The organism is Nocardioides sp. zg-DK7169 (assembly GCF_013155365.1).
GTDB lineage: Bacteria > Actinomycetota > Actinomycetes > Propionibacteriales > Nocardioidaceae > Nocardioides.
The window spans coordinates 111,489-165,639 of the sequence record NZ_JABJRA010000005.1 but is presented as its reverse complement, the minus strand read 5'-3'; the positions used below and the strand labels follow the sequence as shown (position 1 = coordinate 165,639).

General features: G+C 73.8%; 59 protein-coding genes and 2 pseudogenes (1 of these 61 running past the window's edge). 38 read left to right on the top strand and 23 right to left on the bottom strand.

What is annotated here, in order from left to right; all coding sequences use genetic code 11:
* From HOQ23_RS09705 to HOQ23_RS09660, 10 genes are all read left to right on the top strand, one after another.
* Positions 1-644, top strand: the 3' portion of a protein-coding gene (locus HOQ23_RS09705; protein ID WP_172214175.1) for an acyl-CoA dehydrogenase family protein. The gene continues 535 nt to the left of window position 1, outside the view; only the last 644 of its 1,179 coding nucleotides appear in the window; its start codon lies off the left edge, out of view; it ends in the stop codon at positions 642-644.
* Between the two features lie 21 nt (positions 645-665).
* Positions 666-2,114, top strand: coding sequence for an MmgE/PrpD family protein (locus HOQ23_RS09700; protein WP_172214173.1), 1,449 nt, complete (start codon positions 666-668; stop codon positions 2,112-2,114).
* On the top strand, positions 2,111-3,259 hold the full coding sequence (locus HOQ23_RS09695) for a citramalate synthase (RefSeq protein ID WP_367650438.1): 1,149 nt from the start codon (positions 2,111-2,113) through the stop codon (positions 3,257-3,259). Before HOQ23_RS09700 ends, HOQ23_RS09695 begins: the two co-directional genes overlap by 4 nt.
* A 108-nt stretch (positions 3,260-3,367) precedes the next feature.
* Complete coding sequence (locus tag HOQ23_RS09690) at positions 3,368-4,597, top strand: CaiB/BaiF CoA-transferase family protein (RefSeq protein WP_172214171.1); 1,230 nt, start codon at positions 3,368-3,370, stop codon at positions 4,595-4,597.
* Complete coding sequence (locus tag HOQ23_RS09685; RefSeq protein ID WP_172214169.1) at positions 4,594-6,054, top strand: aldehyde dehydrogenase family protein; 1,461 nt, start codon at positions 4,594-4,596, stop codon at positions 6,052-6,054. The genes HOQ23_RS09690 and HOQ23_RS09685 overlap by 4 nt, the downstream gene beginning before the upstream one ends.
* Before the next feature lie 52 nt (positions 6,055-6,106).
* Complete coding sequence (locus HOQ23_RS09680) at positions 6,107-6,886, top strand: enoyl-CoA hydratase/isomerase family protein (RefSeq protein ID WP_172214167.1); 780 nt, start codon at positions 6,107-6,109, stop codon at positions 6,884-6,886.
* Between the two features lie 305 nt (positions 6,887-7,191).
* On the top strand, positions 7,192-7,959 hold the full coding sequence (locus tag HOQ23_RS09675) for an IclR family transcriptional regulator (RefSeq protein WP_172214165.1): 768 nt from the start codon (positions 7,192-7,194) through the stop codon (positions 7,957-7,959).
* A gap of 86 nt (positions 7,960-8,045) precedes the next feature.
* Positions 8,046-8,765 (top strand): IclR family transcriptional regulator, encoded by a 720-nt coding sequence (locus HOQ23_RS09670; protein ID WP_172214163.1) that lies wholly within the window; start codon positions 8,046-8,048, stop codon positions 8,763-8,765.
* Positions 8,766-9,024: 259 nt separating this feature from the next.
* A complete protein-coding gene (locus HOQ23_RS09665) occupies positions 9,025-9,879 on the top strand; it encodes an alpha/beta fold hydrolase (RefSeq protein ID WP_172214161.1) in 855 nt (284 codons plus the stop codon).
* 14 nt (positions 9,880-9,893) lie between these two features.
* Positions 9,894-11,066, top strand: coding sequence for a hydroxylase (locus tag HOQ23_RS09660; RefSeq protein ID WP_172214159.1), 1,173 nt, complete (start codon positions 9,894-9,896; stop codon positions 11,064-11,066).
* Between the two features lie 90 nt (positions 11,067-11,156).
* On the opposite strand, the gene HOQ23_RS09655 is transcribed toward HOQ23_RS09660, so the two are convergent.
* Positions 11,157-11,978 (bottom strand): IclR family transcriptional regulator, encoded by an 822-nt coding sequence (locus HOQ23_RS09655; protein WP_172214157.1) that lies wholly within the window; start codon positions 11,976-11,978, stop codon positions 11,157-11,159.
* A 245-nt stretch (positions 11,979-12,223) separates the two neighbouring features.
* Here HOQ23_RS09655 and HOQ23_RS09650 point away from each other — a divergent pair, with 245 nt between their 5' ends.
* From HOQ23_RS09650 to HOQ23_RS09590, 13 genes are all read left to right on the top strand, one after another.
* Positions 12,224-13,210, top strand: a complete 987-nt coding sequence (locus HOQ23_RS09650) for an ABC transporter substrate-binding protein (RefSeq protein ID WP_172214155.1) — start codon at positions 12,224-12,226, stop codon at positions 13,208-13,210.
* Positions 13,211-13,223: 13 nt separating this feature from the next.
* Positions 13,224-14,087, top strand: a complete 864-nt coding sequence (locus tag HOQ23_RS20860) for an ABC transporter permease subunit (protein WP_216654002.1) — start codon at positions 13,224-13,226, stop codon at positions 14,085-14,087.
* Positions 14,084-14,869 (top strand): ABC transporter permease, encoded by a 786-nt coding sequence (locus HOQ23_RS09640; protein WP_172214153.1) that lies wholly within the window; start codon positions 14,084-14,086, stop codon positions 14,867-14,869. Before HOQ23_RS20860 ends, HOQ23_RS09640 begins: the two co-directional genes overlap by 4 nt.
* A complete protein-coding gene (locus HOQ23_RS09635) occupies positions 14,869-15,705 on the top strand; it encodes an ABC transporter ATP-binding protein (protein ID WP_172214151.1) in 837 nt (278 codons plus the stop codon). Before HOQ23_RS09640 ends, HOQ23_RS09635 begins: the two co-directional genes overlap by 1 nt.
* A gap of 2 nt (positions 15,706-15,707) precedes the next feature.
* Positions 15,708-16,124, top strand: coding sequence for a heme-binding protein (locus HOQ23_RS09630; protein ID WP_172214149.1), 417 nt, complete (start codon positions 15,708-15,710; stop codon positions 16,122-16,124).
* A gap of 29 nt (positions 16,125-16,153) precedes the next feature.
* Positions 16,154-17,392: a flavin reductase gene (locus HOQ23_RS09625; protein ID WP_172214147.1), complete on the top strand. Its 1,239-nt coding sequence runs from the start codon at positions 16,154-16,156 to the stop codon at positions 17,390-17,392.
* An 88-nt stretch (positions 17,393-17,480) separates the two neighbouring features.
* Complete coding sequence (locus HOQ23_RS09620) at positions 17,481-18,353, top strand: VOC family protein (RefSeq protein WP_172214145.1); 873 nt, start codon at positions 17,481-17,483, stop codon at positions 18,351-18,353.
* Between the two features lie 140 nt (positions 18,354-18,493).
* Positions 18,494-19,267, top strand: coding sequence for an IclR family transcriptional regulator (locus HOQ23_RS09615; RefSeq protein WP_172214143.1), 774 nt, complete (start codon positions 18,494-18,496; stop codon positions 19,265-19,267).
* A 102-nt stretch (positions 19,268-19,369) separates the two neighbouring features.
* Positions 19,370-20,692, top strand: coding sequence for an aromatic ring-hydroxylating dioxygenase subunit alpha (locus HOQ23_RS21550; RefSeq protein ID WP_216654000.1), 1,323 nt, complete (start codon positions 19,370-19,372; stop codon positions 20,690-20,692).
* Positions 20,689-21,825 carry a VOC family protein gene (locus tag HOQ23_RS09605; protein WP_172214139.1) on the top strand — a complete coding sequence of 379 codons (1,137 nt, stop codon included), beginning with the start codon at positions 20,689-20,691 and terminating at the stop codon, positions 21,823-21,825. Before HOQ23_RS21550 ends, HOQ23_RS09605 begins: the two co-directional genes overlap by 4 nt.
* 26 nt (positions 21,826-21,851) lie before the next feature.
* Entirely contained in the window at positions 21,852-22,430 is a 579-nt protein-coding gene (locus tag HOQ23_RS09600) for a 3-phenylpropionate/cinnamic acid dioxygenase subunit beta (RefSeq protein ID WP_172214137.1), read from the top strand.
* 71 nt (positions 22,431-22,501) lie between these two features.
* Positions 22,502-22,789, top strand: coding sequence for a DUF1330 domain-containing protein (locus HOQ23_RS09595; RefSeq protein WP_172214135.1), 288 nt, complete (start codon positions 22,502-22,504; stop codon positions 22,787-22,789).
* 40 nt (positions 22,790-22,829) lie between these two features.
* Positions 22,830-23,126 carry a hypothetical protein gene (locus HOQ23_RS09590; RefSeq protein ID WP_172214133.1) on the top strand — a complete coding sequence of 99 codons (297 nt, stop codon included), beginning with the start codon at positions 22,830-22,832 and terminating at the stop codon, positions 23,124-23,126.
* Positions 23,127-23,152: 26 nt separating this feature from the next.
* Here HOQ23_RS09590 and HOQ23_RS09585 read toward each other — a convergent pair whose 3' ends face one another.
* The gene (locus HOQ23_RS09585) at positions 23,153-24,154 is read right to left on the bottom strand and encodes an NAD(P)/FAD-dependent oxidoreductase (protein ID WP_172214131.1); all 1,002 of its coding nucleotides are present in this window, start codon (positions 24,152-24,154) and stop codon (positions 23,153-23,155) included.
* Positions 24,155-24,220: 66 nt separating this feature from the next.
* Between HOQ23_RS09585 and HOQ23_RS09580 the strand changes: the two genes are divergently transcribed.
* A complete protein-coding gene (locus HOQ23_RS09580) occupies positions 24,221-24,793 on the top strand; it encodes a helix-turn-helix domain-containing protein (RefSeq protein WP_172214129.1) in 573 nt (190 codons plus the stop codon).
* Position 24,794: 1 nt separating this feature from the next.
* Here HOQ23_RS09580 and HOQ23_RS09575 read toward each other — a convergent pair whose 3' ends face one another.
* Positions 24,795-25,274: a cupin domain-containing protein gene (locus HOQ23_RS09575; protein ID WP_172214127.1), complete on the bottom strand. Its 480-nt coding sequence runs from the start codon at positions 25,272-25,274 to the stop codon at positions 24,795-24,797.
* A gap of 212 nt (positions 25,275-25,486) precedes the next feature.
* Between HOQ23_RS09575 and HOQ23_RS09570 the strand changes: the two genes are divergently transcribed.
* Together HOQ23_RS09570 and HOQ23_RS21545 are read left to right on the top strand one after the other, a co-directional pair.
* Positions 25,487-25,675: a DUF1918 domain-containing protein gene (locus HOQ23_RS09570; protein ID WP_172214125.1), complete on the top strand. Its 189-nt coding sequence runs from the start codon at positions 25,487-25,489 to the stop codon at positions 25,673-25,675.
* 27 nt (positions 25,676-25,702) lie between these two features.
* Positions 25,703-26,137, top strand: a pseudogene (locus HOQ23_RS21545) (dihydrofolate reductase family protein); the annotation flags it as partial.
* A 159-nt stretch (positions 26,138-26,296) separates the two neighbouring features.
* Here the strand turns inward: HOQ23_RS21545 and HOQ23_RS09560 are convergent.
* The gene (locus HOQ23_RS09560) at positions 26,297-26,992 is read right to left on the bottom strand and encodes a bifunctional 2-polyprenyl-6-hydroxyphenol methylase/3-demethylubiquinol 3-O-methyltransferase UbiG (protein WP_172214123.1); all 696 of its coding nucleotides are present in this window, start codon (positions 26,990-26,992) and stop codon (positions 26,297-26,299) included.
* A 114-nt stretch (positions 26,993-27,106) separates the two neighbouring features.
* Here HOQ23_RS09560 and HOQ23_RS09555 point away from each other — a divergent pair, with 114 nt between their 5' ends.
* The 4 genes from HOQ23_RS09555 to HOQ23_RS09540 are packed head-to-tail and all read left to right on the top strand — an operon-like array spanning position 27,107 to position 29,819.
* Positions 27,107-27,769 (top strand): class I SAM-dependent methyltransferase, encoded by a 663-nt coding sequence (locus HOQ23_RS09555; RefSeq protein WP_216653998.1) that lies wholly within the window; start codon positions 27,107-27,109, stop codon positions 27,767-27,769.
* Entirely contained in the window at positions 27,766-29,025 is a 1,260-nt protein-coding gene (locus tag HOQ23_RS09550; RefSeq protein ID WP_172214122.1) for an MFS transporter, read from the top strand. Before HOQ23_RS09555 ends, HOQ23_RS09550 begins: the two co-directional genes overlap by 4 nt.
* Positions 29,026-29,046: 21 nt before the next feature.
* Positions 29,047-29,445: a rhodanese-like domain-containing protein gene (locus tag HOQ23_RS09545; RefSeq protein ID WP_172214121.1), complete on the top strand. Its 399-nt coding sequence runs from the start codon at positions 29,047-29,049 to the stop codon at positions 29,443-29,445.
* A 32-nt stretch (positions 29,446-29,477) separates the two neighbouring features.
* Positions 29,478-29,819: a DUF1801 domain-containing protein gene (locus tag HOQ23_RS09540; protein ID WP_172214120.1), complete on the top strand. Its 342-nt coding sequence runs from the start codon at positions 29,478-29,480 to the stop codon at positions 29,817-29,819.
* A gap of 27 nt (positions 29,820-29,846) precedes the next feature.
* Here the strand turns inward: HOQ23_RS09540 and HOQ23_RS09535 are convergent, their stop codons facing one another.
* The 5 genes and pseudogenes from HOQ23_RS09535 to HOQ23_RS09520 all read right to left on the bottom strand — a co-directional run bounded on the left by HOQ23_RS09535 (position 29,847) and on the right by HOQ23_RS09520 (position 34,279).
* On the bottom strand, positions 29,847-30,428 hold the full coding sequence (locus HOQ23_RS09535; protein WP_172214119.1) for a TIGR03086 family metal-binding protein: 582 nt from the start codon (positions 30,426-30,428) through the stop codon (positions 29,847-29,849).
* Positions 30,425-31,153 (bottom strand): alpha/beta fold hydrolase, encoded by a 729-nt coding sequence (locus tag HOQ23_RS09530; RefSeq protein ID WP_172214118.1) that lies wholly within the window; start codon positions 31,151-31,153, stop codon positions 30,425-30,427. The genes HOQ23_RS09535 and HOQ23_RS09530 overlap by 4 nt, the downstream gene beginning before the upstream one ends.
* 97 nt (positions 31,154-31,250) lie before the next feature.
* Positions 31,251-33,358 (bottom strand): annotated as a pseudogene (locus HOQ23_RS21540) (copper-translocating P-type ATPase).
* A gap of 88 nt (positions 33,359-33,446) precedes the next feature.
* Complete coding sequence (locus HOQ23_RS20855) at positions 33,447-33,662, bottom strand: hypothetical protein (protein WP_253945412.1); 216 nt, start codon at positions 33,660-33,662, stop codon at positions 33,447-33,449.
* Positions 33,663-33,718: 56 nt separating this feature from the next.
* Complete coding sequence (locus tag HOQ23_RS09520; RefSeq protein WP_172214117.1) at positions 33,719-34,279, bottom strand: TetR/AcrR family transcriptional regulator; 561 nt, start codon at positions 34,277-34,279, stop codon at positions 33,719-33,721.
* A 251-nt stretch (positions 34,280-34,530) separates the two neighbouring features.
* On the opposite strand from HOQ23_RS09520, the gene HOQ23_RS09515 reads away from it, so the two are divergent.
* Positions 34,531-34,677, top strand: a complete 147-nt coding sequence (locus HOQ23_RS09515) for a hypothetical protein (RefSeq protein WP_172214116.1) — start codon at positions 34,531-34,533, stop codon at positions 34,675-34,677.
* A 31-nt stretch (positions 34,678-34,708) separates the two neighbouring features.
* On the opposite strand, the gene HOQ23_RS09510 is transcribed toward HOQ23_RS09515, so the two are convergent.
* The 3 genes from HOQ23_RS09510 to HOQ23_RS09500 all read right to left on the bottom strand — a co-directional run bounded on the left by HOQ23_RS09510 (position 34,709) and on the right by HOQ23_RS09500 (position 37,260).
* Positions 34,709-35,752 (bottom strand): hypothetical protein, encoded by a 1,044-nt coding sequence (locus tag HOQ23_RS09510; RefSeq protein WP_172214114.1) that lies wholly within the window; start codon positions 35,750-35,752, stop codon positions 34,709-34,711.
* On the bottom strand, positions 35,749-36,315 hold the full coding sequence (locus tag HOQ23_RS09505) for an RNA polymerase sigma factor (protein WP_172214113.1): 567 nt from the start codon (positions 36,313-36,315) through the stop codon (positions 35,749-35,751). Before HOQ23_RS09505 ends, HOQ23_RS09510 begins: the two co-directional genes overlap by 4 nt.
* 96 nt (positions 36,316-36,411) lie before the next feature.
* The gene (locus tag HOQ23_RS09500; RefSeq protein ID WP_172214112.1) at positions 36,412-37,260 is read right to left on the bottom strand and encodes a helix-turn-helix domain-containing protein; all 849 of its coding nucleotides are present in this window, start codon (positions 37,258-37,260) and stop codon (positions 36,412-36,414) included.
* A gap of 101 nt (positions 37,261-37,361) precedes the next feature.
* Between HOQ23_RS09500 and HOQ23_RS09495 the strand changes: the two genes are divergently transcribed.
* From HOQ23_RS09495 to HOQ23_RS09480, 4 genes are all read left to right on the top strand, one after another.
* Positions 37,362-38,132, top strand: coding sequence for an SDR family oxidoreductase (locus HOQ23_RS09495; protein ID WP_172214111.1), 771 nt, complete (start codon positions 37,362-37,364; stop codon positions 38,130-38,132).
* 73 nt (positions 38,133-38,205) lie between these two features.
* A complete protein-coding gene (locus HOQ23_RS09490) occupies positions 38,206-38,787 on the top strand; it encodes a dihydrofolate reductase family protein (protein ID WP_172214110.1) in 582 nt (193 codons plus the stop codon).
* 185 nt (positions 38,788-38,972) lie between these two features.
* A complete protein-coding gene (locus HOQ23_RS09485) occupies positions 38,973-40,241 on the top strand; it encodes an HNH endonuclease signature motif containing protein (protein ID WP_172214109.1) in 1,269 nt (422 codons plus the stop codon).
* Between the two features lie 49 nt (positions 40,242-40,290).
* Positions 40,291-41,148: a hypothetical protein gene (locus tag HOQ23_RS09480; RefSeq protein ID WP_172214108.1), complete on the top strand. Its 858-nt coding sequence runs from the start codon at positions 40,291-40,293 to the stop codon at positions 41,146-41,148.
* Here HOQ23_RS09480 and HOQ23_RS09475 read toward each other — a convergent pair.
* From HOQ23_RS09475 to HOQ23_RS09465, 3 genes are read right to left on the bottom strand one after another with little or no spacing between them, the layout of a single operon-like run.
* Positions 41,076-42,122, bottom strand: a complete 1,047-nt coding sequence (locus HOQ23_RS09475) for an aldo/keto reductase (protein WP_172214107.1) — start codon at positions 42,120-42,122, stop codon at positions 41,076-41,078. The genes HOQ23_RS09480 and HOQ23_RS09475 overlap by 73 nt on opposite strands.
* The gene (locus HOQ23_RS09470) at positions 42,119-42,451 is read right to left on the bottom strand and encodes a bifunctional 3-phenylpropionate/cinnamic acid dioxygenase ferredoxin subunit (RefSeq protein WP_172214106.1); all 333 of its coding nucleotides are present in this window, start codon (positions 42,449-42,451) and stop codon (positions 42,119-42,121) included. The genes HOQ23_RS09475 and HOQ23_RS09470 overlap by 4 nt, the downstream gene beginning before the upstream one ends.
* 47 nt (positions 42,452-42,498) lie before the next feature.
* Positions 42,499-43,218 (bottom strand): antibiotic biosynthesis monooxygenase, encoded by a 720-nt coding sequence (locus HOQ23_RS09465; protein ID WP_172214105.1) that lies wholly within the window; start codon positions 43,216-43,218, stop codon positions 42,499-42,501.
* A 104-nt stretch (positions 43,219-43,322) separates the two neighbouring features.
* On the opposite strand from HOQ23_RS09465, the gene HOQ23_RS09460 reads away from it, so the two are divergent.
* Complete coding sequence (locus tag HOQ23_RS09460; protein ID WP_172214104.1) at positions 43,323-44,561, top strand: NAD(P)/FAD-dependent oxidoreductase; 1,239 nt, start codon at positions 43,323-43,325, stop codon at positions 44,559-44,561.
* A gap of 58 nt (positions 44,562-44,619) precedes the next feature.
* Here HOQ23_RS09460 and HOQ23_RS09455 read toward each other — a convergent pair whose 3' ends face one another.
* From HOQ23_RS09455 to HOQ23_RS09420, 8 genes are all read right to left on the bottom strand, one after another.
* Positions 44,620-44,763, bottom strand: coding sequence for a hypothetical protein (locus HOQ23_RS09455; protein WP_172214102.1), 144 nt, complete (start codon positions 44,761-44,763; stop codon positions 44,620-44,622).
* A gap of 92 nt (positions 44,764-44,855) precedes the next feature.
* Entirely contained in the window at positions 44,856-45,728 is an 873-nt protein-coding gene (locus HOQ23_RS09450; RefSeq protein ID WP_172214100.1) for a CoA ester lyase, read from the bottom strand.
* Between the two features lies 1 nt (position 45,729).
* The gene (locus tag HOQ23_RS09445; protein ID WP_172214098.1) at positions 45,730-46,803 is read right to left on the bottom strand and encodes a CoA ester lyase; all 1,074 of its coding nucleotides are present in this window, start codon (positions 46,801-46,803) and stop codon (positions 45,730-45,732) included.
* A gap of 91 nt (positions 46,804-46,894) precedes the next feature.
* Positions 46,895-47,461 carry a DUF1992 domain-containing protein gene (locus HOQ23_RS09440; RefSeq protein ID WP_172214096.1) on the bottom strand — a complete coding sequence of 189 codons (567 nt, stop codon included), beginning with the start codon at positions 47,459-47,461 and terminating at the stop codon, positions 46,895-46,897.
* Between the two features lie 22 nt (positions 47,462-47,483).
* A complete protein-coding gene (locus HOQ23_RS09435) occupies positions 47,484-48,962 on the bottom strand; it encodes an MFS transporter (protein WP_172214094.1) in 1,479 nt (492 codons plus the stop codon).
* Positions 48,959-50,299: a M20/M25/M40 family metallo-hydrolase gene (locus HOQ23_RS09430; protein ID WP_172214092.1), complete on the bottom strand. Its 1,341-nt coding sequence runs from the start codon at positions 50,297-50,299 to the stop codon at positions 48,959-48,961. The genes HOQ23_RS09435 and HOQ23_RS09430 overlap by 4 nt, the downstream gene beginning before the upstream one ends.
* A 68-nt stretch (positions 50,300-50,367) precedes the next feature.
* On the bottom strand, positions 50,368-50,625 hold the full coding sequence (locus HOQ23_RS09425; protein WP_172214090.1) for a DUF6458 family protein: 258 nt from the start codon (positions 50,623-50,625) through the stop codon (positions 50,368-50,370).
* Positions 50,626-50,791: 166 nt separating this feature from the next.
* Positions 50,792-51,406, bottom strand: coding sequence for a nitroreductase family protein (locus tag HOQ23_RS09420; RefSeq protein WP_172214088.1), 615 nt, complete (start codon positions 51,404-51,406; stop codon positions 50,792-50,794).
* 50 nt (positions 51,407-51,456) lie between these two features.
* On the opposite strand from HOQ23_RS09420, the gene HOQ23_RS09415 reads away from it, so the two are divergent.
* Both HOQ23_RS09415 and hutI read left to right on the top strand, forming a co-directional pair.
* A complete protein-coding gene (locus HOQ23_RS09415; protein ID WP_172214086.1) occupies positions 51,457-52,794 on the top strand; it encodes a formimidoylglutamate deiminase in 1,338 nt (445 codons plus the stop codon).
* Positions 52,791-53,954, top strand: coding sequence for an imidazolonepropionase (gene hutI, locus HOQ23_RS09410; RefSeq protein ID WP_172214084.1), 1,164 nt, complete (start codon positions 52,791-52,793; stop codon positions 53,952-53,954). Before HOQ23_RS09415 ends, hutI begins: the two co-directional genes overlap by 4 nt.
* Positions 53,955-54,151: the final 197 nt, after the last annotated feature.

The following is a 54,151-nucleotide window of genomic DNA, read 5'->3' as shown; positions in this document are numbered from 1 at the left end:
AGGACGTCGAGAAGAAGACCGACGGCGTCTCGGTCTTCCTGGTCGACATGCGCGAGGCGCTCGCCGCGGGCACGCTCACGATCGACCCGATCAAGGTGATGAGCGGTCACCACACCAACCAGCTCACCTTCACCGACATGGTGGTGCCCGCCGAGAACCTGATCGGCGAGGAGCACAAGGGCTTCAAGGTGACGCTCTCGGGCATGAACGCCGAGCGCATCCTGGCCGCCTCGCAGTACGTCGGCTCGGGCCTGTGGTTCATCGACCGCGCCACCGAGTACGCCAAGGAGCGCGTGGTCTTCGGCCGCCCGATCGGCATGAACCAGGGCATCCAGTTCCCGATCGCCAAGGCGTTCGCGCACCTGCGCGCGGCGAGCTCGCTGCGCTGGCAGGCGGCGGAGAAGTTCGAGGCCGGCAGCCGCTCGGGCACCGAGGCGAACATCGCCAAGCTGCTCGCCGCGGAGGCGCAGTGGGAGGCCGCGAACGCCGCCATGGACACCTTCGGCGGCTACGGCCTGGCCTCGGAGTACGGCGTGGAGCAGAAGTTCCGCGCCGCCCGCGGCCCGCTCATCGCCCCGATCAGCACCAACCTGATCCTGGCCGGCATCGCCCAGCGCGACCTGGGCCTGCCCCGGTCGTACTGAGCGACGAGAACGATGGCTGAGGTGACTCCGACCGTGGGCGACCGGGGGCTGACCGAGGTGGTGGCGGCGTTCGCGTGCGCCTTCACCGACGCCGGGGCGGACACCGCCGCGGTGGTCGGCAGCCTGGTCGACACGGTCGGGGTCGCCGTCGCCGGACGCACGGCCGAGCCCGTGCAGGCGGTCCGCCGCTGGGTGGGCACCGAGCCCGCCCTCGGCGGTGCCGTCGTCTGGGGCGAGGGTGCCCGCCGCGCCCCGTCCCAGGCGGCGCTGCTCAACGGCGTCGCCGGGCACGCGCTCGACTTCGACGACGCCTGCCCCTCGATGCCGTTGCACCCGAGCACCGTGCTGTGGCCGGCGCTGCTGGCCGACGCCGACGTGCTCATCGACGGTGCGCGCGTCGTCGAGGCGGTGCACGTCGGCAACGCCGTGAACCGCGCCCTGGGCGAGGCGCTGCCGATGGACGTGCACTACGGCCGCGGCTGGCACAGCACCGCCACCGTCGGGCGGCTCGCGGCCGTGGCCGCGCTCGCCCGGCTGCACGCCCTGGACCTCGACACCACCCGCCGGGCCCTGGGCCTGGTGGCGTCGATGGCGGGCGGCAGCATCGCCAACTTCGGCACCGGCGCCAAGCCGCTGCACGCCGGCCTCGCGGCCCGCGACGCGGTGAGCGCGGTGGCGCTGGTGCGCCACGGCCTGGACGCCAACCCCGAGCAGCTCGAGCACCGCCTCGGGTTCCTGGCCGCCTTCGGCGCGCCGGACCCGGACGCCGTGGCGCGGGTCGGCCAGCGCCTCGAGCACTGGTACGCCGCGTGGTCGCAGGACTGGTCGCTGAAGCGCTACCCCTCCTGCTACGGCACCCACCGCGCCGTCGACGCCGCCCTGGAGGTGCGTGCCGAGCTCGGCGCGCCGTCCGCGGGGGAGTACACCTCGGTCGAGGTGCTCAGCCACCCCGGCTCCCTGCGCCCGCTGATCGGGCACGCCCCGCGCACCGGGCTGGAGGGCAAGTTCAGCCTCCCGCACACCGTGGCCACCGCGCTGCTGACCGGGCGGCTCGGGCTGGAGGCGTTCACCGACGAGGCCGTCACGGCCCCCGAGGTCGTCGCCCTCGCCGACCGGGTCGAGGTCGTGGCCCAGCCGGACCCGCCGGGGCGCCCTGAGCTGGCCGACCAGCGCTACGCCCGGGTGCGGGCCACCCTGCGCGACGGCCGCAGCGCCGAGCGCCTGGTGCTGCTCACCCGCGGCGACGCCCGCAACCCGCTGAGCGACGCCGAGGTGGACGAGAAGTTCCTGCTCGCCGTGAGCGCCGGCGGTTGGAGCGCCGCCGGCGCCCGCCGCCTGCTCGACCGGCTGCGCGCCTCCCTGACCGGCGAGCACGCCGCGCTGGGCGCCGCGCTGGCCGCGCTCGGCGAGCCGGCGTACGACCCCGAGAACCAGACCACGCCCGAGAGCCCCGCAGGAGAGCACCCGTGACCGGCAACCACCCGAAGGTCGTCATCGTCGAGGAGGGCATGCGCGAGGGCATGCAGATCGAGAGCGCCGACATCCCCGTCGAGGCGAAGGTCCGCCTGCTCGACGCGCTCTCCGCGACCGGCCTCCAGCACATCGTGGTCGGCTCCTTCGTCAGTCCGAAGTGGGTCCCGCAGATGGCCCGCGTCGAGGAGGTCATCGCTGGCTTCACCCCCGTCGAGGGCGTCGACTACTCCGCGCTCGCGCTCAACGCCAAGGGCGTCGAGCGCCGCGCCGAGCACACGCCGCCGTTGAGCCCGCCGGCCTCGGCGCAGCGCACCACGGTGCACCTGTGCGACGTCTTCGTGCAGCGCAACACCGCCAAGACGCAGGCCGACGAGATCGCCGCCCTGCCCCGCACCATCGAGCGCGCGGTCGAGCGCGGCGTCACCGACGCGGTCGTCGCGATCAACGCCGCCTGGGGCTCCAACTGGGTCGGCCCGTTCAGCCTCGAGCAGCGCCTCGAGGTCCTCGACCTGCAGTTCGCCGCCTGGCGCGCCGCCGGGGTCGAGCCGCGGACCATCTGGATCGGCGACCCGATGAGCTGGAACACCCCGCGCGCGGTCGAGGAGACCATCCAGGCGTGCCTCGAGCGCTTCCCCGAGGTCACCACCTACCACCTGCACCTGCACAACGGCCGCGGCAGCGCGCTCACCTCGGCCTACGTCGCCCTGCGCGCGCTCGACTCGCGCCACACCCTGTCGCTGGACACCACCATCGGCGGCATGGGCGGGTGCCCGTACTGCGGCAACGGCCGGGCCACCAAGATGATCCCGACCGAGGACCTCGTCGACCTCCTGCACGAGGAGGGCGTCGAGACCGGCATCGACCTGGCCGCGCTGATCGAGGCGGCGCACGTGGCCGAGGAGGTCGTGGGCCACGAGCTCTACGGCCACGTCAGCAAGGTCGGCCCGCGCCCGCGCGGGGAGCAGCTCTACGCGATGGACATGCCGTTCGTGGAGACCATCGAGGAGGCCCAGCACTTCCGCCTCGGCGCGCAGACCTACGAGGGCTGCCTCTCGCCGTGGAAGAGCGTGGTCACCTCCCCGGCCCGCGACGCCGCCGAGGCCGGCGAGCCGGTCCGGCTGCTGCTGCCCCCGCAGGACTGAGCGCCCCGCACCACCGGCCGGACCCCCGGCCCCCGGACATCTGCCGCCGTACGGCGGTGCTCCGGCGCCCCACCGGGCGCCACCCACGACACAGGAGGAAGAACCCCCATGGCTGAAGGCACCCGCGGCTCCCTCGCCGGGCTTCGCGTCATCGAGATCAGCACCTCGGTCGCCGGCCCGCTGGCCGGCCAGATCCTCGGCGACCTCGGCGCCGAGGTGATCAAGGTCGAGCGCGTCGGCGCCGGCGACGACACCCGCGCCTGGGCGCCGCCCGCCTGGGACGGCGAGTCGATCGCCTTCCTCCACCTCAACCGCAACAAGCTCAGCCTCGAGCTGGACTACAAGGACCCGCGCGGCCAGCAGGTGCTGCGCGAGCTGATCGCCTCCGCCGACGTGCTGGTGCAGAACCTGCGCCCGGGCGCGCTGGCCAAGGCCGGGTTCTCCTGGGAGCAGCTGCAGGAGATCAACCCCCGCCTCGTCTACTGCGACATGACCGGCTTCGGCCGCACCGGCCCGAAGGCCGCGGAGCCGGCGTACGACCCGCTGCTGCAGGCCTACACCGGCATCATCGACATGATGGGCACCGGCGACGGCCCGCCCGCCCGGATCCCGCTGTCGGTGCTCGACAAGGGCACCGCGATGTGGGCCGCGATCGGCGTGCTCGACGCGCTGCGCACGGTCGAGAGGACCGGCAAGGGCGTCCACGTCGGGGTCTCGCTGCTGGAGACGGCCGTGACCTGGACCCACGCCAACGTGATGGGCGCGCTCGCCGGCAACGGCAAGCCCAAGAACCTCGGCTCCGGCCACGCCGGCGTGGTGCCCTACGGCGCGTTCCGCACCAAGGACGGCTGGGCCTTCATCTCGGCCGGCAACCAGGCGCTGTGGACCCGCTTCTGCACCGCCACCGGCGCCACCGAGCTGATGGAGCGCGAGGGCTTCGGGTCCAACCCGGAGCGCTCGGCGAACCGCGCCGCCGTCGAGGCCGCGGTCACCGAGGTGACCCTGGGCTTCGAGACCGCGCCGCTGATCGCGCTGCTGCACGAGGCCGGCGTGCCCTGCTCGGCGGTCAACAGCGTGCCCGACATGGTCGACGACCCGCAGGTCAAGGCGCTCGGCCTGCTGGAGAAGATGGACCACCACCAGGTCGAGGACTTCGAGGTCGTCAACCTGCCGATCACCTTCGGCGGGGAGTACCCCGAGCACCAGTGCCCGCCGCCGGCGCTGGGCGCCGACACCGACCGCGTGCTGGCAGGGCTCGGCGTCAGCGCCGAGACGATCGCCGAGCTGCGCCGCGACGGCGTGGTCGCCGTGGCCGAGCCCGAGGCTGGTCAGGCGTGAGCACGCTCCTCGACGCCACCGTCTGGGAGGGTCGCACCTTCGACGGCACCTGGCGCCACGCCGACCGCACGCTGACCACCACGGAGCCGGCCACCGGCACCGACGTGGGCACCGTCGGCCTGGCCACCCCGGCCGACGTGGACCGCTCGGTCGACCTCGCGGCGCAGGCGCAGCGCGCCTGGGCCGCGGCCGGGTACGACGTGCGCGCCCGGGTGCTGCGCGCGGCCGCCCGGATCTTCACCGACAACGCCGCCGAGATCGCCGACCTCTTCGCCCGTGAGGCCGGCGCGCCGCAGCGCGTCTCCGGTCCGCAGGCGCTGATCGCCGCGGAGGAGTGCTACGAGGCCGCCGCCCTGGCCTCGATGCCGTCGGGCGAGGTGCTGCGCAGCATGCAGCCGCGCCTGTCGCTCTCGCGCCGGGTGCCGGTCGGCGTGGTCGGCGTGATCGCGCCGTTCAACTCCCCGATCCTGCTCGCGCTGCGCGCGGTCGCCCCGGCCCTCGCGGTCGGCAACGCGGTCGTGCTCAAGCCCGACCCGCGCACCGCGGTCGTCGGCGGCGTGCTGCTGGCCCGGGTCTTCGAGGAGGCCGGCCTGCCGGCCGGTCTGCTGCACGTGCTGCCCGGCGGCGCCGACGTGGGCGAGGCGATCGTGGCCGACCCCGACGTCCCGGTCATCGCGTTCACCGGCTCCACCGGCGCCGGCAAGGCGATCGCCGCCGCGGCCGCGCAGCACCTCAAGCGCACCCACCTGGAGCTCGGCGGCAACTCCGCCACGATCGTCCTCGACGACGCCGACGTGGAGCGCGCCGCCGCGGCCGGGGCGTGGGGCAGCTTCCGCCACGCCGGGCAGATCTGCATGGCCACCGGCCGGCACCTGGTCCACGAGGCCGTCGCCGAGCAGTACGTCGCGCGCCTGGCCGAGCAGGCCGCGGCGCTGCGCCTGGGCGACCCGGCCCGCACCGACGCCGACGTGGGCCCGGTCATCGACGCCACCCAGCGCGACCGGGTGCACCAGATGGTCACCGACACCCTCGCGGCCGGCGCCCGCCTGGTCACGGGCGGTGAGGCCGAGGGCCCGTTCTACCGGCCCACCGTGCTCGCCGACGTGCCGCCGAACGCCCCGGCGTACCGCGACGAGGTCTTCGGGCCGGTCGCGCCCGTGGTCACCTTCGCCGACGACGAGGAGGCGGCCGCGCTGGCCGCGGACTCCTCCTACGGCCTCGCGCTCGGCATCTTCACCACCGACGTGATGCGTGGCCTGGCGCTCGCCGAGCGGATCCCCGCCGGCCTGGTGCACATCAACGACCAGACCATCAACGACGAGCCGGTGGCGCCGTTCGGCGGCGTCGGCCACTCCGGCAACGGCGCGCGCCACGGCGGCCACGCCGCCAACCTCGAGGCCTTCACCGAGCAGCAGTGGGTCACCGTGCGCGGCACGACCCCCGACTACCGCTGGTGACGACGCCCCACGGCGTCCCCGCCTCCCCGTCCCGACCACACCAGGAGCCCCGATGAGCGAGCCCGTCCTCCTGACGGAGACCCGCGGCCGAGTCCGCCACCTCACCCTCAACCGTCCCGACGTCCGCAACGCCCTCAACCGCGAGCTCAACGACGCGCTGGTCGACGCGATCATGGAGGCCGACCACGACCCCGAGGTCTACGCCATCGCGATCACCGGCGCGGGCAAGGCGTTCTGCTCGGGCGCCGACCTGGGCGACGCCAAGGTGCGCGCGGACCGCGGCGAGGCCTGGTTCGGCCCGCTGCACAACCGCTTCCGCAGCCTCTTCGAGGTGATGATCGACAGCCGCAAGCCGACCATCGCCGTGGTCAACGGCCCCGCGGTCGCCGGCGGCTTCGAGCTGGCGCTGTCCTGCGACATGCGCGTCGTGGCCGACCACGCGTTCTTCGCGGTGCCGGAGTCGCGGCGTGGCCGTGGCGCGCACTACGCGTCGGTGGCGCTGCCGCGGATGGTGCCGCAGGGCATCGCGATGGAGTGGCTCTACTCGGGCCGCAAGATCGAGCTCGCCGAGGCCGAGCGCTGGGGCCTGGTCAACCGCACCGCCCCGCTGGAGCAGCTGCCGGAGGTGGCCGAGGAGTTCATGGCCCACTTCACCTCCTCCGCGCCGCTGTCGCTGCAGCGCCTCAAGCTGACCTACCGCCGCACCGAGGGGATGGACCCGCACGCCGCGATCCGGCTCGACATCGGCCCGGACGTCTACTCCTCGGAGGACCAGAAGGAGGGGGCGCGCTCCTTCCTCGAGAAGCGCGACCCGGTCTGGCAGGGCCGCTGACCCCTCAGGGGGCCGACCCCCGCACGGCCCCCTGAGTCGTCGCGGCGGCGCCGCGCTCCTTCCGCGCCCGGCGACCGCCCGCGACACCCCCCGACGCCCGGTCCCGCACGTCATGTGCGGGACCGGGCGTTCGTCGTATCCGGGGCACCGGTCCGCCCGATCCGCGCAACCTCGATGTCGCACAACGAAACATTGGTGAAATTACTTGACGTCAAGTCGTTGCATTTCGGTGACGGCCGCCACTAGAGTCAGCCACGTCGTTCCGAATAACTGAACGGCGTTCCGAAATGTGGGAGGTATGTCTGATGAGCCAGGTGACGACGGAGCCCAGCGAGAGCCGACGATCGGTCCTGGGCCGCGCCTTCGACATCCTCGAGTGCTTCACCGACGGTGAGCCCGAGCAGACGATCGGCTCGCTCTGCGCGAAGACCGACCTGCCGCCCGCCACCGTGCACCGGATGCTGGCCAACCTCGCCGAGTGGGGCGCCGTCGAGCGCGCCGCCCGCGGCCGCTACCGCCTCGGCGTCCGCCTGTGGCGCCTGGGCTGGGGCGTGCCCACGGTGCGCCGGCTCAAGGACATCGCGCGTCCCTACCTCGTCGACCTGCACGCGGCCACCGACGCCGTCACCGCGCTCGGCTCCCGCGACGGCGACCAGATCGTGCTCGCCGACATCATCGCCGGCAACGCCGCGGTGCGCCGCCAGCGGCTCCCACGCCAGCTGCCGATCACCCGCTCGGCGTCCGGCTGGGTCTTCCTGGCCAACATGCCCCGTGAGGAGGCCGCCGAGCTGGTCGGTCGCGACGGCGGCGTCGACCGCGCCGGCGACTTCGAGTTCTGGCAGCGCCTCGGCGAGATTCGCCGCACTGGCGTCGCGGTGGTCCGCGGCACCACGCCCGCCTCGCTGACCTGGGTCGCCGCACCCGTCTTCGACCACTCCCGCGAGGTCCGCTCGACCATCTGCGTCGCCGTCCCCGGCCCGCAGCAGAACGTCGTGGCGCTCTCCCGCGCCGTCGGCGAGACCGCCCGCGCGGTCAGCCGCGGCCTCTCGGTCGCCATCCCCACCGCCAGCTGAGCCGCTACGGTCAGCCCCGGCGACCAGCAGCAACCGGCGCCCCCACGCCGTCCCCCGCTCGCACCAGACCCGACGCAAGGAACCGCATGTCCGTACTCGAGAAGGCCGTGCAGGTCATCGACCTGCTCGGCCGCTCCTCCGGCCCGGTCCGGCTCGGCGCCATCGCCGAGTCGATGTCGGTGCCGAAGTCGTCGGCACACCGGCTGCTCTCCGAGCTGACCGCGCACGGACTGGTACGACGCGCCGGCGACGGCGAGTACGCGCTCGGCTACCGGCTGGTGAAGTGGGGCCACCTGGCCGACCGCTCGGTGGGGATCCGGCACGTGGCCGAGCCGGTGATGACCCGGCTGCGCGACCAGGTCCGCGAGAGCGTGCACCTCTACGTCGTCGAGGAGGACCACCGCGTGTGCGTCCTGTCCGTCGAAGGCCCGCACACCCTGCGCCCGGTCGCCGTCCTGGGCCGGCCGCTGCCGCTCGGGTTCGGTGCTGCGGGCAAGCTGCTCTACGCCTACTCCGACGAGGCGGTGCAGCGCCGGGTCGCCGCGAGCCTCCCGGAGCACCGGGGCAAGGAGCTGCCCGACGCGGCCGAGCAGGCGACCATCCGGGAGCGCGCGTTCGCGACGTCGGTCAGCGAGATGGAGGACGGCCTCTCGGCCGTGGCGACCCCGATCGCCACGCCCGGCGGGGTGTCCGGTGCGCTCGCGATCGCGAGCACCAGCACGCGGCTCCCCGAGAGCCGGTACGAGGAGATCCGCGAGCTGCTGACCGAGGCGGCCCGCGAGATCGCGGCGGCCCTCGGCGGCTGACACCCGTACCGCGACCTCCTCCGCCCCCGGGCACCGACGGTCCCGCCCGGGGCCGCCTGCCTCCGGGCAGCGCGCCTCCCGGCCCCCGGGACCGGGTGGCCCCGGAGGCGCTGCGCCCTGCCCGCGACACCTCGTCGCGACGACTTTCAGATCTGTTCCACATGTCGGCAAGCAGCCCTGTCGGGGCCGCTCACGCCGATGAATCCTTTGACCAGACCGACTGCGCCCCCGTGGTGCGACACAGAAGGAGAGATGCGAGATGGCATCGCTGTCCGAGTCCGAGACCAGCGCGTTCGTCGACACGCCGAGCGGCAAGATCCACTACCACGCTGCCGGCGAGGGCACCCCCGTGGTCATGCTCCACGGCAGCGGGCCCGGTGCGACGGGGTGGAGCAACTTCAACCCGAACATGTCGGTCCTCTCCGAGAGCTTCCGCGTGATCGCTCCCGACATGCCCGGCTGGGGCAAGTCGGACCCGGTGACCTACGAGGACCGCGACCACGTCAAGGCGGCCGTGGACTTCCTCGACGCCCTGGGCATCGAGAAGGCCGCGTTCATCGGCAACTCGATGGGTGGCGCGACCACCCTGAAGGTCGCCGCGCGCCACGCCGACCGCGTCACCCACGTCGTCACGATGGGCTCCGGCGCGCCGGGCCCGCGCGTGAACAGCCCCGGCGGCGGCCCCACCGAGGGTCTCAAGGTGCTGCACCGCGGCTACCGCGAGCCGAGCGTCGAGACCATGAAGGCGCTGTGCGAGATCATGGCGTACGACCCGGCCTTCGCGACCGACGAGCTCGCCGAGCAGCGCTACCGCGTGCTCGCCGAGAACCCCGTCCACGTCACCAACTTCGCGGCCGGCTTCGGTCGTCCCCGTCGCGGCGAGGCCACCCTCGAGGACATCGCCTCGATCAAGCAGCCGTCGATGATCATCCACGGCCGCGACGACCGTGTCGTGCACTTCGAGGCCGGTCTGCGCCTGGTCTCCACGATCTCGAACTCCCGCCTCGTGCTGCTCAACCGCTGCGGCCACTGGGCCCAGCTCGAGCACGCCGACGAGTTCAACCGCCTCGTGCGCGACTTCATCACGAACACCCCCGGCCACGCCGGCAACTGAGCAGGAGAGAGACAGTGAGCGAACTGTTGGACCGCATCGAGGCGATCGCGGACCTCGTCGCCGAGCAGGCCGAGGCGTCCGACGCCCAGGGGCACCTGACCGACGTCACCCACAAGGCGCTGCGCGAGGCCGGCATCGTCCGCGCCCTCCAGCCGAAGGACTTCGGCGGCGACGAGCTGCACCCGCGTGACTTCTTCGAGGGCATCCTCGAGCTCGGCGGCCGTCACGGCTCGACCGGCTGGGTCTCCTCGGTCGTCGGCGTGCACTCCTTCGAGATCGCCCAGGGCACCCGCCAGGTGCAGGAGGAGATCTGGGGCGAGGACCCCGACACCTGGGTCGCCTCGCCGTACGCCCCCATCGGCCGCGCCATCCCCACCGACGGCGGCTGGATCTTCAGCGGCAAGTGGCCCTTCTCCTCGGGCACCGACCTGTGCGACTGGATCGTGCTCGGCGGCATGCTGTGCGACAAGGACGGCAACGTCCGCCCCGACGGCCTGCGCCACTTCATCCTGCCCCGCAGCGACTACACGATCCTCCAGGACTCCTGGAACGTCGTGGGCCTCAAGGGCACCGGGTCCAAGGACATCCTGATCAAGGACGCCTTCATCCCCGACCACCGCATCATCGACCCCGAGGAGCTCGGCTCCGGCGCGGCGGCCGAGCAGGCCGGTCGCGGCGACGTCGCGCTGTACCGGATGCCGTTCCACTCGATGTTCTCCGGTGCGATCACGGCCGGCACGCTGGCCGCCGCCGAGGGCGCGCTCGCCTCGTGGCTGAACTACACCCGTGGCCGGGTCTCCGCGCGTGGCGTCGTCGCCGCGACCGACCCGCGCCAGCTGCACGCGCTGGGCGAGGCGGCCTCGGACCTGCAGGCCTGCCGCATGCAGTTCCTCGGTGACATCGACCGGCTCTTCGACGTCTGCGCGGACGGCGGTCGCCCGTCGATGGAGCTGCGCGCCGAGGTGCGCCGCAACCAGGTCCGCGTGTCGCGCCGTGCCGGCGAGGCCGTCGACCGCCTGGTCGCGCACGCCGGTGGGTCCTCGATGCGCCTGGACAACCCGATCCAGCGGTTCTGGCGCGACGTGCACATCGCCCTGGGGCACGGCGCCAACGTGGCCGAGTCGGTCTACGAGGCCTACGGCACCGTGGTCTTCACCGGCGAGGCGCCCAAGAACGTCCGCATGTGACCTGACCTGGTTGGTCGGGCTTGTCGAGAGCCGGTGAGGGTCTCGACAGGCTCGACCGACCGGTGGGTCCGATCGACGGGCGGGCTCGGGTCAGGAGGCCCAGCCGACGCCGATGGCGCGCTTCTGGGCGACGCCGGCGGCGGCGGAGCGGACCAGTGCCTCCATTCGCTCCCAGGCGAACCCCGCGCTCGGCCCGGAGACCGACACCGCGCCCTCGACGACGCCGTGCACCACGATCGGGGCGGCCACGCAGACCAGCCCGGTGACCGCCTCCTCGCGGTCGCGGGCGACCCCGGCCCGGCGTACGCCGCGCAGCTCCTCGACGAACCGGTCCGGGTCGGTGATGGAGGAACGCGTCATGCGGGGGAGGCCGTGCGCGAGCACGGCGGCGAGGTCCTCGGCGTCCCCGAGGGCGACCATCGCCTTGCCCAGGGCCGTCGTCGAGGCCGGGTAGCGCTGGCCCGGCATGGTGCGCACCCGTGGCGTGCGGGGGCCGTGGATCTTCTCCAGGTAGAGGATCTCGGCGCCCTCCAGGACGGCCAGGTGCGCCGTCAGCCCGCCGGTGCCGGCGTGCAGCTGGCTCAGGTAGTGCACCGCGGTGTCCCGCAGCCCCTGGGGGCGGCACAGGCTGACCCGGCTGCCGAGCTCGAACAACGAGACCCCGAGGCGGTACTTGGTGCCGTTGCGCGCCACGAAGCCCGCCTGCTCGAGTTCCCCGAGGAGGCGGAACGCCGTCGACTTGGGGATGTCCGCGCGCTGCGCGAGCTCGGTCAGCGACAGGTCCGTGCGGGCCCGGCGGAACGCCGAGAGCAGCTGGAGGGCCTTCGACACGGAGGTGGCCGGCCGGGGACGGCACCCGCCGTCCGGCGCGACGGGGGCGTCGACCGGGACATCGACAGCGGGAACGGTCACGGGAAGCCTCCGGATGGTCGAACGAGCCGCCGCGAGCCGCCTCCGGGGCCCGCTGTCATGAACCGTAGGCGTCCCGGTGAACAGATCCTGTGACTGCCCTCACTGGGCGGAATTGTGCTTTCGGCCATACCGCGCCGGTTGGCAGATTGCGGACGTTCCGGTCCGCGGAAACGGTGGAGGAAGATGCCTCGGGGACTCGACCACGCCGGATCGGAACGGACCCACCCCTCGTGCCTAGGAGCATCATGAACAGCTTCAAGAACCGCCTGCCCGTCAAGGCGATGGCGGTTGCGGCCGCGGCCGCACTCGCGCTGAGCGCATGCGGCGGCGGTGACGACAGCGCGTCCGACAGCTCGGACGGCTCCGTCAAGGTCGCGGTCTTCCCCAGCTTCAACGCCCTCGGTGCGCACGCTGCGGACCTCGAGGGCACGTTCGAGGACCAGGGCCTCGACGTCGAGTTCGTCACCGTGGCCACCCCGGCCGAGGCAACCCCGCAGCTGCTCGGCGGCAAGGTCGACTTCGCGCTGATGGACGTGACCACGCCGGTCATCGCGCGCAGCGAGAACGTCCCGGTCGTCATGGTCGCCCCGGGTGCCACGGGCACCGCCGTGAGCGAGGACGGCATGGGCGTCGGCAACTTCTGGGTCGCCAAGGACAGCAAGATCAAGTCCATCAAGGAGATCGAGAACGCCACGTTCGGTATCCCGCAGACCAAGAGCCAGATCTGGGTCGACGTGCGCACCGTCGTCGACGAGGCCGGTGGTGACTCCTCGAAGATCAAGTTCGTCGAGGTCCCCAACACGCTGGCTGCGCTCAAGGGCGGTTCGGTCGACGTCGTGACCACGGCTGAGCCGAGCGGCACCGCGGCGCTGACCGACCCGGACATCAAGCTGCTCGACGGCTTCGTCAGCGGCGGCGTCGGCGAGGTGGCCTACACCTACGTCACGTCCGACTCCTTCGCGAAGAAGAACCCGGAGACGGTGGAGAAGTTCGCCCAGGCGATCCTCGACGCGAACGCGCTGCTCAACAGCACCGAGGGCCTGCCGGCCAAGATCGCGGAGACCTACATCGACGCCCCGGCCGAGCTGCTCGCCAAGGCGCGCTTCCAGAAGTTCGGCGAGGAGGCCATCAACAGCGAGATCGTCGAGGCGGGTATCGCGCGCGTGCTGCGCTACGGCCTGATCGACGAGGACGACGCCCCGAGCGTCGAGTCCCTGCTCGCGGACAAGTGACGTGCCTGAGTCCGTGACGACTTCGCCTGCCGGCGCGGGGACCCCCGCGCCGGCAGGCGCCGCGCCGTCCAGGCGTCGGGCGCGTTCGTCCCGCAGCTCCCGGCAGCGCGAGCTGCTGGCGTCTGTCGGGCTCAAGATCGCAGCGATCGGGGCTGCGCTCCTCCTGTGGCACTGGTTCGCCCTGAACCGTGGCCGCGCCGCCGGTGTGCCGACCCCGGCCCGCCTCGTCGAGACGGCCGCCGACATGGTCGCCACCTCGTCGTACTGGGAGGCCGTCGGCAGCACGCTGGTCTCCGCCGTGATCGGCTTCGGGCTCTCGGTGCTCATCGGCGTGCCCCTCGGCCTGCTGATCGGCACCTTCAAGCCGATGGAGCGCTCGACCACCTTCGTGATCGACTTCGGCCGCACCATCCCCGGCGTCGCGATCCTCCCGGTCGTGCTCCTGCTCTACGGCTCGACCCGCACGATGGTGCTCATCCTGGTGATGTTCAGCGCCCTGTGGCCGATCCTGGTGCAGTCGATGTACGCCGCCCAGCAGCTCTCGCCGCAGGTGCGCCAGGTCGCGAAGTCCTACCGCATGGACTTCCGCACCCGCGTCCGCTTCATCTACGTGCCGTCCGCGATGCCGTTCATCATGACCGGCCTGCGCATCGCCGCCACGATCAGCCTGCTGATCACGATCTCCTCGGAGTTCCTCGGCGGCGCCGACGGCATCGGCCAGCGCCTGTTCAACAGCCTGAGCATCAACGACAACGACCGGATGTTCGTCTGGGTGGTCACGGCCGCGCTCCTTGGCGTGCTGCTCAACATGCTGCTCGGAGCCGCGCAGCGCCGCGTCCTGTGGTGGCACCCGTCGCAGAGGGAGAACAACCGATGAGCCCGACAAGCATCGTGCGTCGTCTGCTCTGGGAGTTCTGGCTCCCCGTGGTGCTCGTGGCGATCTGGTGGTTCGCCAGCGCCGAGAGCACGAACATCTACTTCCCGCCGCTGTCGCAGATCCTCGACGAGTTCGTCGACATCTGGTTCTTCGAGGGCATCAAGACCGAGATCTGGCCCAGCATCCAGCGCCTGGCGCTCGGATTCGGCATCGCCTGCCTCGCCGGCGTCGGCCTGGGCATGGTCCTGGGCATGGTGAGCTGGCTGGACGCCGCCGTGCGTCCGCTGGTGGAGTTCATGCGCGCCACCCCCGGCGTCGCGATCCTCCCGGTGATGATGCTGCTCGTCGGCCTCGGCTCCTCGATGAAGGTCGCCATGATCGCGCTGGTCGCGACCTGGCCGATCCTGCTCAACACCATCGACGGCGTCCGCTCGGTCGAGCCGGTCCTGCGCCAGGTCTCCCGCTCCTACCGGCTCAGCCGGCTGGACCGGATCCGGTTCCTGGTGCTGCCCAACGCCGCGCCGCAGATCTTCGCGGGCGCCCGCACCGCGCTGGCCATCTCCTTCGTGGCGATGGTGATCTCGGAGATGGTGGGCACCCCCGGCGGCATCGGCTACTTCGTCCTGGACGCCCAGCGCAGCTTCAACACCACTGCGATGTGGGCAGGCATCATCGCCCTCGGCATCCTCGGCTACCTGATCAACCGCCTCTTCGCCCTCGTCGAGTCCTGGGCACTTGCCTGGCACCGGGGCATGACCGCGCACAACAACGGAGGAAAGTGATGACCACCGCCACCGCGAACGCCGAGGGCGTCAAGGGTGCCTCGGGCACGCCGGTGATCCAGGCCAAGGGCCTGGGCCACGCGTACGGCGAGCGCCAGATCTTCGAGAACCTCGAGTTCTCCGTCGCGCAGGGCGAGTTCGTCTGCATCGTGGGCCCTTCGGGCGTCGGCAAGACGACGCTGCTGCAGAGCCTCACCGGCCTGCTCCAGCCCAGCAACGGCGCGGTCGTGTTCGAGGGCAAGACGGTGAAGTCCCCGCCGGAGGGCCTGGCGATCGTGTTCCAGGACTACAGCCGCTCGCTGATGCCGTGGCTCTCGGTCCTCGACAACGTGGCGCTGCCGCTGCGCTCGGCCGGCGTGAAGAAGGCCGAGCGGCTTCGCCTGTCCACCGAGGCGCTGACCGAGGTCGGCCTGAAGGACTTCACCGCGGCGTACCCGTGGCAGCTCTCGGGCGGCATGCAGCAGCGCGTCGCCATCGCCCGTGCCCTGGCCTCGCAGCCGCGCGCGATCGTGATGGACGAGCCGTTCGCCTCGGTCGACGCCCAGACCCGCTCGGACCTGGAGGACCTGGTCCTGCGGGTGCGCGACCACCTGGGCATCACGGTGATGCTGGTGACCCACGACATCGACGAGGCCGTCTACCTGGCCGACACCGTGCTCGTGCTCTCCGGCCGCCCGGCCACCGTCACCGCGCTGATCGACGTCGACCTGCCGGTCCCGCGCGAGCAGCTGGCCACCAAGGCGCTGCCGAAGTTCGCCGAGCTGCGTACCGAGGTCTACCGCCTGATCAAGGCCCCGGTGCCCCCGGCCGAGCCGGCCACCGCGCCGTCGGCCTGAGCGTGGCAGTCGCACCCACCCACGCCGAGGCGTCGCGCGTGCTCGAGGTCGCCCTCGAGCACGCCGGCGCCCTCGGCGTACACGTGGCAGTTGCCGTCGTCGACCTGCGGGGGGCCGACGTACTCGTCGCGCGGGCCGACGGCGCCACCTGGTTCACCCCGGGCGTCGCCCGTGCCAAGGCACGGACGGCGGCGCTCTTCGAGCGCCCGAGCGACGAGCTGGGCGTGCTGCGCGAGCGGTGGCCCGAGCTGCTCGACGTCGTCGGCGCCGACACCGGCCGCGACGTGGTGACGCTCCCCGGTGGGGTGCCGCTGCTGCGCCACGGCGCCGTCGTCGGCGCCGTGGGTGTCAGCGGCGCGCTTCCCGAGCAGGATCTGGCGTGCGCCCGGGCGGCTGCGGCCGCCCTCGTCGGTCCGTGACCCCCACGGACCCGGACAGGAGAATGAGCATGGAGAGCACCACCCCCGCCCCGAGCAGCCCCGGCGGCACCGACACGACCGCTGCGCCCGCCCCCTTCGACGCCGCGCTGTTCCGCGAGACCCTCGGGCACTACCCGACCGGTGTCGTCGTGGTGACCGCGATCGACGACACCGGCGCGCCCGTGGGGATGGTCGTGGGCTCCTTCACCTCCGTCTCCCTCGACCCGCCGCTGGTCGCCTACCTGCCCACCCGCACCTCGGGCAGCTACGCGCGGCTGCGCACCAGCAGGCACTTCTGCGTCAACGTCCTGGCCGCCGACCAGCAGGACCTCTGCGGCCGCTTCGCCTCGCGCGCCGAGGACAAGTTCGCCGGCGTCGAGTGGACGCCCGCGGCCCACGGGTCCCCGGTGCTGCCGGGCGCCGTCGGCTGGATCGAGTGCGAGGTCACCGAGGAGCTCGACGGCGGCGACCACGTGATCGTGCTCGGCCGGGTCCTCGACCTCGCGGTGCAGCGCCCGACGCTGCCGCTGCTGTTCTTCCAGGGCGGCTACGGCCGCTTCGCGCTGCCCTCGCCGGTGGCCGCCTCCGACCCCGAGCTGATCGAGGGCGCGCAGATGGCCGAGGCCGTCCGCGAGCCCCTCGAGGCGCTGGCCCGCGAGCTCGGCGCCGACTGCAGCGTGATGGCACGGGTCGGCTCCGAGGCGGTCTTCGTGGCCGCCACCAAGAGCGGCGGCAACGAGCCGGGGAGCCTGGCCGTCGGCCACCGGATCCCGCTCATCCCGCCGGTCGGCACCGTCTTCTGCGCCCAGGCCCCCGACGAGGAGGTCGAGCGCTGGCTGTCCCGGGCGAAGGCCTCGGAGGAGGACCGCGCGAGCTTCCGCGAGAACCTCGCCGCGGTGCGCCGCAACGGCTACTCGCTCTCGCTGGTGCCGCAGAGTCCGACCGACCGGGTCGCGCTGATGAGCGACTACTCCGGCGTCGACGTGCTGCCCGTGCACGAGCGCCGGATGCGCCAGATGATCTCCGAGAGCGCCTCGCTCTACGAGCCCGTGCTCGACCCCGAGCAGACCCACGACCTGCACTCGGTGATCGTCCCGATGCCGACCGAGGAGGGGCACACCCGCCTGGCGCTGCGCCTCTCCGGGCTGCCCCGCGGGGCCAGCGTGGCGCAGGTCGAGGAGTGGATCGCCGCCCTCACCGCGGTCGCCGACGAGGGCGCCCGGCGGCTGCGCGAGCGCGCCGCGCGCGCCGGCGTACGACGCGGCTGAGGAGTTTTCCGCTCCGTGCCACGACCCCTGTGGGCGGGCCGCGCCGAGGCGCAGGATCGACTCAGGACTTTCAACAGAGGAGAACCACATGAGCGCCAAGGTCAAGGCCCTCGGGTACGCCGTCATCCGCACGGAGAACCTGGACGACTGGGTGGAGTTCGGCTCCCACCTGCTCGGGCTGCAGGTCGCCTACCGCGACGAGGACCGGCTGTTGCTCCGCATGGACCACTTCGCCTATCGCATCGACGTGCGTCGCGGCGAGCCCGGTGCCTCGGTGCTCGGCTGGGACGTCGGCTCGCGTGAGGCGCTCGCCGAGCTGGCCGAGAAGGTCGCGGCCGCGGGCTACACCGTCGAGCAGGGCTCCCCGGAGCTGATCGAGGAGCGCAAGGTCATGGACCTGGTCCGCTTCCGCGACGCCGAGGACATCATCACCCACGAGCTCTTCTGGGGCCTGCGCAGCGCGACCCAGAAGTTCGTGTCCCCGATCGGCGCGCAGTTCGTCGCCGGCGACCTGGGCTTCGGCCACGCCTTCCAGGCGCTGCACCACGGCCAGGAGAAGTACGACGAGCTGTTCCGCGACATCCTCGGCTTCCGGCTCTCCGACCACATCGACATGCCCGGCGACGTGGGCACGTTCCTGCACTGCAACCCGCGGCACCACTCGCTGGCCTACGCCAACGCGCCGCACCGCAAGCAGGGCATCGGCCACCTGATGTTCGAGATCGACGACCTCGACACCCTGGGCCGCGCCTGGGACGCCGTGCAGGACGCCGGCGTGACGATCCTGTCGACGCTGGGCAAGCACACCAACGACGAGATGATCTCCTTCTACGTGCGCAGCCCCTCCGGCTTCGGCATCGAGTTCGGCGTCGGCGGCATCCTGATCGACGACGAGTCCTGGCTGCCGGTCCGCTACGACTCCGCGCACTACTGGGGCCACAAGCGCCCCGAGGGCGTCTGAGCCTCCCGCACCACCCGCGGCCCCATCCCGTTCTCCGGGGTGGGGCCGTCGGCCTGCCCGGACCCCTGACCCTCCAGAGCAGTCCCTCACCAGACGGAATCGCCCTACGCCGCGCGCGGGCGCTCCAGCAGGGTGGTCCCGTGCCTGACGAGACCCCCCACCAGCAGAGCTCGGTCGCCAAGGCGGGCCTGCTCCTCGAGGCGTTCCGCGGCCCGGACCGCGTGCTCGGGGTCAGCGAGCTGGCCCGGAGGTCAGGGCTGTGGAAGTCGACCGCGCACCGGTTGCTGGCCGAGCTCGAGGCGATCGGATTCGTCGAGCGTGAGGGCACCGGGTACCGCCTCGGTCTCCAGCTCTTCGAGCTCGGCGTCCGCGTGGGCGCCTACCGTCCCGGGGGACTGCGCGACCTCGCCATCGGGGAGCTCAGCCAGCTGCACGTCGCCACCGGCCTGACCGCTCACCTCGCGGTGCTCGAGGGCCGCGACATCGTCTACCTGGAGAAGGTGCACCACCGTCGCACGACCCGGCTGCCGCCGGTGGTGACAGGCCCTGGCGTGCGCCACCCCGCGACCTGCTCCGCGCTGGGCAAGGCGCTGCTCGCCCACGCCTCGCCCGAGGTGATCGGCGACCAGTTCCGCACGGGCCTGCCGAGGCGCACGCCGTACTCGATCACCGAGCCGGGTCGGCTGCTGCGCGAGCTCGCGACGGTGCGCGAGACCGGGGTCGCCCGCGAGCACGAGGAGATGGCGATCGGCGCCGTTGCCGTCGCCTCACCGGTTCTCGCGCACGGCTCGAGCGTGGCGGCCATCTCGCTGGCCGGCCGGGCCCTGGGCGTCAACTGGGACCGGGCTGCCGAGCTGGTCGTCGCTGCCTCGAGGCGGATCGGCGACCGTCTCTCGCGCACCGTGGACGGCTGAGACACCCCGTTCCGGGAGGCAGAACGCGTTCATAGGTGGTCGGTGGGTCGGGGCCCGAGGGTGGGGGTGTTCAGCCATCAGGGCCGCACCAGGAGGCACGCAGTGACCACTGACGTCAGTCAATTCATCGACGTCGACCGCGGGGAGATCCAGGGCGAGATCTTCCACAGCGCGGCGATCTACGAGCAGGAGCTCGAGCGGATCTGGGCCCGCTCGTGGGTCTTCCTCGCCCATGACTCGATGATCCCCAAGAAGGGCGACTTCCTTCAGACCTACATCGGGGAGGACCCGGTCGTCGTCGTCCGCCAGAAGGACGGTGGGGTCCGGGCGTTCCTCAACCAGTGCCGCCACCGCGGCATGCGGATCTGCCGGGCCGACCGGGGCAACGCCAAGGCGTTCATGTGCTCCTTCCACGGCTGGGTCTACGACACCGCCGGCAACCTGATCGACGTCCCCCACGAGGAGACGGCGTACAACCCGGAGACCTTCGACAAGTCGGACTGGGGACCGCGGCAGGTGGCGCGGCTGGAGGAGTACCGCGGCTTCTGGTTCGGCACCTGGGACGCCGAGGCCCCGAGCCTGCTCGACTACCTCGGCGACATGGCGTGGTACTTCGACGCCCACTTCGACCGCTACGCGAACGGCTACGAGGCCATCGCCGTGCACAAGTGGGTCATCGAGGCGAACTGGAAGCTCAACGCCGAGCAGCCGGCGTCGGACATGTACCACGGCGACGTGAGCCACGCGAGCGCCAAGCAGGTCATGGGCATCGGCCCGACCAAGGAACGCGAGGGCCACCAGTTCAGCGGCACCTTCGGCCACGGCACCGGCTGGTGGGACCTGGGCGGCAACACCAAGCGGGAGTCGGTCGGTGACGACTGGGTCGCCCAGAACCACGACCAGGTCGTCGAGCGGGTCGGGGAGCGCCGTGCCGACGGCATCCGCGGGCACGCCAACATCTTCCCGAACTTCATGTTCCTCCACAACGGCACCATCCGCGTCACGCACCCGCGCGGACCGGGCGAGTTCGAGGTCTGGGCCTGGACCATGGTCCCCAGCGACGCGCCCGCGGAGTTCAAGGAGGAGATCCGGAAGAAGGTGCTGCGCACCTTCAGCCCCGGCGGCATCTTCGAGCAGGACGACGCCGAGAACTGGGTCGAGGAGCAGCGCATCATGCGCGGCTTCATGGCCCGGCGCAGCCCGCTCGTCTACACGATGCGGATGGGCGACGCGAAGCGCGACCAGAACAACCTGCCCGGCCTGACGGTCGACCACCCGTACGCCGACGAGGGCTCGCGCGGGATGTACCGCCACTACGTCGACATGATGAGCGCCGAGAGCTGGGCCCAGGTGATCGAGGCCAAGGTCTCGCGGGGCGAGCCGGTGACGTACCGCGAGATCGGACTGGAGGGGATCGCCCGATGACCCAGCAGACCCAGCGGCAGACGCCGCTGATCGAGGTGGAGAAGCTGCTGCGCGTCGGCGTGGTGGTCAAGGACCTGGAGCACTCGACCCGTCGCTACGCCGAGATCCTCGGCATCGACACCTGGGAGGTCCGCCAGTGGACCCCCACCAACACCGACCGCCTGGTCTCGCGGGGCCGCATCACCGGGGCCACCTTCCGCACCGCGGTGGGCACGACCACCGGTGCCGCCCGCCCGGCCGGCGTGGCGCCCGGGCCCGACGCGGTGCCGGTCACCTTCGAGCTGATCGAGCACTCGGCCGGGGAGACGCCGTTCGCCGAGATGCGCTTCCGACGCGGCCAGGGGATCAGTCACCTGACCCTGGCCCGCCAGACCCACGCCGAGTGGGAGGTGACCCGGGCCGCGCTGGACGACGCCGGCATCCGGATCGCCGCGACCATCACCGCAGACGGCATCACCCGCCAGCTCGTCGACACCCGCCGGATCCTGGGCGGCTTCATCGTCGAGGTCGAGGTCGCCGACGACCCCGACGCGGCGTGGGCCGTCCACGAGACCTGGGACCACGCGGGCACCTACACCCGCCCCGAGGGCGTCGGACCGGTGCCGGTGCAGGGCGTGGGTCACTTCGGCGTCGTCGTGCACGACGTGGTCGCCACCATCGAGCAGTTCGGCAGGGTCCTCGGCGTGCCGCTGTTCCGGATGCGTGACTGGCGTACCGAGGAGGGCCTGCTCGAGGCGCCGTACTACCGCGGCGAGCCGGTCGAGCACGGCTACTTCACCGGCCTCGCGCCGTTCAAGGACTTCGGGTTCGAGGTCATCGAGCCGACGTACGGCCCGAGCCACTACAACCGTGAGTTCCGCGACGTCCACGGCGAGGGCATCCACCACATGCTGCTCACCGTCGGCGCGGACAAGGAGCACTGGGCGCGCCAGAACGAGTGGCTGGCCTCCATCGGCATCCCGTTGGCGATGGGCTCGCCGCTCATCGGCGGCTCCGGGGAGTTCTGCTACCACGACACCGCGGCCGACCTGGGCGGCTGGATCCTCGAGGCGACGTGCCGACACTTCGCCCTCGACCCGCCGCCCACCCCCGACTACGTCATCGACTTCGCCGCGCTCGCGGCGGTCCTGTGACCCGCTGATCCACGAGGAGACCCATCATGACTGCTGTCGCTGAGACCTCCCAGGTCGCCGTGCTGGCCGCGGCCCCGGGTGCCGTGGCCTCCGCCGACCTGCACCTGACCCACGAGCTGGCGACCTTCTTGTACCTCGAGGCCGACCTGCTCGACGACTGGCGCTTCGACGACTGGTTCGCGCTGCTGGCCACCGACCTCGACTACTGGGCGCCGACGCGGGAGAACCGCACCTTCCGCGAGCGCAGGCACGAGACCGCGCCGCGGGGCGGGGCTGCGTACTTCGAGGAGAACCATGCCGACATGGCCCAGCGCATCGATCGGCTCAAGACCCACATGGCGTGGGCCGAGGAGCCGCCGTCGCGCACCCGCCACCTGATCACCAACGTGCGCGCGTTCACCACCGAGAAGGTCGACGAGTTCGCAGTGAACTCCAGCTTCCTCGTCTACCGCACCCGCAGCGAGCGCGACGAGGACCAGATCCTGGGCCAGCGCCGCGACCTGCTGCGCCGCGTCGACACACCGGCGGGCTTCGAGATCGTTCGCCGCGAGATCCGGTTCGACCAGGCCACCTTGCTGATCAAGAACCTCAGCGCCTTCTTCTGAGGGCGCTCGACATGCCGGGACGCCGGCGCCCGCCCCGGGGCGGGCGCCGGCCGTTCGGCAGGATGGCCCCCATGAGCGCTTACTGGATCAGCATCTACCGCGAGGTCCTCGACGAGTCGAAGATGGCCGCGTACGCCGCGCTGGCCGGCCCGGCCCTCGAGGCGGCTGGCGGCACGTTCGTGGCCCGCGGCCTGCCCGAGCAGACCTGGGAGGCCGGCGAGGCGACCCGCACGGTCGTCATCCGCTTCGACTCCGTCGAGGCCGCGCGGGCCGCGCACGACGGGCCGGCGTACCAGGCGGCGCTGGCCGCGCTCGACGGTGGCGCAGTGCGCGAGATCCGGGTGGTCCCGGGGGTCTAGCGCCCGCGTAGGCTGCGGGATCGAGGACAAGGGGTGTGACATGGTGGCGAGCCGTTCGGCGCGCGAGCGCAAGGCCGCTGTGGAGGCGGGTCCGCTGGCGAAGGTCAAGATCGACCTCGACCAGGACAAGCAGTTCGTCTACAAGGTCACCTGCACCGAGTGCACCGTGAAGGGCCGCGGCCCGTGGTCGACGCACCGGGCGGGCGAGGACAACGGCTACATGGCCGCGATGGACCGTTGGATCTTCCACCTCCACGAGAAGCACCCTGGCGCCGAGGCGCCGTGCCTGGCCTACCTCCCCGCCGCCCAGCAGCGGCTGCACGAGCGCCGGGGCTGAGCGGCCCCCGCGCCGCCATCCAGAGCTCAGGCGAGCGCCCGGCGGGCCGCGACCGCGGCTCGGGTCTCCTCCTCGACGAGGTCGGCGTTGATCATCGCGCCGACGCGCAGGCCGGCGGCCGCCGAGGCGATCACCTGGGCCATGGGGTCGGTGACGTTGCCGGCCGCCCACAGCCCGGGCACCGCGGTGGCGCCCATCGGGTCCGCGGGCAGGGCGGTGCCGAGCTCCACCCCGCCCGGCGCGAACGGCTCGGCCCCCAGCCCGAGCGGTGCGAGGAAGCCCGCCTGCGCCTCGACGCGGGGCGAGACCACCACGGCGTCGCAGGCCAGCAGCTCGCCGGAGGCCAGCCGCACCCCGCTGAGGGCGTCGTCGGTGGTCAGCACCTCCAGGGGCGGGTCGTCGAGCACCGCGATGCCGCGCGCGGCGAGCCGCTCCAGGTCGGCCTCGGCCGGGTGCGCCGCGGGGTCGGCGACGACGACCACGACGTGCTCGGTGAGCTGGCCGAACAGCAGCGCCTGGTGGGTCGCCATCGGGCCGGTCGCCAGCACCACGACCCGTTGCCCGCGCACCTCCCACCCGTGGCAGTAGGGGCAGTGCAGCACGTCGCGGCCCCAGCGGGCGGCCAGCCCGGGCACGTCGGGCAGCACGTCGACCAGGCCGGTCGCCACCAGCACCCGGCGGGCGCGGACGGTGCGCCCGTCCTCGGTGGCGACGGTGAAGCCGGTGCCGTGGGGGTCGGGGCTGTCGGGGTCGCCGTCACGGCGGACCTCGGCGACGCGCGCGGCGACGACCTCCACGCCGTACTGCTCGACCTCGGCGCGACCGATCGCGAGCAGCTCGCGGGGCGGCACGCCCTCGCGGCCGAGGTAGTTGTGGGCGTGCGCGGCGGGCGCGTTGCGGGGCTCGCCGGCGTCGAGGACCAGGACGGAGCGCAGCGAGCGACCCAGCGCCAGCGCGCCGCTGAGGGCGGCCGCGCCGCCGCCGACGACCACGACGTCGTGCTCGGGGACAGGGAGGGGATCAGTCATGCCCCGAGTCTCCGAGCCCTCGAAGCGGTTGACAAACATCCTTGCTAGACCGGCAAACTTCTCCGCATGGTCACCGACGATGCCCTTGCCGTCTCCCTCCAGCGGGTCGGTCCGCGGCTGCGCCAGCTGCGCCTCGAGCGCGACGCGACCCTGGCCGACCTGTCGGCGGAGACCGGGATCTCGGTGAGCACCCTGTCGCGGCTGGAGTCCGGCGGGCGCAAGCCCACCCTGGAGCTGCTGCTCGCGCTGGCGAAGGCCCACCGGGTCTCCCTGGACGACCTGGTCGACGCCCCGGAGACCGGCGACCCGCGGGTGCGCTCGCGGCCGGTACAGCGCCACGGCATGACCTTCCTGCCGCTGACCCGCCGCCCGGGCGGGCTCCAGGCCTACAAGCAGGTGCTGCCGCCGCGCCCGGACGCGGTGCCGGACCCGCGCACCCACGAGGGCTACGAGTGGCTCTACGTGCTGTCCGGGCGGCTGCGCCTGGTGCTCGGCACCCGCGACCTGCTGCTGAAGCCCGGTGAGGTCGTGGAGTTCGACACCCGCACCCCGCACTGGCTCAGCAACCCCGGCCCCGACCCCGCGGAGGCGCTGGCGGTCTACGGGCCCCAGGGCGAGCGGATGCACGTGCGGTCCTGAGTCACTCCGGGATCGGCGGGCCGAGCACCTCCAGGCCGTAGCGCGGGGCGACCTCGTTCCAGCGCCCGATCTCCTCCTCCATCGTCAGCCCCTCGCCCTCGCCCGGGATCCGCATCGCGGTCGCTGGCACGCCCACCTCGTCGTACAGCGCGAGCAGCCCGCCGGGCACGGTCAGGCTGAGGAAGCGGGCGGGGTGCTCGCCGCGCACCCGGAAGGCGTGCGGCAGCGCGCGGGGCAGGTAGAGGAACCAGCCCGCGGTGAGCTCGTAGGTCGTGTCGCCCGCGCGGTAGCCCATCTCGCCCTCGAGCAGGTAGAGCGCCTCGGCCTCGCGCCGGTGGCGGTGCAGCGGGGTGGCCGTCCCGGGCGGCTGGGCGACGAGCGCGACGCCGAGGGCGCCCTCGCTCTGGTCGGGGCCGACGAGGTGCTCGAAGAGCGACCCCATCGCCCAGGTGCCGCGCCCGGCGCCCGGCGCTCCGGCCACCACGCCGTCCTGCCCCGGCCGTCCTGCCTGAGGCGCCTCGGTCCCTGCCATGGCTGCCACCGATGATCGGCCCGGACGCGTCCCGGGCGGGTCTTTCCACGCTACGCCTGCCGGTGGCCGCCCGGGGGCGTCGACCGGCCGTCCCTGAGCGCGGACCGGTTGCCGACCGGGGCGTCGAGGCGCATCGTGGTAACCCCGGCAGAGGAGGAGCCATGAAGGCGAACGTCGGCGACCAGCTGGTCGTGGAGAGCAACTCGGCGGAGACCCACCGCCGCGAGGGCGAGATCATCGGCGTGCAGGGCGCGGACGGCGGCCCTCCGTTCATGGTGCGCTGGGGCGACGGGCGCGAGGGCCTGTGCTTCCCCGGGCCCGACGCGCGCGTGCGGCCCCGCGGGCTCTAGGCGCCGGGGACGGGCCGCGCGGTGCGGATGGTGGCCCAGGAGTGGGTCTCCGTGGACGGCTGCGCCGCGGGACCCGACGGCGAGGGCGCGATCTTCGCGGCGCTGCCGCCCGAGGCCGACGCCGCCAGCCAGCGCTGGAACCACCGCCTCCTCGGTGACGTCGAGGAGGTGCTGCTGGGACGCCGGACCTACGAGCTGTTCGCCGGCTACTGGCCGACGTCCGAGGAGCCGATCGCGGCGGCGGTCAACGCGGCGCCCAAGGTGGTGTTCTCCCGCTCGCTCGACCGTGCCCCGTGGGGCCCGGAGGAGCAGGGTGCGCACAGCGAGCTCGGCGCGGTGCGGGTCGAGCGCGACGCCGTGGCCTACGTCGCCGAGCGCCGGGCGCACAGCTCCGGCATCAGCCTGCTCTGGGGGTCGCTGACGGTGCTCGGCGAGCTGTGGGAGGCGGGCGAGGTCGACGAGCTCGACCTGTTCGGCGCCGGTCGTGCTGGGCGCGGGCACGCCGTTGCTGCCCCGCGGCACCGGTCGCGCCCTGGCCCAGCTCGACGTCGAGGTCCTCCCCGGCGCGCTCCACGTGCGGTACGACGTGGGGTAGCGGCGCCCGGAAGGCCCGGCCCGCCGTCAGGCGGGGCTGTCGGCGCGGCGGGCCAGCAGGGTGGAGTCGTCCACCTCGCGGGTGACGCCCTCGCGGGTCATCGTGCGGGTGCGCTGCTCGACCACGACGGGCTCGAAGTCGTCGGGGAGGGCGGGCAGCAGGTCCTCGGCGAGGAACATCGCGCGGTGCTGGAGGCTGCTGTGCGCGAAGGCCTCCGACGGCGCGTGCCCCACCACCAGCAGGTGCCCGCCGGGGGCGACCGCCCGGGCCAGGCGCCGGGTCACCTCCACCATCGTGCCGCCCGGCGGGTGCAGGAAGTGCGTGGTGACCAGGTCGAAGGTGCGGCCCGCGGGGTCGAAGGTCCGCGCGTCGACCTGCCACCAGTCGGTGCGGTCCTCGACGCCCGCCTCGGCCGCGTGCCGGGCCGCCCGGGCCAGGCCCTTGGCGGAGAAGTCCGCGCCGGTGACCCGCCAGCCCTGCTGCGCCAGCCAGATCACGTCGCCGCCCTCGCCGCACCCGACGTCGAGCGCGGTGCCGGGCGTGAGTCTCGAGGCCTCGGCGACCAGCTGCGGGTTGGGGTTGCCGCTCCAGACCTTCTCCTCCGAGGAGTACCGCTCCTCCCAGCCGGACGGCTCGAACCACGTCTCCGGGTCCGGCTGGTCGACGGCGTGGTCGTGGCTCCGGTGGTCGTGCCCGTCGTGCCGGTGCTCGTGATCGCTCATGCTCCGACTCTGCGTGCTTCCCAGTCGGTTGGCAAATAATCTTGCCGATCCAGCAAGGGCGGTGGTCGTCGTGCCGCGGGGCGTCCGGCCAGCCGGGTGTGCGAGCCTGTCGCGGTGACGCAGGACCCGCTCGACCGAGGCGTACGCCGTGCCTACGACACGGTGGCCGCCGACTACGCCGCGCACCTCCCGGACACCCGCGCCGAGGCGCCGCTGGACCTGGCGATGCTCGACGCGTTCGTCGAGGCGGTGAGCGCCGGCGCGGAGCGGCCCCGGGTGCTCGACGCCGGCTGCGGCACCGGGCGGATCGGCCGGTACCTCGCGGCCCGGGGCTGCGCGGTCGAGGGGGTGGACCTCTCGCCCGCGATGGCCGTCGAGGCCCGCCACGCCCGCCCCGACCTGCCGGTCGTGGTCGGCTCGCTCGCCGCGCTGCCGTATGCCGCCGCCCGCTTCGACGGGGTCCTGCTCTGGTACTCGATCATCCACGCCCCGCCGGCCCTCCATCCGGCCCTGTTCGCCGAGGCCGCGCGGGTGCTGCGCCCCGGCGGCCACCTGCTGGTCGGCTTCCAGCACGGGGCCGGCACGCGCGACGTCTCCGCGGCGTACCGCGCCTTCGGGCACGAGGTGGTCCTCGAGCGCCATCTCGTCACCGCCGACGAGGTCGGCGCCGGGCTCGCCGCCGCCGGGCTGGGCGAGGTGAGCCGGATGGTGCGGCGCCCGCGGTCCGGAGAGCGTGACGACCAGGCCGCCGTGCTCGCCCGGAGGACGGCGTCGTGACGACCGTGGTGGACCAGCGCGCGCTCTACCGCCGCACGCTGCGCGTCGTGGTGGTGTCCCAGGTGTTCGGCGGCGCAGGCCTGGCGGCGGGTGTCACCGTGGGGGCGCTGCTGGCCCAGGACATGCTCGGCGGCGAGGGCGTGGCGGGGCTGCCGGCCGCGCTGTTCACCCTCGGCTCCGCCCTCACGGCGTACGTCGTGGGGCGGGTCTCCCAGCGTTCCGGGCGGCGGGTCGGCCTGGCGGCGGGGTTCCTCGCGGGCGCCGCCGGCGCGGCCGGGATCGTGCTGGCCGCGGTGCTGGACAACGTGCCGCTGCTCTTCCTCGCGCTCTTCGTGTACGGCGCGGGCACGGCCACCAACCTGCAGGCGCGCTACGCCGGCAGCGACCTCGCGGCGCCGCAGGACCGGGGGACCGCGGTGTCGATCGCGATGGTCTCCACCACCTTCGGCGCGGTCGCCGGGCCGAACTCCGTCGGGGTGCTCGGCGAGCTCGCGACGACGCTCGGGATCCCGGCGCTGGCCGGGCCGTTCCTGCTCGCGGCCGTCGCCTACGGGCTGGCCGGCCTGGTGCTGCTGGTGCTGCTGCGCCCCGACCCGCTGCTGGTGGCGCGCGAGCTCGCCGCGAGCGCGCCCGCCCCGCAGCAGGCTGGGGAGCACGCGCAGGCCGGGCAGTCGAGTGCCGGGTCGCCGCGCGGGGTCGCCGTGGGCGCGACGATCATGGTGCTCACCCAGGTGGCGATGGTCGCGATCATGACGATGACCCCGGTCCACATGCGCCACCACGACCACGGCCTCGGCGAGGTCGGCTTCGTGATCGGGATGCACATCGGGGCGATGTTCCTGCCCTCGCTGGTGACCGGGCGGCTGGTGGACCGGGTCGGCCGGCTGCCGATGGCGCTCGCCTCGGCCCTCACGCTGCTGGCCGCCGGTCTGGTCGCCGCGCTCGCCCCCGGCGACTCGATGACGCTGCTCACCGTCGCCCTCGTGCTGCTCGGGCTCGGCTGGAACCTCGGTCTGATCAGCGGCACCGCGCTCATCGTCGACGCCACACCGCTGGAGACCCGGGCACGGACCCAGGGCACGATCGACGTCCTGATCGCGCTGGCCGGCGCCGGCGGCGGGGCGATGTCGGGCGTGGTGGTCGGCGCCTCCAGCTTCGCCGTCCTGTCCCTGGGCGGCGGGTTCCTGGCGCTGCTGCTGGTCCCGGTGGTGGTCTGGTACCGCGCCGCACCGGCCGGGAACCTCGCCGTGCGCTGACCCCCTCCGTATCGTCGGGGCATGACCACCTCCGACGGCTCGGCCGTCAGCAGGCTGCTGGAGCAGAGCCGGCGCGGCCTCGACCGGGTCGCGGCCGAGGACCTCCCCGCCGTGCGCGCCGAGGGCGCGCTGATCGTCGACATCCGCCCGCTCGAGCTGCGCGACCGCGACGGCGAGCTCCCCGGGGCGGTGGTGATCGGGCGCAACGTGCTCGAGTGGCGCCTCGACCCGACCAGCCCGCACCGGCTGCCGCTCGCCGACGACCCCGACCGGCGCATCGTCCTGGTCTGCGACGAGGGCTACAGCTCCAGCCTCGCCGCGCACACCCTCCAGCAGCTCGGCCTGTCCCGCGCGACCGACCTGGTCGGCGGGTTCCAGGCCTGGGCGGCGACGCCGGACGCCCGCCGGTTCAGCCGCTGACGGGAGCGCTCGACGCGCGTATCGTCGCGGGGATGAGCGATGACTGGCGCAGCGAGACCATCGACACCGTGCGGTCGCTGATCCTGACCGCCGAGCCGGCCGTGGTCGAGGAGGCGAAGTGGGTCAAGCCGACGAACCCGGCCGGCGTCCCGACGTTCTCCTGCGACGGGCTGGTCTGCACCGCGGAGACCTACCAGGACAAGGTCAAGCTGACCTTCGCCCAGGGTGCCGCCCTCGACGACCCCTCCAGCCTGTTCAACGCCAGCCTCGACGCCGGCACCCGCCGGGCCATCGACCTGCACGAGGGCGACGTCCTCGACGAGGCGGCGTTCGTGGAGCTGGTCCGCGAGGCGGTCGCGCGCAACCGGGCCTGACCCGCGTCGGCTCGTCCTCGGACCAGCTCAGCCGGGCCAGCGCGGGTCGCGACCGGCGCGCGCCACCAGCCGGTCCAGGGCCGGCGCACCCGGGTCGACCGGTACGGCGGGGGCGAACATCCCCGGCGTGCCGGCCGGGTCGAACCCGCTGACGAAGTCCAGGCACGCCTCGGTGGTCGGCGGGTCGAGCCGGTACTCCTGGCTGCTCGCGCGGGCGAGGTCCCAGCCGTGCAGCACCAGCTCGTCGAGCGCGACCAGCCCGGCGACCCCGGCCGGCAGGTCGATCCCGCCGGCCCGCGTCATGCCCTGCCAGGCCTCGTCCTCGCGCCAGGCGCGCACCAGCGCGGGCACCTGGCTCTCCAGCGCCGTACGCCAGCCGGGCTCGAGCGGCGGCCAGCCGTCGGCGTCCGGGCTGGTGTCGGTCAGCGGGCCGAGCTCCTTGTCAGCGGCGGCGCGGAACGCCTGGGTCAGGCCGACGAGGTGCTGGACCAGCTCGGCCATCGTCGTTCCGGCGCAGGGGGTGGCGAGGTCGAGGTCCGCGTCGTCGAGGCCGGAGAGCGTCGCGAGCAGCGCGTCGCCGGCGGGCGCCAGATCGGTGGGTGCGCTCATCGGAGCAGTCCCGCCCCGGGAGCGCCGGACGGGGCGAGGAGGTCGGCCAGCTCGTCGGGGCGGCTCAGGTGCGCGCAGTGACCGGTACCGATCGTCTCGGGCTCCTCGATCCCGAGACGGGTCCGGGCGACCTCGCGCTGGAGCGCCGGCGGCAGGAAGCGGTCGAGCGTGGTCACGACGTACCGCGCCGGGACCGCCGGGCCGGGGCCGGGCCACGGCACCTCGCCGAGCACGTCGCTCGTGGGGCGCTCGCGGGCGACGGCCTCGCGGGCGAGGCCGGGCGCGACGTCGTGGAAGTAGGCCACCATCGGGTCCGTGCTGCCGGTGCGGCCGCCGTCCTCGTGGGCACCCGCCGCGACCGCCGCGCCCCAGCCGACCGCGTCGAACCACTCCTGCGCGCTCTCCCCGGGCCGCGGCACCATCGCGGCCACGAAGACCTGGGCGGCCCCCAGCCGGGTGGCGGCCAGCGACGCCACGAAGGCGCCGGAGGAGTGCCCGACCACGACGACGTCCTCGTTGCCCTCGGTCCGGCCCCCGACCGGGCCGTCGCCCACGCCCACCGCCTGGGCGACCACGTCGACGCAGTCCGCCCAGGTGGCGTCCTCCCGGTCGGTCGGGAGGTCGGGCGCGACGGCCTCGTGCCCGCGCCGGCGCAGCGCGCGTGCGACGTGGTCCCACGCCCAGCCGCCGTCGCCGGAGCCGTGCACGAGCGCGAAGGTGGTCATCTTGGTGCAGACCGCCGGTGGTCCGCGGACTCATCGCCGTGCGCGGCCGGCCCGCCGGATCACGGGCCGGATCACGGGCCCGGGTCACGGGCCCGGGTCAGATCCGCACGGTCCGCAACCGCAGCGCGTTGGTGATCACGCTGACCGACGAGAGCGCCATGGCGGCCGCGGCGACCATCGGGGACAGCAGCCAGCCGAAGGCGGGGTAGAGCACGCCGGCGGCGAGCGGGATGCCGGCGGTGTTGTAGCCGAAGGCCAGCCACAGGTTGCTGCGGATGTTGCGCATCGTGGCCTGCGAGAGCCGTCGCGCCCTCGCGATGCCGGTCAGGTCGCCGTGCAGCAGCGTGATGCCGGCGGACTCGATGGCGACGTCGGTGCCGGTCGACATGGCCAGGCCGACGTCCGCGGCGGCGAGGGCGGGGCCGTCGTTGATGCCGTCCCCGGCGTACGCGACGACGCGGCCCTCCGCGCGCAGCGCCGCCACCACGTCGGCCTTGCGGTCCGGCATCACCTCGGCCTCCACACGGCCGATGCCGAGCCGGTCCGCGACCGCCTGCGCGGTGACCGGGTTGTCGCCGGTGACCATCACGACCTCGACGCCGGCCTCGCGCAGCCGGGCGAGCGCCTCGGGCGTGGTCGCCTTGACCGGGTCCGCGACCGCGAGCACGCCGGCGGGGTGCCCGTCGAGGGCGACGAGGACGGCCGTCGCGCCCTCGCTGCGCGCGGCGTCGGCCGGCTCGGCCAGGACGGAGGGATCGGCGCCGAGGGAGGCGAGGAGCCCGGCGCTGCCGACGGCCACCCGGTGGCCCTCCACGTCGCCGGTGACGCCGCGCCCGGCGGGAGCCTCGAAGCCGTCGACGGCCGGGAGGGTCGTGCCCGGGCGGGCGTACGACGGGTCCTGGGCGGCGGTCACGACGGCGCGCGCGAGCGGGTGCTCGGAGGCTGCTCGGCCGCACCGGCCAGCCGCAGCAGGTCGGCATGGCCGACGCCGTCGACGGTGACCAGCCGGGTGACCGCCGGCCTGCCCTCGGTCAGGGTGCCGGTCTTGTCGACCGCGAGCGTGTCGACCTGCTCGAGCCGCTCGAGGGCCCCGGCGTTCTTGATGAGCACGCCGAGGCTCGCGCCGCGGCCGACCCCGACCATGATCGACATCGGCGTCGCGAGACCCAGCGCGCAGGGGCAGGCGATGATCAGCACGCTGACCGCGGCGACGAGGGCGTGCGCGAAGCGCGGCTCCGGGCCCACGACCGCCCAGACCACGAAGGTGATGACGGCGACGGCGATCACGGCCGGCACGAAGACCGCGGCGACCTTGTCCACCAGCCGCTGGATCGGGGCCTGGGAGCGTTGCGCCTCGGCGACCATCTGCACGATGCGGGCCAGCATCGTGTCGCGCCCCACCGCCCGGGCCTCCATCACGACGGCGCCGCCGGCGGTCAGGGTGCCACCGATGACCCGGTCGCCGACCTTCTTGGTGACCGGCATGGCCTCGCCGGTCACCATCGACTCGTCCGCCGAGGTGCGGCCCTCGACGACGACCCCGTCGACCGGGACCTGCTCCCCGGGGCGGACCCGCAGGCGGTCCCCGACCTGCACCCGGTCGAGGGTCACCTCCGTCTCGGTGCCGTCCTCGGCGAGGCGGTGCGCGGTCGAGGGCGTGAGATCCAGCAGCGCCTTGATCGCGCCGGAGGTGCGCTCGCGGGCACGCAGCTCCAGGACCTGCCCGAGCAGCACCAGCGTCGTGATGACCGAGGCCGCCTCGAAGTAGACCGGCACCGTGTCGTCCATCGTGCGGAACGACTCCGGGAAGATCCCCGGCGCCACGGTGGCGACCACGCTGAACAGCCACGCGACGCCGGTGCCCATCGCGATGAGGGTGAACATGTTGAGCTTCCTCGTCCGCACCGAGGTCCAGCCGCGGGTGAAGAACGACCAGCCGGCCCACCACACCACCGGGGTGGCGAAGACGAGCTGCACCCAGGCCGAGGTCCGGGGTGGGACCGCGTCGCGCAGCGCGTCGATCAGCTCCGCGCCCATGCCGAGCACCACCACCGGGACCGACAGCACGACCGCGACCCAGAACCGGCGGGTCATGTCCACGAGCTCCGGGCTCGGGCCGTCGTCGGCCGAGACCGTCACCGGCTCCAGCGCCATCCCGCAGATCGGGCAGACCCCCGGACCGCGCTGGCGGACCTGGGGGTGCATCGGGCAGGTGTACTCCGCGCCCTCGCTGCTGTCCATCCCCGCAGCGTGCGCCCGCGGCCGGGAGGGTGCAAGGGTCCTGCGCCCGGGGTCAGTCCCCGTCGGGGGTGCCGTCCTCGGCCGGCCCGGTGCGGCCGCGCCCCGGGGGCAGGGCGGCGACGAGGAGGCCCAGCACCACCGCGAGCCCGATGACCGCCCAGGAGTCGGTCCACAGGAACAGGACGACGCCCGCGGTGATGCCGACGGCCGCTCCCATCGCGATCCGGACCTGCAGGGTCTCGGCGCCGGTGCGCGCGTGCTCGTCCATGACCCGCATTCTCCCCGCGGTGGACGCATCGGCGTACCCCCGGGTGCGTGGCGGGGTCAGCGCGGACGGGCGCCGTCGAGGAAGAGCGCGACCAGCCGGGCCGGCTCGTCGGCGCCGGCGGCGAGGTCGGTGGCCCGCATCAGGTGCAGGAAGGCGTTCATGAGGAACGCCGGCTCGCCGGTCAGCTCGCCGTCGGCGACGGCCGCGGCGAAGACCTCGGTCACCGGGTCGAGCACGCCGCCGACGTAGCGCCGCGAGACCCGGTCGCGGGTCTGTTCGCCGACCTGGGCGAGGGCGTCGTAGACGCGCTGCTCGAAGGAGACGCCGTTCGTCGCCGCGTGGGCCGCCGAGACGGCGCCGAGCGCGCGGAGCCGGTCCTCCAGCCCGCCGCTGCCGACGGCGGCCCGGATCCGGGCTTCCATGTCGTCGACGAAGCGCAGCGCGACCGCCTCGTAGAGGCTCTCCTTGCCCTGGGGGAAGTGGTGGTAGAGCGAGGGCTTCTGGATGCCGGCCTCGCGGGCGACGGCGCTCAGCGAGACGCCGGCGTAGCCGAGGGTGGCGAGCTGGGCGGCGAAGGCGTCCAGCACCTGGGTGCGGGTGTCGGGGGAGGTGCTCATGAGATCAGCCTACCGACCGGTCGGTAGGGAGGCGAATCGTCGTTCGGCTACCCGTCCGCGACGGCGCGCGCGGTGCTCGGCGGGGCCGCCGCTCGCTCGCGCACGGGTTCGAGGAGCCGGTCGCGGACCGCCTGGCCGCCGACTTCGTCCCCGAGTCGCAGGAGCTCTACCGCGACCGCACCGCCACCGGTGGGTGGAGCGGGTGGCGGGGCTACGTCACGACCGCCGACGACCGCCAGCTCCCTGTCGCGGTGCAGCGACGCAGCGCGGAGGTCCTCGGTGCCGCCTGGAGCGCCGAGCTCGCCACCGGGCACCTGCCGATGCTCGAGGACCCCGCCGGGCTGGTGGCCGCGATCGAGTGCTTCCGCGGCGCGCGGCCCGCCGCTGTCCCGGGGTGAGCCGGGCGCATCGTGCACTCGCCGGGGCGGGTCAGCTGGGGCAGCCGAGGCCCTGGCGGTAGCCGCGCGGCACGGTGCCCGCCGCCACCTGGTCGGCGTAGCCCCACAGCACGTCGGCGTAGCCGCCGTCGTCCGCCATCTCCCGCAGCACCGGCCAGCGCCGCGACGTCGCCAGGGCGGTGGCCGCCGCGGCGGCCCGGTCCTCGTCCCCGGCGCGGTGTGCCGCGCGGAGCTCGTCGAGCCAGGCGCAGGCCACGGCGCCGGCGACATCGGCGCCGAGGTGGTAGGGGTCGCTCTGGTCCGAGGCGATCGACCCGGGCGCGACGTCGGCGGGGAGCACGGGGTCGGCCACCGAGCCGATCCCGTGGAGGATCTCCGTGATCGCCTCGCTGTGGGCGCCGGAGGCGACGAAGCCTCCGGAGAACGTGGACTCCAGGCCGGCCTGGTCCACCAGCCGCAGGCGGGCGAGCAGCGCCTCGTAGCCGGCGCGGTCCATCCCGGTGCCCCGGACCTCCGCCCAGTGGCCCCGCTGGGGCTCGCGCATCATCGTGTGGTCGGTGGGGCCGTAGGCCCACATTCGCGCGTCGCGGCCCAGGACGACGATCGGCTCTCCGGGGGAGGGCGGGTCGGTGATGTGCTCGCGGTCGACGAGGTAGTCCTCGTAGGAGTCCTCCTCCGACCACATCACCGAGACCTCCTGGTCCGCCCCGCGCCGGTAGGTCAGCTCTGCGCTCGAGGCCTCCACCGAGGCGGTCTCCAGCATCCAGCCGGGTGCGTCGAGGACCACGCGGTAGGCCTCCCCGCTGTCACCGGGGTCGGCGCTCTCGACGGCGGTCGGCTCCGCCGTCCCGCCCGTGGTGACCTCGCCCCACCACAGCGGGGTGGCGAGCGCGGCGACGGTCGCGGCGGCCACCAGCGGCACCAGCCACCGGCTGCGGCGCGAGCGGGCGTCGGTGGCGCCGGGTGCGCCGGCCTCGTGCAGGGGTGTGCTCATGATGATCTCCTCCAGGAGCTCCTCGCGCCCGGGCGAGAGCGGCAGCGCGCCCACGGCCTCGTCGGTCAGCTTCGGGTTCATGTCGGCTCCTCCCGGTGGGCGATCGGATGTCTGGTGAGGTCATGTCCGAGCGGCTCGGGTTCGTTGCCGAGCAGCTCGCGCAGCCGGGCCCGTGCCCGGGAGAGCCGGGGTCGGACCACCACCGTGGTCAGCCCGAGCACCTCGGCGATCTCGCGCGGCTCCAGGCGCTCCCACAGGTGCAGCTCGAGCACCTCCTGGTCCCGTGCGCTGAGCCGGCGCATCGCGGCGGTCACGTCGGCGCGCTGCACCACTTCCGCGGCGGCGTCCGGCAGTGCGGCGGGCAGCTCGCGGCGCAGCCGGGCGCCGAGGTCGCTGCGCCGCCGCTCGCCGCGCCGGTGGTTGGCCAGCGTCCGGCGCGCAACGCCGTAGAGCCACGGCCGGGCCTCCTCGCCTGGAGGGACGTGCGGGAGGCGTCGCCAGGCGACCAGGAAGGTCTCCGCGGTGACGTCGGCGGCGTCCTCGGGCCGCTCGGTACGCCGCAGCGCGTAGCCGAGGACGGCGTCGAAGTACGCGGCGTACAGACGCCGGAACTCCTGCTCGCGACCCTCGGGAAACTCCCTCATGCCCCCACCATGTCCGGCACCGGGCGTGGCGTTGCGGGGCTGCTCCGACGAGGTGGCGAGAGGTCTAGGCCGGCGCCCGGACCGCCGAGGCGTCCCTCAGCGCGAGTCGGCGAACTGCTGGGTGCCGAGGACGCTCAGCAGCCGCAGCTTCTCCGCGGCCTCGCTGTGCGGGGCGGCGGTGAGGACCAGCAGCGCCTGGTGCTGGTCCTCGGTGAACAGGGCCTGGCAGTCCAGCTCGATCGGGCCGATCTCGGGGTGCAGGAGGACCTTGTGGTCGGCGAAGCGGCGCCCCACCTCGTGGCGCTCCCACAGCGCGGTGAACTCGGGGCTGCGCCGTTGCAGCTCGCGCACGATCTCGCCGGCGCGCGAGCTCGCGCCCAGGAGCCCGTACGCCGCGCGCAGGGAGGCGACCTGGGCGCGGGACTGGTGCTCGTGGTCCTCGACCGGGTACATCCGGCGCGCGTCCGTCGGGTCGGTGAACCAGCGGTAGATCTCGCTGCGCGCCAGGCCGGTGTGCACACGGGCGTCGCCGAACAGCGCCCGCGCCGGGTGGTTCTGGACCAGCGGCTCGCCCAGCACGGAGAGGATCAGCGCGGGGGTGTCGGTGAGCCGGTCGAGCACCCGCAGCAGCGCCGGGGCGACGTACTCGGTGGCCGCGACCTGGTCGGGCGCGCTGTGCCCGGCGACGCGGTAGAGGTAGTCGCGCTCCTCCGCGGAGAGCCGCAGCGCCCGGGCGAGCGCGGCGAGCATCTGGGTGCTGGGCTGCGGACCGCGCTGCTGCTCCAGGCGCGCGTAGTAGTCGGTCGACATGGTCGCCAGCAGGGCCACCTCGTCGCGGCGCAGCCCCGGCGTACGACGGCGGGCGCCGGGCGGCAGGCCGACGTCGGCGGGCTGCAGGGCGTGGCGGTGCCGGGTCAGGAAGTCGGCCAGGGCGCTGCGGTCCATCCCGAGAGTATCCGGGCTGGCCCGGGCGCGAGCCAGGGACCGGCGGTCCCTGGATGGCTGCGCTCTGGTGCGCGGTCGGAGGAGCGCGGAGCGTGGAGGGCATGAGAATCCACGCAAGCACCGTCTTCATCCCCGGCGCGACCAGCGGCATCGGCCTGGCGCTCGCCCTCCGCCTGCGAGAGCTCGGCAGCACGGTCGTCATCGGGGGCAGGCGTGGCGAGCTCCTCGACCAGCTCGCCGCCGAGCACCCCGGCCTCGGCACCGTGCAGATCGACACCGCCGACGCGAAGAGCATCGAGGCGGCTGCCGAGGAGGTCCTCGCCGCCCATCCGGACCTCGACGTGCTGGTCACGATGGCCGGCATCATGCGCGCCGAGGACTGGACCACCCCGGAGGGGTTCCTGGCCACCGCGGAGGCCACGGTCACCACCAACCTGCTCGGCCCGATCCGCCTGGTCGCGGCGTTCATCGAGCACCTGCGGTCCCGACCGGAGGCGACGATCATGACGGTCTCCTCGGGGCTGGCCTTCGTGCCGCTCGAGGTGACCCCGACCTACAACGCGACCAAGGCCGCCGTCCACCAGCTCACCGACTCGGTTCGCCTCCAGCTGGCCGGCACGAGCGTGCGGATGGTCGAGCTGGTGCCGCCGGCGGTGCGCACCGGCCTGATGCCCGGGCAGGAGACGAGCGACGTCGCGATGCCGCTCGAGGACTTCGTGGCCGAGGTGGTCGCGCTGCTCGAGGCGCATCCCGACGCCGACGAGATCCTGGTCGAGAACGTCAAGCCGCTGCGGTACGCCGAGGCGCGCGGCGTCCGCGCCGAGGTCGTCGCGTCCCTCAACAGCCGGGACCCGCACGCGCGCCAGCGATGACTTCGGGGGTGGTGGCTGGTCGGATGGGGCACGCCCGGTCACTCCCCGGGGACCACCGCCGGGCAGGAGCATGATGAGCGCGACCTACACCTTCGACGTCTTCGCCAGCCTCGACGGCTACGGCTCCTACGGCCCCGGCGGGGACTGGGGCGGCTACTGGGGCAAGCAGGGGCCGGAGCTCCTCGAGCGTCGTCGCGCCCAGTACGACGGGGACCAGCGCCTGGTGCTGGGCGCCACCACGTTCCGCGACTTCCAGCGGATGCTGGCGACCGGCGCCGACGACTCCGAGGTGCGCGACGCGTGGGTCACCGCGATGACGCGGCTGCCGACCACGGTGGTGTCCTCGACGCTGAGCGGTCCGCTCGACTGGCCCGACGCCACGGTCGCGAGCGGTGACGCCGTCGAGGTGGTCGCCCGGCTGAAGGGGGAGTCCGACGCCCCGCTGCGCTCGCACGGCAGCCTGTCGCTGAACCGCGCGCTGATGGCCGCCGGCCTGGTGGACCGGGTGCAGGTGACCCTCTTCCCGGTCCTCACCGGCCGGACCGGGACCATGCCGGTCTTCGGCGGCGCCGACGACTTCGACCTCGAGCTGCTGGAGAGCCGCACCCTCGACGGTCGGGTCCAGGAGCTGGTCTACCGCCCCACCCGGCACTGATCCTGACGAATATGCGGCATTCGTCCGCATTCGCGGGTGTCGTCGCTGTGCATAACTTCGGCCTTTCTGTGGACAGGAGCGGGGACTTGTCCACAGATTCTTCGAATGTCCCTGACGGCCTTCCAAAACCGTTCGAACACGTGTACTATTTGAGCGGTGGCAGCGCCTGATCTCGGGAGGCTCCGGTGGCCCACACGGTCGATCCCTACCTCGCCGATCTGGAGCGCCTGCACGCCGATCTCGACCGGCTGGCCGAGCGGGACCCGGTCTTCCTCCCGGTGACCACGAAGCGCCAGGCCCTGCTGATGGGGGCGCTGGCATCGTCGCGCGCGCAGGCGATCGTGGCGCGGATGATCGCGTGCGCCGACGACGTCGCGGACGCCGAGGGGCATCGCGACGTCGCGTCGTGGCTCGCCCACCGCTCGCGCGACTCGCTGACCACCACCCGGCGCGCGCAGCGGCTCGGGGTGGCGTGCGAGCGGCGCTGGCACGGCGTCGGCTCCGCCTTGGCCGAAGGTCGGCTGAGCGTCGACCAGGGGCAGGTGGTCGTGGCGGCCCTCGACGACCTGGCCTGCGCTCGTGACCTGGTGGACGCCCCGGCCGAGGAGTGGGCCGACGTCCTCAGCCGGGCGGAGGCTCACCTCGTGGAGCAGGCAGTCGACTTCGGCCCGCGGGAGCTGCGCCGGCTGGGGGAGCGGCTGCTCGAGGTGGTCGCGCCGCAGTGGGCCGATGAGCTGGAGCGGCGTCAGCTCGAGGCGGCGGAGCGTCGGGCGCGACGGCGTACGACGTTGAGCGTGCAGCACCAGGGCGACGGCACGGCGTTGATCCGGGCGCGGGTGCCCGAGGCCGTCGCACTGCGGCTGACCACGATGCTGGAGTCGTTCACCAACCCGCGCAAGGGGGACGGCGAGGCCGTGGCGGCCGACGCGGACGGCCGCCGGGTGCCCTACGAGCGGCGGCTCGGCGAGGCGTTCTGCTCCCTGATGGAGGCCCTCGACCCGGCCCGGCTTCCCCTGCACGGCGGCGACGCCACCACCCTCGTGATCACCATGGACCTCGCCACCCTCACCGCCGGCCTCGGCACCGCCACGCTCGCCGACGGCTCCCGGATCACGGCCGGCGAGGCACGGCGACTGGCCTGCACGGCGGGCCTGGTGCCCGCGGTGCTGGGCACCCGCTCGGTGCCGCTCGATCTCGGCCGAGCGACCCGGTTGTTCAGTCCCGGACAACGCAAGGCGCTCGCGATCCGCGACTCCGAGTGCCGCGCGGACGGCTGCACGATTCCCTCCACCTGGTGCGAGGCACACCACCTCACGCCCTGGTCAGCCGGCGGGAGGACCGATCTGGCGAACGCCCTCCTCCTCTGCAGCCACCACCACCATCTGATCCACGACGAGCGTTATCTCCACCAGCGGATGCCGAACGGCGACCTCCGATTCTCGAGACGGATCTAGACGAATATGGGGGACGCCAATGGCTGTCGTTTCGGTCTACCGTGCCCGCGTGAAGCGGCGTGCAGGAATTCTCGGGATCGTGTTCGTCGCCGCGCTCGCGGCCGGGTGCAATGCGGACGGTTCCGCGCCGGAAGGCAGCGACTCCGGGCCGGCGACCCTCGCCAACCCGCTCGGCACCGGCAAGCTCGACGCCGACACCGATGCCGTGCGCGATGCGCTGCTCGGCGAGATGGTGCGGGCCGGCGGCGTACGCGCCGTGGTGAGCGGCGGCCAGTACGAGACGACCATCCACCTCGCGCCGTCGTCGGCGTCGCCGTTCCGGGCCGCGCGGCGCTTCACCTGGGAGGCGGAGGGCGCCGAGCACGCGCAGCTGCAGCTGGCGGACGGCCGGGTGTGCGTGAATCGCGCGACGGGCCTCGCCGTCAAGGCATGGGGCAACAACGCGATGGGCTGGATCCAGCCGAGCCCGCGGCCCTACAGCTGCACGGAGAAGGACAGCTCCATCGGCGCCCTGGTGATCCAGGGCCTGCTTGTCCTCGACCCGGTGACCCGGTTCGCCTCGCTCCCCGGCTCGCCGATCCTGACCGACCTGGGCGTCGAGACCGGGCCCGACGGGGTGACGACGCGGCGCCTGCAGGTGCAGGGCTCCGAGGTGGGCACCGATGTCCTGGACGTCCCCACCACCTACGACCTGTGGGTCGACAGCGACCTGCGGCTGGTGCGCGCCGAGTTCAGCGGCATCGATCCGCAGCCGGGGCCCTTCGCCGCGACCTTCAGATACGGCAAGACGCCGGGCGTCGGCCTGCCGCCCGCCAGCGAGCGCGGCCCGCTCGTCTACGTCCCCGGCGTCGGCGCCGGGTCGTCCCCGGGGCTCCGGGGCACCTCGCCCGAGAGCGCGCCCGAGTAGGGCGCCGCCGCGGAGAGCTGCCCGTCCAACGCCCGCACGGCCTCGTCGACCTCCGCGGAGAGCTCGACCTCCATCGCGGGCACCAGCCCGGCCAGCTCGTCTGCCGACTCCGGCCCGACGACGGCGCTGACGACGCCGTCCTGCGCGAGCACCCACGCCAGTGCGAGGACCGCCGGATCGAGCCCGTGCTCGGCAGCGACGGCGCGGAAGGAGCCGGCGAAGCGGCGATCAGCGACGTCGGGTCCGGGGCCCTGCCACCTGGCGGAGCCGAGGTGGGTCCGGTCCTCGGTGCCCGCGGCGAGAAGTCCGCCGGCGAGCGGGCTGAAGGCGGTGACGGGGACGGCGAGGTGGCGGCAGGCGGGGAGGACCTCGGCCTCGACCTGCCGGTGTCGCGCGGAGTAGCGGACCTGGTGGACGGCGGGGCGCGGGAGGCCGAGCGCGTCGGCGCGCAGGGCGATCTCGGTGACCTGCCAGCCGGCATAGGTGGAGATGCCGTAGTGACGGATCGAGCCCTCGCGGACCAGGTCGGCGAAGGTGAGCAGCAGCTCGTCGACGGGGGTATCGGGGTCGTGGTGGTGGGCGTGCAGCACGTCGACGTGGTCGGTGCGCAGGCGGCGCAGGCTGCGTTCCAGCGCGCGGCGTACGTGCGTGCGCCCCAGGCCGCGGCCGTGCGCGCCGGGGAAGATCCGCTCGCCGACCTTGGTGCACAGCACCACCTCGTCACGGCGGGTGCCGAGGTGGCGACCGATCAGCTCCTCGGCGGACTCTCGGCGACCGGCGGCCGGAGCACCAGGCCGGTCGAAGCGGGTCTGGTCGCCGTAGGAGCTGGCGGTGTCGAGGAGGTTGAGGCCCGCGTCGAGAGCGGTGCCGAGCAGTCGGTCGACGTCCTCGGCGCGCGGGGCCACCCCGAACGTGGCGGTGCCTAGCGCGAGACGCGAGACGTGGAGGCCGGTGCTGCCGAGCGGGACCCTCACGCGGGGATGGCGATGACGGACGCGTCGAGGAGGACGTGCACGTGGCCGTCCTCGACCTTCACCTCGTAGGTCCGGATCGGCTCGGTGGCCGGGAGCGACTTGGCGGCGCCGGTGCGGATGCAGAACTTCGCGAAGTGCCACACACACTCCACCTCGCCGTCCTCGACGTAGCCCTCCGACAGGGAGGAGTCGGCATGCGAGCAGGTGTCGGCGGTCGCGAAGAACTCGCCGTCCAGGTGGTAGACGGCGATCGGCGGTCGTACCGAGTCGACCTTGTGGGCCTCGCCGTCCTCGATGTCGCTCACGGCACACACCTTCAGCCAGCTCATCGTGTTCCTCTCGTCGTTCTCGATCAGGGGTACGCCGGGGAGCCGGCTCAGCGAGCCGGCCAGTCCACGGTGGTCGGAAAGTCATCCGGGTCTGCAGGCAGCCAGCGCCCGTAGAGCAGCCGGAACTGCTGGTGGCGGTAGAACTCCGCGCCGTTGGTGCCGTGGGTGCGCTCGGCGCGCACCCGGGCCGGGCCGCCACTGGCGGTGCGTCGGCGCAGCACCCAGTGCTGGTCGTAGATGCGCTGGCTGGACCAGCGCTCGAGCAGCAGGATGTGGCGGGCGTCCTCGACCCCGCGCATCCAGGCGAACTCCTCGCAGCCCGGCTCGCGCAAGGTCTCGCGCTCGTTGGCCAGCAGTGCCGGCGCCTCTCCCTCGGGATCGGCGAAGCAGGACTGGATCACGATCCGCACCGGCCCGCGGGCCGGCCACACGATCCGGCGCGCGGCTCCCTGGGAGGCGGCGGTCCACACGCCGTCGGCGGGCGAGAAGTACTCGTGCGTGTAGGCCTCCGTGCGGACCTCGTCGCGCGCGGCCAGCTCGGCGACCAGCGAGGGCACCGTGGCGGCGGCGACGTCCGCGGCGTACGCGTCGTGGGCCGACTCGTCCTGCCACAGCTGCACCACCGCGACCTCCAGCGGGTCGCGCAGGCTGCGGTAGGCCTCGGCCTCCCGGCACCCGGGCAGGGTGCGGACGAGTCGGGCCTCCTCTGCCAGCCGCTCGTCGGCGGAGGAGGGGAGGGTCAGGCGGTGCAGGATCCGGATGGCCACGCGATGAGCCTCGAGGGAGGGGAGGCGCTCCGGCCACGAACCCGTTCCGCATGACAGAACGGCGTGCGGGACCGCAGCGGGCCGCGCCGAGTAGACGTGGTGCCATGGACCACATCACTCCGTCCTCGATCGGTCTCGTCGGCGGGGGCCTCGCCTCCTTCCGGGCCGCCGAGACGCTGCGCGAGCTCGGGTACGACGGGCGCCTGCTCCTCGTCGGGGACGAGCCGCACGCGCCGTACGACCGCCCGCCGCTGTCCAAGGACGTGCTGGTCGGGGCCGTGCCCGGTGCGCGCACCCAGCTGCTCGGCCAGGAGCGGGCGGCCGAGCTCGGGATCGAGCTGGTGCTGGGCGAGCGGGTCGCCGCCCTCGACCTCGACTGCGGCCGCCTCGAGCTCGCCTCAGGCGCCCGCCTGGACGTGGACCGGGTGCTGCTGGCCACCGGCGGGCGCGCCCGCACCCTGCCGGTGCCCGGTGCCGACCTGCCCGGGGTCACCGGACTGCGCACGATCGATGACGCCGAGCGACTGCGGGCGCTGCTCGCCAGGGGCGGACCCGTGGTCGTCGTCGGCGGTGGCTTCGTCGGCCTGGAGGTCGCGGCCTCGGCGCGCGCCCTCGGTTGCGAGGTCACGGTCGTGGAGGCTGCCGCGCGGCTGCTCGCGCGGGTGCTGCCCCCGCCCGCCGCGGAGGAGGTCGCGGCCGCCCACCGCGCGTCCGGCGTACGCCTCGAGCTCGGTGCCGCCGTCAGCGAGGTCGTCGGCGACGACCGGGTCCGCGAGGTGGTGCTGGCCGACGGGCGCAGGCTGCCTGCGTCCTGCGTCGTGGTCGGGATCGGGATGGAGCCGGCCGACGAGCTGGCCCGCGACGCGGGGCTCGCGGTCGGCGACGGGGTGCTCACCGACGCTTCCGCGACGACCTCGCACCCGCACGTGCTCGCCGCCGGCGACGTCGCCTCCTCGCCCGACCCCTGGTACGGCGGGCGGGTGCGGGTCGAGCAGTGGCAGAGCGCCCAGACCCAGGGCGTGGCGGCAGCGCACACCATGCTCGGACGCGAGCCGGCCGCGCCCCCGGTGCCGTGGTTCTGGTCCGACCAGGGCGACCTGCGCCTGCAGGTGGCCGGCGTGCCCGCGGCGGGTGAGCGGGTCGTGGAGCGCACGGGCGGCGGACGCAGCTGGTTCCACCTCGACGCCGCCGGCCGGCTGGTCGGCGTGGTGTCGGTGCAGCGGGTGAAGGACGTGCGTGGCGCGATGAGCCTGATCGAGGCCGGGGTGGTCGTCGAGGACGACCTGCTGGCCGACGAGACGCAGGACCTGCGCCGCCTGGCCCGGTCGCTGGCGAAGGCCTGAGACAGCGAGAGCCCCGGACCATCACGGTCCGGGGCTCCTCGCTGCGGTGCAACTTCGGTCAGAAGACCCTGCGTCGCGTACCGCCCATCGGCACGAGGTTGAGGATCAGTCCGACGACGATCAGGATCGCGCCGATCGTGGTGAGGACCGGGATGCTCGCCACGAGGCCGATGATCAGCAGGATAAGTCCGAGGACAACCATGTCGTACTCCCTCTTCTAGGTGATGGACGACCGTTAACCGGACGTTCGCAATTGCAAACGTCCACAGTTCCCGGACACCGGGGAGAGCCTGGTCACGCTCCCAGCGCGAGGACCGCCTCGTGGATGCTGAGCGTGCGTCGCGCGGACTCGACGTGCAGGTTCTCCACCATCCGGCCCTGGTAGGTCACCACGCCGGCCCCCTGGCCGTCCTCCCAGGCCTGGATCAGCCCGCGGGCGTCCTCCACGGCCTGCGCCGAGGGCGCGAACGCCTCGTTGGCGCCGGCGACCTGGCCAGGGTGGACGAGGGTCTTGCCGTCGAAGCCCATCTCGCGGCCCTGCCGGCACTCCGCGAGGAAGCCGTCGAGGTCCTTCACGTCGTTGTAGACGCCGTCGAGGATCGCGATCCCGGCGGCGCGGGCGGCCAGCAGGGCGGTGTGCAGCGAGGGCAGGATCGGCGCGCGGCCGGGCACGTGCTCGGCGTAGAGCTCCTTGACCAGGTCGTTGGTGCCGATCACGAACGCCGTGAGCCGATCCGAGGCGCGCGCGATGGAGAGCACGTCGAGGATCGCCACGGGCGTCTCGATCATCGCCCAGAGCTTGGTGTGCTCCGGCGCCCCGGCGCGCTCCATGGCCGCCACGAGCTGCTTGACCTCGGCGGCGCTGTTGACCTTCGGGACGACGATCGCGGCCGGGCCGGCCTGCGCGGCGGCGGTGAGGTCGGCGTGGTGCCAGTCGGTGCCGAGGCCGTTGACGCGGATCGTGACGGTGCGACGTCCGTACTCGCCCGAGGCCACGGCGGCGCAGGCCGCCTCGCGGGCCGCCTCCTTGGCGTCGGGGGAGACGGCGTCCTCGAGATCGAGGATCAAGGCGTCGCAGGGGATCGACTTGGCCTTCTCGAGGGCGCGCGCGTTGGAGCCCGGCATGTAGAGCACCGAGCGCAGCGGGGTGTAGGTCTCGCTCGTCATCTCAGTCCTCCAGCTCGATCGCGTCGTAGGCCTTCTTCAGCTCCGGGTCGACGGCAGCCAGCTGCTCGGCCAGCTCCACCATCACCAGGCACTGCTTGAGGGAGGCGTCGTCCTCCATCTTCCCGTCCAGCATCACCGCGCCGGTGCCGTCGCCCATCGCCTTGGCGACCCGGCGGGCGTGGGTGACGTCCTCGACGCTGGGGGAGAAGACGCGGTTGGCGATCGCGATCTGCTTGGGGTGCAGGCTCCAGGTGCCGACGCAGCCGAGCAGGAAGGCGTTGCGGAACTGGTCCTCGCAGGCCACCACGTCGGTGATGTCGCCGAACGGGCCGTAGTAGGGGTAGATCCCGTGCGTCGCGCAGGCGTCGACCATCCGCGCGATCGTGTAGTGCCACAGGTCCTGCTGGTACGTCGTGCGCGGGCCGTCGATGTCGCCGCCGACCGGGTCCTGCCGCACCAGGTAGCCGGGGTGGCCGCCGCCGACGCGGGTGGTCTTCATCCGGCGGTCCGCGGCGAGGTCGGCCGGGCCGAGGGAGAGGCCCTGCATGCGCGGGGAGGCCCCGCAGATCTCCTCGACGTTGGCCACGCCGCGGGCGGTCTCGAGGATCGCGTGGACCAGGATCGGGCGGGTCAGCCCGGCCTTCGCCTCGAGCTGGGCGAGCAGCCGGTCGACGTAGTGGATGTCCTCGGCGCCCTGCACCTTCGGCACCATGATCACGTCGAGCTTGTCGCCGATCGCCGGCACCAGGGTGGTCAGGTCGTCGAGCGCCCAGGGGCTGTCGAGGGAGTTGATCCGGGTCCACAGCTGGGTGGGGCCGAAGTCAGTACTGCGGGCGATCTCGACCAGGCCCTCGCGCGCGGCCAGCTTGTTGTCGGCCTTGACGGCGTCCTCGAGGTTGCCCAGCAGCACGTCGACGGTGCCGACCATGTCGGGCACCTTCGCGGCCATCTTGGGGTTGCTCGGATCGAAGAAGTGGATGGCCCGGCTCGGCCGCGCCGGCACCTCGCGCAGCGGCTCGGGGGCACCGACGGCCAGGGGTCGGAAGAAGTCCTTGGGACTCTGGGTGCTCGACATGGCGGCGAACGTAGCAGCGGGGGGCTACCGGCCGGTATGAGGCATGTCTCGCTGCCGCGGGCGGGTCCGTCGCCGGTCTGGTCCGCTGCCCTCAGCGGCGCCGGGAGCGCTGCCACCAGCGCCTGCGCGGCCGGTCGGGGCCGTCCTCTCGGCTCGCGGGCCGGGCGGGTCGCCGAGCGGCACGTCGCTCGGCCCAGGCGACGACCTCGGCCTCCACGTCGCGGGGCATGGTGATCAACGGCGGGCCCTCCGGGAGGCGGTAGCGCGCCGCGACCACCCGGGAGTTGAAGTCCTCGAGGTGCTCGCGGACCTGCTGCTCGGTGGCGAGGCCGTCGAGGTGCTCGTCGAGGGCGGCGTCCTCCCTGCGCAGCTCGACGCTGAACGGGAGCACGACCACCCGCTCACGCTCGATCAGCCCCTTGAGCCACCAGTCCGGGTCGTGCTCGGTGCCGAGCCCTTCGATCGGGCGCCCGGCGCCGGGGAGGTCGTCGAAGTCGCCGCGGTCCATCGCACGACGTACCTGGAGGTCGACCCAGGTCTGCTGCTGCGTGACGCGGGCACGCGCGGCCGCCTGCTCCTCCTCGCGTGACAGCGGCCGCTGCTCCGGGGCGGGGCGGTCGGGGGTGGCGTCGTCATGCTCGGGCTCGGTCCCGGTCATGGCACCGATCCTAGGTCGGGGGTCAGACCCCGGCGGGGGTCTCGGGCAGTGCGCGGGACTCACCCGCGTCGGCCGCGACCTGGCGCGGCAGCGCGAGCAGCACCAGCGCGGCGAGCAGCGCGGCGCCGGCGCAGACGGCCCAGACGGTGAGGTAGCCCGAGAACGGCGCCTTGCCCTCGTCGGGACCCTCCAGCGACCCGGTCGCGGTGAGCGCGATCGCGAACACCGCCGAGGCGATGGCGCCGCCGATCGTCTTGGTCGCGTTGGTCATGCCGGTGGCGAAGCCGGTGCGCTCGGGGGGCGCCGCGGCGGCCGCGGTCGCGGGCAGGGCGGCGACCAGGCCACCCGAGCCGATGCCGATGATCGCCATGTTGGTCAGCCCCTGGGCGGTGGTGTCGTGCAGCACCAGCCACATCGCGTAGCCCAGCGCCACCAGCAGCGCGGAGAGCACCAGCGCGCCGCGCGGGCCGCACAGCCGGGTGGTCAGCGGCAGCCCGAGTGCGCCGACGGCCATGCACAGCACGTAGACGCCGATCAGGGTGGAGACGAACGCCGAGGACGCCCCGAGGCCGTAGCCGGCCAGGTCCGGGTCGGTCTGGGCGAAGGTGGACAGCGGGATCTGCGCCCCGAGCACCGACATGCCGAACAGGAACGCGGTCAGCTGCACCGGCCACTGCCCCGGCGTGGCCAGCAGGCGCACGTCGACCAGCGGCTCGGCCAGGCGGCTCTCCAGGCGGGCGAACGGCACCAGCATCGCCAGGCCGGCCAGCACCAGCAGCCAGGCCGGGACGCTGTCGGCGCCGTCCAGGCGCACCAGCACCAACCCGCCCATCGCCAGCCCGATCGCGGCGGTGATCAGGCCCAGGCCGTGCCAGTCGATGCCGCCGGAGGCCAGGCCGGGGGTGTCCTCGACACCCCACCAGATCAGCGCCAGGCAGGCGGTGACCGCGATCGCCGGCAGCATCAGCAGCGTCGTCATCGAGAGCCGCTCGACCAGCAGGCCCGAGGTCAGCGCCGCCACGATCACCGAGACCTCGAGGGCGCCGACCAGGATCGCGGCGGCCCGGCGGGTCAGCAGCGCCTGGCGCCCGGAGCCCGCCGTACGCCGGTAGATGATCGCGACCTCGATCGGCAGCCACACGACGTACGCGCCCTGGACGGCCCAAGCGATGAGGAAGGTGGAGAAGCCCGGTGCCAGGGCCAGGCCCCAGGAGCCGACCGCGGTGACGAGGGTGGAGAGGAGGAGCACCTTCTTGTGCCCGACCAGGTCGCCGAGCCGGGCGAGCAGCGGCATGCAGAGCGCGGAGACGATCAGCTGGGCGGCCTCGAACCAGTTGATGTCGCCCTCGGCGATGGAGAGGTGCTCGGCGATCTGGGGATAGATCGGGGTGTAGTAGCCCTGCAGCACCCCGCTCGCGACCTCGACGCAGACGAGGAACCCGACGACGGCGGCCAGGCCGTGCACCGGGGTGAGGGAGCGCGACGGCGTGGGCGTGCTCATGCGGGCAGCCTCTCGATCAGGAGCCGGTACCAGTCGATGCCGTCGAGGAACGCCTCGACGCCGAGGTGCTCGTCGACGGTGTGGATGGACTGGCGCTGGGCCTTGGTCATGCGGAACGGCGCGAAGCGGTAGACGCGCTCGCAGATGGCGGTGAAGTGGCGCGCGTCGGTGGCCGCCATCACGACGTACGGCGCGGGGACGGCGTCGGGGAAGAGGTCGGTGATGGTCCGCTCGATCAGCGCGAACGCCGCGTCGTCGGTGGGCGAGACGGGGGTCGGCTCGCCGGCCTCGAGCAGGTCGATGTGGACCTGCTCGTCGCGCACCGCCCGGCGCACGTGGTCCAGCACCCCGGCGACCGAGTCGCCGATGGCCACGCGGGCGTTGACCCCGGCCGTGGCGGTCGCGGCCAGCACGTTGATCGCGGGGCTGGCGGACAACGTGGTGACCGCGAACGTGGTGCGCGCCATCGCGGCGGGCTCGGGCCCGGCGGCCAGGATCGCGCGGGTCAGCAGCGGGCGGACCTTGGCGGCGTTGGCCATCACCGGGCGCAGCGCGGCGGGGGCGTGCGCGGCGAGGCGGCGGAACAGCTCGACGGTGGGGTCCGGCAGCCGGGCCGGCATCGGCGAGCGCTCCAGGCGGGTGATCGCGCGGGCCAGCCGGGCGGTCGGGCCGTTGCGGGCGGGGGTCGAGGCGTGGCCTCCGGGGCCCTCGACACGCAGCGCGAAGGAGGTGACGCCCTTCTCCGCGACGCCGACGACGCCGACCGGCGCGCCGACCCCGGGGAACGCCTCGCTGGCGACGGCGCCGCCCTCGTCGATCACCATCCAGGGGCGCACGCCGCGGCGGCGCAGCTCCTCGACGGCCATCGGGGCGGCCTGGCCGAAGACCTCCTCGTCGCAGCCGAAGCTGAGCCACACGTCCTGGGCGGGGACGTGGCCGCGCTCCAGGAGGGTCTCGACGGCCTCGCAGATCGCGGCCAGCGAGCCCTTGTCGTCCAGGGTGCCGCGGCCCCAGATCGCGCCGTCCACGATCGCGCCGGAGAACGGCGGGTGGGTCCACTCGCCCTCCACCGGCACGACGTCGAGGTGGGCCATCAGCACCAGCGGCCGGGTGTCGGCGGTGCCGGGCCAGCGGAACAGCAGCCCGTGGGTGTGGATCCGGGTCAGCTCGAGGCGCTCGTGGACCAGCGGGAACTGGCGGGCGAGCTCGTCGAGGAGCTCCTCGAAGCGCGCGGTGTCGACGGCGGCGGGATCGGGGTGGCTGACCGTCGGGATCCGGACGAGTGCCTGCAGCTTGGCGACGGCGCGCTCACGCGTGCCGTCCTCGGGGGCGACCATGCCCGCAGGCTAGGGGCATGGCCGCCCGCGCGGGGTGGGCCTGCTCGGATGGCTCAGATGGTGGCCGGTCAGATGGTGGCCGGCGGGTCGACGTCGCGGCGCTGCTCGCTGACGCTCTGGCGGCCGTCGGCGTGGGTGGTGCGCGAGACCGAGGTGGCGCTGCGGCGGGCGTTGAGCTGGATGGCGGTCAGCACGATGATCAGCGCGCCGGCGCCGGCGAGGATGTAGCCGATCATCGTCAGGTCGACGTTGTTGATGGCGTCCGTGACGGCGAAGGCGAGGATCAGCCCGATCGCCAGCAGGAAGACGCCGAGTCCGTAACCCATGGTGGAACCTCTCGGTCGTGGCTCCCGGGCGTTCCCGGGGAGCGACTGCCGGCATCGGTGCCCGAACGCCCACGGTGACAAACGAACGTCCGGACGGGTTCGGCGGCGACCGAGCGCCGAGGCCGTTGACCCGGGCCGCTCCGGCCGCTGGACTGACCCGGTGACCTCAGCCGGCCGAGCCCCAGGCGCCGCGGTGCACGACGTCCTCGAGGGGCCGCCGGCGGCGCCGGGCGGGGGAGCCGGCGGAGCCCGGCTCGGCCGCGGGGTGGCCGAGGGTGATCACGCCGATCGGGTCGTGGTCGTCGGGGATGGAGAACTCCGCGCGCAGCCGGTCCAGGCGGTGCGGCGGGATGCCGAAGAAGCAGCCGCCGAGGCCGGCGTCGACCGCGGTGAGCAGCACCAGCAGGCTGGCCATCGCGGTGTCCATGTGCCAGTACGGCACCGGCCAGCGGGCCTCCTCGCGGTCGGTCCAGCCCTTGTCCGGCTCCGCGTAGCGGCCCAGGTAGGCGGCCTTGCTGCTGCACGGCACGATCACCACCGGCGCGGTCATCATCCCGGCCAGCCAGCCGTCCGGGGCCGCGGTGTCCTCGGCGGTGGCGGCCCAGAAACGGGCGACGTCGACCGGGGTGTCCAGCACCAGGAACCCCCAGCCCTGGGTGAAGCCGGCGCTGGGTGCCCGGGTCGCGTGCGCCAGCGCCTTGTCGACGACCGCGCGGTCCAGCGGCGTCGGCTCGTAGCGGCGGACCATGCGGCGGCGGCGTACGACGTCCTCGAACTCCATGGGGGAATTGTGCGGGCGTCCGCCGGTCGCCGGCGGAGGCGGGCCCGGCGATGAGCGACACGGCGTACGTCCTGGAGCGGGGCTGGGTCGACGGCGCGGCGCGCGACGACGTGCTGGTCGAGGTCGCGGACGGGCGGTTCACCACGGTGCTTCCCGACGCCCCCGCCGACCGGGCCCGCGGGGTGCGGCACCTGCCCGGGCTGACCCTGCCGGGCCTGGCGAACGCGCACAGCCACGTCTTCCACCGGGCGCTGCGCGGGCGCACCCAGAGGGTCGGTGGGCGCGGCGGCAGCGGCAGCTTCTGGACCTGGCGCGAGCAGATGTACGCCGTGGCGACGGTGCTCGACCCGGACTCGCTGCACCGGCTGGCGCGCGCGGCGTACCGGGAGATGGCGGCGGCGGGGATCACCGGGGTGGGGGAGTTCCACTACCTGCACCACCAGCCGGACGGCACGGCGTACGACGAGGCCAACGCGATGGGCGTCGCGCTGCTGGAGGCCGGGCGCGAGGTCGGGGTGCGGGTGACGCTGCTGGACGCCTGCTACGTGTCGGGCGGGTTCGGGGCGCCGGTGGAGGGGGTGCAGCGGCGCTTCAGCGACGGCGACGTGGACGCCTGGGCTGCGCGGGTCGCGGCGCTGCCCGAGCCCGTGCACGGGCGGGTGGGCGCGGCGCTGCACTCGGTGCGTGCGGTGCCGCTCGAGCAGCTGCGCCGCTGGTCGGGGCCGCTGGTCCACGTGCATCTCTCCGAGCAGCGCGCCGAGAACGAGGAGTGCCTCGCCCGGCTGGGCGCCACCCCGGCGCAGGTGCTCGCCGAGGCGGGGCAGCTGCACGCCGGCACCACCGTCGTGCACGCCACCCACCTGGGCGACGGCGACGCCGGGCTGCTCGGGGCGGCCGGGGTGACCGCGTGCCTGTGCCCGACCACCGAGCGCGACCTGGGCGACGGGATCGGGCCGGGGCGGACGCTGGACGAGGCCGGGGTCCGGCTCAGCCTCGGGAGCGACAGCCACGCGGTGGTCGACCCGTTCGAGGAGATGCGCGCCGTGGAGCTGCACGAACGGCTCGCCACCGAGCGGCGCGGGCACTGGCCGGCCGCCGCGCTCCTGGCCGCGGGCCTGCGCCACGACAGCATCGGCTTCCCCGACGCGGGCCGGATCGCGGTCGGCGCCCGCGCGGACCTGGTCACCGTCGACACCGGCAGCGCGCGGACGGCGGGCACCGGCGCCGACGAGCACACCGCGGTCTGGGCGGCCAGCGCCGCAGACGTCATCCACGTGGTGGCCGACGGCCGTCTCGTCCACACCGCTGCCGACCGCGAGGACGTCGGTCGCGAGCTCGCCGGTGCGGTCGCGGCCGTGTGGGACCTCGTCGCGGAGGCCGGGCGATGACCAGCACCCTGCTCACCGGAATCGCCGAGCTCGTCACCGGAGACCCCGCCCTCGGCGCCGGCCCGCTCGGGATCCTCGAGCACGCCGCGCTCGTCGTCGAGGGCGGCACCGTGGCCTGGGTCGGGCCGGCGGGCGAGGCGCCCACCGCCGACGCGGCGTACGACGTGGGCGGGCGGGCGGTGCTGCCGGGGTTCGTCGACAGCCACAGCCACCTGGTCTTCGCCGGCGACCGGGCGGCGGAGTTCGAGGCCCGGATGAGCGGGACGCCGTACGCCGCCGGCGGGATCCGCACCACCGTCGCCGCCACGCGCGCGGCCAGCGACGAGCAGCTCACCGCCCGGGTCGCGCGGCTCGTCGCGGAGATGCGCCGGCAGGGCACGACCACCGTCGAGGTCAAGAGCGGCTACGGCCTCACGGTCCACGACGAGGCGCGCAGCCTGGCGATCGCACGGCAGTTCACCGCCGAGACCACGTTCCTGGGCGCGCACGTGGTGCCCGAGGACACCACCGTCGAGGAGTACGTCGCGCTGGTCACCGGCCCGATGCTGGCGGCGGCGGTGCCGCACGCGCGCTGGATCGACGTCTTCTGCGAGGACGGCGCCTTCGATGCCGACCAGGCGCGGGCGGTGCTCGCCGCCGGTGCGGCGGCCGGGCTGCGCGGGCGGCTGCACGCCAACCAGCTCGGGCCGGGGCCGGGGGTGCGGCTCGCGGCCGAGCTGGGCCTGGTGGCGGTCGACCACTGCACCCACCTCACCGACGCCGACGTCGACGCGCTGCGCGACTCCGGGACCGTCGCCACGCTGCTGCCGGGGGTGGAGTTCTCCACGCGTCAGCCCTGGCCGGACGCGCGCCGGCTGCTGGACGCCGGCGTCGTGGTGGCGCTCGCGAGCGACTGCAACCCGGGCTCGTCGTACACCTCGAGCCTGCCGTTCTGCCTCGCGCTGGCGGTCCGCGACCTCGCGATGACGCCCGCCGAGGCGGTGCGGGCCGCGACGGTCGGGGGCGCTGCCGCGCTGGACCGCGACGACGTCGGGGTGCTGGCGCCGGGCCGGCGCGCCGACCTCCAGGTGCTCGACGCGCCCAGCCATGTCCATCTCGCCTACCGCCCCGGCGTACCGCTCGTGCGGAGCACGTGGGTCGGCGGCCGGCCGGTCGGCTGACCGCACCACAAGCGCCGACTCGGCACACCACGAGCGCCGACTCGGCACACCACGAGCGCCGACTCGCGGTACCTCAGGGCTACCTCAGGACGGGGTGGGGAGGGTTGCGGGGGCAGGGATAGGGAACTCGCCCGATGTGGGGGGCCACCTCAGGCGAGCAGTGTCGTCGTCATCACCGAGAGCCGGTGAGGAGGACC

Excerpts from the sequence above, each read along its gene's own strand:
- HOQ23_RS09490 (WP_172214110.1), top strand. The coding sequence starts at position 38,206 with ATGAGCGCGACCTACACCTTCGACGTCTTCGCCAGCCTCGACGGCTAC.
- HOQ23_RS09420 (WP_172214088.1), bottom strand. The coding sequence starts at position 51,406 with ATGGAGTTCGAGGACGTCGTACGCCGCCGCCGCATGGTCCGCCGCTAC.
- HOQ23_RS09510 (WP_172214114.1), bottom strand. The coding sequence starts at position 35,752 with ATGAACCCGAAGCTGACCGACGAGGCCGTGGGCGCGCTGCCGCTCTCG.
- HOQ23_RS20855 (WP_253945412.1), bottom strand. The coding sequence starts at position 33,662 with ATGGACGAGCACGCGCGCACCGGCGCCGAGACCCTGCAGGTCCGGATC.
- HOQ23_RS09505 (WP_172214113.1), bottom strand. The coding sequence starts at position 36,315 with ATGAGGGAGTTTCCCGAGGGTCGCGAGCAGGAGTTCCGGCGTCTGTAC.
- HOQ23_RS09665 (WP_172214161.1), top strand. The coding sequence starts at position 9,025 with ATGGCATCGCTGTCCGAGTCCGAGACCAGCGCGTTCGTCGACACGCCG.
- HOQ23_RS09545 (WP_172214121.1), top strand. The coding sequence starts at position 29,047 with ATGACCACCTCCGACGGCTCGGCCGTCAGCAGGCTGCTGGAGCAGAGC.
- HOQ23_RS09680 (WP_172214167.1), top strand. The coding sequence starts at position 6,107 with ATGAGCGAGCCCGTCCTCCTGACGGAGACCCGCGGCCGAGTCCGCCAC.
- HOQ23_RS09620 (WP_172214145.1), top strand. The coding sequence starts at position 17,481 with ATGAGCGCCAAGGTCAAGGCCCTCGGGTACGCCGTCATCCGCACGGAG.
- HOQ23_RS09570 (WP_172214125.1), top strand. The coding sequence starts at position 25,487 with ATGAAGGCGAACGTCGGCGACCAGCTGGTCGTGGAGAGCAACTCGGCG.
- HOQ23_RS09450 (WP_172214100.1), bottom strand. The coding sequence starts at position 45,728 with ATGACGAGCGAGACCTACACCCCGCTGCGCTCGGTGCTCTACATGCCG.
- HOQ23_RS09650 (WP_172214155.1), top strand. The coding sequence starts at position 12,224 with ATGAACAGCTTCAAGAACCGCCTGCCCGTCAAGGCGATGGCGGTTGCG.
- HOQ23_RS09590 (WP_172214133.1), top strand. The coding sequence starts at position 22,830 with ATGGTGGCGAGCCGTTCGGCGCGCGAGCGCAAGGCCGCTGTGGAGGCG.
- HOQ23_RS09430 (WP_172214092.1), bottom strand. The coding sequence starts at position 50,299 with ATGGTCGCCCCCGAGGACGGCACGCGTGAGCGCGCCGTCGCCAAGCTG.
- HOQ23_RS09585 (WP_172214131.1), bottom strand. The coding sequence starts at position 24,154 with ATGACTGATCCCCTCCCTGTCCCCGAGCACGACGTCGTGGTCGTCGGC.
- HOQ23_RS09455 (WP_172214102.1), bottom strand. The coding sequence starts at position 44,763 with ATGGTTGTCCTCGGACTTATCCTGCTGATCATCGGCCTCGTGGCGAGC.
- HOQ23_RS09640 (WP_172214153.1), top strand. The coding sequence starts at position 14,084 with ATGAGCCCGACAAGCATCGTGCGTCGTCTGCTCTGGGAGTTCTGGCTC.
- HOQ23_RS09600 (WP_172214137.1), top strand. The coding sequence starts at position 21,852 with ATGACTGCTGTCGCTGAGACCTCCCAGGTCGCCGTGCTGGCCGCGGCC.
- HOQ23_RS09595 (WP_172214135.1), top strand. The coding sequence starts at position 22,502 with ATGAGCGCTTACTGGATCAGCATCTACCGCGAGGTCCTCGACGAGTCG.
- HOQ23_RS09690 (WP_172214171.1), top strand. The coding sequence starts at position 3,368 with ATGGCTGAAGGCACCCGCGGCTCCCTCGCCGGGCTTCGCGTCATCGAG.
- HOQ23_RS09635 (WP_172214151.1), top strand. The coding sequence starts at position 14,869 with ATGACCACCGCCACCGCGAACGCCGAGGGCGTCAAGGGTGCCTCGGGC.
- HOQ23_RS09580 (WP_172214129.1), top strand. The coding sequence starts at position 24,221 with ATGGTCACCGACGATGCCCTTGCCGTCTCCCTCCAGCGGGTCGGTCCG.
- HOQ23_RS09605 (WP_172214139.1), top strand. The coding sequence starts at position 20,689 with ATGACCCAGCAGACCCAGCGGCAGACGCCGCTGATCGAGGTGGAGAAG.
- HOQ23_RS09535 (WP_172214119.1), bottom strand. The coding sequence starts at position 30,428 with ATGAGCGCACCCACCGATCTGGCGCCCGCCGGCGACGCGCTGCTCGCG.
- HOQ23_RS09425 (WP_172214090.1), bottom strand. The coding sequence starts at position 50,625 with ATGGGTTACGGACTCGGCGTCTTCCTGCTGGCGATCGGGCTGATCCTC.
- HOQ23_RS09670 (WP_172214163.1), top strand. The coding sequence starts at position 8,046 with ATGTCCGTACTCGAGAAGGCCGTGCAGGTCATCGACCTGCTCGGCCGC.
- HOQ23_RS09445 (WP_172214098.1), bottom strand. The coding sequence starts at position 46,803 with ATGTCGAGCACCCAGAGTCCCAAGGACTTCTTCCGACCCCTGGCCGTC.
- HOQ23_RS09460 (WP_172214104.1), top strand. The coding sequence starts at position 43,323 with ATGGACCACATCACTCCGTCCTCGATCGGTCTCGTCGGCGGGGGCCTC.
- HOQ23_RS09560 (WP_172214123.1), bottom strand. The coding sequence starts at position 26,992 with ATGAGCGATCACGAGCACCGGCACGACGGGCACGACCACCGGAGCCAC.
- HOQ23_RS09625 (WP_172214147.1), top strand. The coding sequence starts at position 16,154 with ATGGAGAGCACCACCCCCGCCCCGAGCAGCCCCGGCGGCACCGACACG.
- HOQ23_RS09520 (WP_172214117.1), bottom strand. The coding sequence starts at position 34,279 with ATGAGCACCTCCCCCGACACCCGCACCCAGGTGCTGGACGCCTTCGCC.
- HOQ23_RS09500 (WP_172214112.1), bottom strand. The coding sequence starts at position 37,260 with ATGGACCGCAGCGCCCTGGCCGACTTCCTGACCCGGCACCGCCACGCC.
- HOQ23_RS09470 (WP_172214106.1), bottom strand. The coding sequence starts at position 42,451 with ATGAGCTGGCTGAAGGTGTGTGCCGTGAGCGACATCGAGGACGGCGAG.
- HOQ23_RS09415 (WP_172214086.1), top strand. The coding sequence starts at position 51,457 with ATGAGCGACACGGCGTACGTCCTGGAGCGGGGCTGGGTCGACGGCGCG.
- HOQ23_RS09540 (WP_172214120.1), top strand. The coding sequence starts at position 29,478 with ATGAGCGATGACTGGCGCAGCGAGACCATCGACACCGTGCGGTCGCTG.
- hutI (WP_172214084.1), top strand. The coding sequence starts at position 52,791 with ATGACCAGCACCCTGCTCACCGGAATCGCCGAGCTCGTCACCGGAGAC.
- HOQ23_RS09495 (WP_172214111.1), top strand. The coding sequence starts at position 37,362 with ATGAGAATCCACGCAAGCACCGTCTTCATCCCCGGCGCGACCAGCGGC.
- HOQ23_RS09435 (WP_172214094.1), bottom strand. The coding sequence starts at position 48,962 with ATGAGCACGCCCACGCCGTCGCGCTCCCTCACCCCGGTGCACGGCCTG.
- HOQ23_RS09675 (WP_172214165.1), top strand. The coding sequence starts at position 7,192 with ATGAGCCAGGTGACGACGGAGCCCAGCGAGAGCCGACGATCGGTCCTG.
- HOQ23_RS09440 (WP_172214096.1), bottom strand. The coding sequence starts at position 47,461 with ATGACCGGGACCGAGCCCGAGCATGACGACGCCACCCCCGACCGCCCC.
- HOQ23_RS09530 (WP_172214118.1), bottom strand. The coding sequence starts at position 31,153 with ATGACCACCTTCGCGCTCGTGCACGGCTCCGGCGACGGCGGCTGGGCG.